Annotated in this window: 46 protein-coding genes and 2 pseudogenes (2 of these 48 only partly in view); 23 read left to right on the top strand and 25 right to left on the bottom strand. The window is 68.3% G+C overall.

Annotated features, from left to right (window positions below; all coding sequences use genetic code 11):
• The 4 genes from ACGF7Y_RS08025 to ACGF7Y_RS08010 form a co-directional block, all read right to left on the bottom strand.
• Window positions 1-6,038, bottom strand: the 5' portion of a protein-coding gene (locus ACGF7Y_RS08025) for a non-ribosomal peptide synthase/polyketide synthase (RefSeq protein WP_393230592.1). Its footprint begins 18,421 nt before the window's first position; 6,038 of the gene's 24,459 nt are visible here — the first part of the coding sequence; it begins with the start codon at window positions 6,036-6,038; the stop codon falls past the left edge of the window.
• Window positions 6,039-7,207: 1,169 nt separating this feature from the next.
• Window positions 7,208-7,657, bottom strand: a complete 450-nt coding sequence (locus ACGF7Y_RS08020) for a pyridoxamine 5'-phosphate oxidase family protein (protein WP_393231032.1) — start codon at window positions 7,655-7,657, stop codon at window positions 7,208-7,210.
• A gap of 189 nt (window positions 7,658-7,846) precedes the next feature.
• Window positions 7,847-9,214 (bottom strand): wax ester/triacylglycerol synthase family O-acyltransferase, encoded by a 1,368-nt coding sequence (locus ACGF7Y_RS08015; protein WP_393230590.1) that lies wholly within the window; start codon window positions 9,212-9,214, stop codon window positions 7,847-7,849.
• Between the two features lie 159 nt (window positions 9,215-9,373).
• Window positions 9,374-18,475: an amino acid adenylation domain-containing protein gene (locus ACGF7Y_RS08010; protein WP_393230587.1), complete on the bottom strand. Its 9,102-nt coding sequence runs from the start codon at window positions 18,473-18,475 to the stop codon at window positions 9,374-9,376.
• A gap of 312 nt (window positions 18,476-18,787) precedes the next feature.
• Here ACGF7Y_RS08010 and ACGF7Y_RS08005 point away from each other — a divergent pair, with 312 nt between their 5' ends.
• Together ACGF7Y_RS08005 and ACGF7Y_RS08000 are read left to right on the top strand one after the other, a co-directional pair.
• Window positions 18,788-19,870, top strand: a complete 1,083-nt coding sequence (locus ACGF7Y_RS08005; protein WP_393230585.1) for a cupin domain-containing protein — start codon at window positions 18,788-18,790, stop codon at window positions 19,868-19,870.
• Between the two features lie 32 nt (window positions 19,871-19,902).
• Entirely contained in the window at window positions 19,903-21,534 is a 1,632-nt protein-coding gene (locus ACGF7Y_RS08000) for an FAD-binding oxidoreductase (RefSeq protein WP_393230582.1), read from the top strand.
• A gap of 107 nt (window positions 21,535-21,641) precedes the next feature.
• Here ACGF7Y_RS08000 and ACGF7Y_RS07995 read toward each other — a convergent pair whose 3' ends face one another.
• Window positions 21,642-22,610 carry a TIGR03557 family F420-dependent LLM class oxidoreductase gene (locus tag ACGF7Y_RS07995; protein ID WP_393231030.1) on the bottom strand — a complete coding sequence of 323 codons (969 nt, stop codon included), beginning with the start codon at window positions 22,608-22,610 and terminating at the stop codon, window positions 21,642-21,644.
• A 174-nt stretch (window positions 22,611-22,784) separates the two neighbouring features.
• A complete protein-coding gene (locus ACGF7Y_RS07990) occupies window positions 22,785-23,561 on the bottom strand; it encodes an MHYT domain-containing protein (RefSeq protein WP_393230580.1) in 777 nt (258 codons plus the stop codon).
• 423 nt (window positions 23,562-23,984) lie between these two features.
• On the opposite strand from ACGF7Y_RS07990, the gene ACGF7Y_RS07985 reads away from it, so the two are divergent.
• The 4 genes from ACGF7Y_RS07985 (at window position 23,985) to ACGF7Y_RS07970 (ending at window position 28,523) form a co-directional block, all read left to right on the top strand.
• Window positions 23,985-24,701, top strand: coding sequence for an MBL fold metallo-hydrolase (locus ACGF7Y_RS07985; protein WP_393230579.1), 717 nt, complete (start codon window positions 23,985-23,987; stop codon window positions 24,699-24,701).
• A 444-nt stretch (window positions 24,702-25,145) separates the two neighbouring features.
• Entirely contained in the window at window positions 25,146-25,676 is a 531-nt protein-coding gene (locus ACGF7Y_RS07980) for a hypothetical protein (protein ID WP_393230577.1), read from the top strand.
• Between the two features lie 34 nt (window positions 25,677-25,710).
• Entirely contained in the window at window positions 25,711-27,366 is a 1,656-nt protein-coding gene (locus tag ACGF7Y_RS07975) for an enoyl-CoA hydratase-related protein (RefSeq protein WP_393230575.1), read from the top strand.
• 53 nt (window positions 27,367-27,419) lie between these two features.
• A complete protein-coding gene (locus tag ACGF7Y_RS07970) occupies window positions 27,420-28,523 on the top strand; it encodes a CapA family protein (RefSeq protein WP_393230574.1) in 1,104 nt (367 codons plus the stop codon).
• Here the strand turns inward: ACGF7Y_RS07970 and ACGF7Y_RS07965 are convergent.
• Both ACGF7Y_RS07965 and ACGF7Y_RS07960 read right to left on the bottom strand, forming a co-directional pair.
• Window positions 28,504-29,151 (bottom strand): annotated as a pseudogene (locus tag ACGF7Y_RS07965) (dienelactone hydrolase family protein); the annotation flags it as partial. The gene ACGF7Y_RS07970 and the pseudogene ACGF7Y_RS07965 sit on opposite strands and share 20 nt — an antisense overlap.
• Window positions 29,152-29,265: 114 nt before the next feature.
• Window positions 29,266-30,024, bottom strand: a complete 759-nt coding sequence (locus ACGF7Y_RS07960; RefSeq protein ID WP_393230573.1) for a hypothetical protein — start codon at window positions 30,022-30,024, stop codon at window positions 29,266-29,268.
• 552 nt (window positions 30,025-30,576) lie between these two features.
• On the opposite strand from ACGF7Y_RS07960, the gene ACGF7Y_RS07955 reads away from it, so the two are divergent.
• From ACGF7Y_RS07955 to ACGF7Y_RS07935, 5 genes are all read left to right on the top strand, one after another.
• A complete protein-coding gene (locus tag ACGF7Y_RS07955; protein WP_393230572.1) occupies window positions 30,577-30,744 on the top strand; it encodes a hypothetical protein in 168 nt (55 codons plus the stop codon).
• Between the two features lie 248 nt (window positions 30,745-30,992).
• On the top strand, window positions 30,993-31,751 hold the full coding sequence (locus ACGF7Y_RS07950; protein ID WP_393230570.1) for an SDR family oxidoreductase: 759 nt from the start codon (window positions 30,993-30,995) through the stop codon (window positions 31,749-31,751).
• A gap of 87 nt (window positions 31,752-31,838) precedes the next feature.
• The gene (locus ACGF7Y_RS07945) at window positions 31,839-32,393 is read left to right on the top strand and encodes a class I SAM-dependent methyltransferase (RefSeq protein WP_393230568.1); all 555 of its coding nucleotides are present in this window, start codon (window positions 31,839-31,841) and stop codon (window positions 32,391-32,393) included.
• Window positions 32,394-32,402: 9 nt separating this feature from the next.
• Window positions 32,403-32,828 carry a MerR family transcriptional regulator gene (locus tag ACGF7Y_RS07940; RefSeq protein ID WP_393230566.1) on the top strand — a complete coding sequence of 142 codons (426 nt, stop codon included), beginning with the start codon at window positions 32,403-32,405 and terminating at the stop codon, window positions 32,826-32,828.
• 173 nt (window positions 32,829-33,001) lie between these two features.
• Entirely contained in the window at window positions 33,002-33,202 is a 201-nt protein-coding gene (locus ACGF7Y_RS07935; protein WP_040866820.1) for a hypothetical protein, read from the top strand.
• Window positions 33,203-33,250: 48 nt separating this feature from the next.
• Here the strand turns inward: ACGF7Y_RS07935 and ACGF7Y_RS07930 are convergent, their stop codons facing one another.
• Window positions 33,251-33,529, bottom strand: coding sequence for a hypothetical protein (locus ACGF7Y_RS07930; RefSeq protein WP_393231028.1), 279 nt, complete (start codon window positions 33,527-33,529; stop codon window positions 33,251-33,253).
• A gap of 180 nt (window positions 33,530-33,709) precedes the next feature.
• Here ACGF7Y_RS07930 and ACGF7Y_RS07925 point away from each other — a divergent pair, with 180 nt between their 5' ends.
• On the top strand, window positions 33,710-33,994 hold the full coding sequence (locus ACGF7Y_RS07925) for an ANTAR domain-containing protein (protein WP_393230563.1): 285 nt from the start codon (window positions 33,710-33,712) through the stop codon (window positions 33,992-33,994).
• 111 nt (window positions 33,995-34,105) lie between these two features.
• Here ACGF7Y_RS07925 and ACGF7Y_RS07920 read toward each other — a convergent pair.
• A pseudogene (locus ACGF7Y_RS07920) lies at window positions 34,106-34,347 on the bottom strand (trans-aconitate 2-methyltransferase); the annotation flags it as partial.
• Between the two features lie 92 nt (window positions 34,348-34,439).
• Between ACGF7Y_RS07920 and ACGF7Y_RS07915 the strand changes: the two are divergent.
• Together ACGF7Y_RS07915 and ACGF7Y_RS07910 are read left to right on the top strand one after the other, a co-directional pair.
• On the top strand, window positions 34,440-34,631 hold the full coding sequence (locus ACGF7Y_RS07915; RefSeq protein ID WP_040866818.1) for a hypothetical protein: 192 nt from the start codon (window positions 34,440-34,442) through the stop codon (window positions 34,629-34,631).
• Between the two features lie 73 nt (window positions 34,632-34,704).
• The gene (locus ACGF7Y_RS07910) at window positions 34,705-35,151 is read left to right on the top strand and encodes a nuclear transport factor 2 family protein (RefSeq protein ID WP_393230561.1); all 447 of its coding nucleotides are present in this window, start codon (window positions 34,705-34,707) and stop codon (window positions 35,149-35,151) included.
• Between the two features lie 30 nt (window positions 35,152-35,181).
• Here the strand turns inward: ACGF7Y_RS07910 and ACGF7Y_RS07905 are convergent, their stop codons facing one another.
• Window positions 35,182-36,489 (bottom strand): glycosyltransferase 87 family protein, encoded by a 1,308-nt coding sequence (locus tag ACGF7Y_RS07905; RefSeq protein ID WP_393230558.1) that lies wholly within the window; start codon window positions 36,487-36,489, stop codon window positions 35,182-35,184.
• A 167-nt stretch (window positions 36,490-36,656) separates the two neighbouring features.
• Here ACGF7Y_RS07905 and ACGF7Y_RS07900 point away from each other — a divergent pair, with 167 nt between their 5' ends.
• Window positions 36,657-37,286, top strand: a complete 630-nt coding sequence (locus tag ACGF7Y_RS07900; RefSeq protein ID WP_393230556.1) for a UdgX family uracil-DNA binding protein — start codon at window positions 36,657-36,659, stop codon at window positions 37,284-37,286.
• A gap of 30 nt (window positions 37,287-37,316) precedes the next feature.
• Window positions 37,317-37,709: an ankyrin repeat domain-containing protein gene (locus ACGF7Y_RS07895; protein ID WP_393230554.1), complete on the top strand. Its 393-nt coding sequence runs from the start codon at window positions 37,317-37,319 to the stop codon at window positions 37,707-37,709.
• Between the two features lie 5 nt (window positions 37,710-37,714).
• On the opposite strand, the gene ACGF7Y_RS07890 is transcribed toward ACGF7Y_RS07895, so the two are convergent.
• On the bottom strand, window positions 37,715-39,088 hold the full coding sequence (locus ACGF7Y_RS07890) for an FAD-dependent oxidoreductase (RefSeq protein ID WP_393230552.1): 1,374 nt from the start codon (window positions 39,086-39,088) through the stop codon (window positions 37,715-37,717).
• Window positions 39,089-39,240: 152 nt separating this feature from the next.
• Between ACGF7Y_RS07890 and ACGF7Y_RS07885 the strand changes: the two genes are divergently transcribed.
• Window positions 39,241-40,803 carry an amino acid permease gene (locus ACGF7Y_RS07885; RefSeq protein ID WP_393230550.1) on the top strand — a complete coding sequence of 521 codons (1,563 nt, stop codon included), beginning with the start codon at window positions 39,241-39,243 and terminating at the stop codon, window positions 40,801-40,803.
• Window positions 40,804-40,880: 77 nt separating this feature from the next.
• Window positions 40,881-41,588 (top strand): hypothetical protein, encoded by a 708-nt coding sequence (locus tag ACGF7Y_RS07880; protein WP_051175207.1) that lies wholly within the window; start codon window positions 40,881-40,883, stop codon window positions 41,586-41,588.
• 16 nt (window positions 41,589-41,604) lie between these two features.
• Here the strand turns inward: ACGF7Y_RS07880 and ACGF7Y_RS07875 are convergent, their stop codons facing one another.
• On the bottom strand, window positions 41,605-42,096 hold the full coding sequence (locus ACGF7Y_RS07875; protein ID WP_393230548.1) for a carboxymuconolactone decarboxylase family protein: 492 nt from the start codon (window positions 42,094-42,096) through the stop codon (window positions 41,605-41,607).
• Window positions 42,093-43,175 (bottom strand): dihydrodipicolinate reductase, encoded by a 1,083-nt coding sequence (locus ACGF7Y_RS07870; RefSeq protein WP_393230546.1) that lies wholly within the window; start codon window positions 43,173-43,175, stop codon window positions 42,093-42,095. The genes ACGF7Y_RS07875 and ACGF7Y_RS07870 overlap by 4 nt, the downstream gene beginning before the upstream one ends.
• A 362-nt stretch (window positions 43,176-43,537) precedes the next feature.
• Here ACGF7Y_RS07870 and ACGF7Y_RS07865 point away from each other — a divergent pair, with 362 nt between their 5' ends.
• The 3 genes from ACGF7Y_RS07865 (at window position 43,538) to ACGF7Y_RS07855 (ending at window position 47,837) form a co-directional block, all read left to right on the top strand.
• The gene (locus ACGF7Y_RS07865; protein ID WP_393230544.1) at window positions 43,538-45,493 is read left to right on the top strand and encodes a hypothetical protein; all 1,956 of its coding nucleotides are present in this window, start codon (window positions 43,538-43,540) and stop codon (window positions 45,491-45,493) included.
• 304 nt (window positions 45,494-45,797) lie between these two features.
• On the top strand, window positions 45,798-46,610 hold the full coding sequence (gene erm / locus ACGF7Y_RS07860; RefSeq protein WP_393230543.1) for a 23S ribosomal RNA methyltransferase Erm: 813 nt from the start codon (window positions 45,798-45,800) through the stop codon (window positions 46,608-46,610).
• 63 nt (window positions 46,611-46,673) lie between these two features.
• On the top strand, window positions 46,674-47,837 hold the full coding sequence (locus ACGF7Y_RS07855) for a lactate 2-monooxygenase (protein WP_393230541.1): 1,164 nt from the start codon (window positions 46,674-46,676) through the stop codon (window positions 47,835-47,837).
• Window positions 47,838-47,935: 98 nt separating this feature from the next.
• Here ACGF7Y_RS07855 and thpD read toward each other — a convergent pair whose 3' ends face one another.
• The 7 genes from thpD to ACGF7Y_RS07820 all read right to left on the bottom strand — a co-directional run bounded on the left by thpD (window position 47,936) and on the right by ACGF7Y_RS07820 (window position 53,806).
• On the bottom strand, window positions 47,936-48,841 hold the full coding sequence (gene thpD, locus ACGF7Y_RS07850; protein WP_393230539.1) for an ectoine hydroxylase: 906 nt from the start codon (window positions 48,839-48,841) through the stop codon (window positions 47,936-47,938).
• An 8-nt stretch (window positions 48,842-48,849) separates the two neighbouring features.
• The gene (locus ACGF7Y_RS07845) at window positions 48,850-49,248 is read right to left on the bottom strand and encodes an ectoine synthase (protein WP_393230537.1); all 399 of its coding nucleotides are present in this window, start codon (window positions 49,246-49,248) and stop codon (window positions 48,850-48,852) included.
• Window positions 49,245-50,522 (bottom strand): diaminobutyrate--2-oxoglutarate transaminase, encoded by a 1,278-nt coding sequence (gene ectB, locus ACGF7Y_RS07840; RefSeq protein WP_357030831.1) that lies wholly within the window; start codon window positions 50,520-50,522, stop codon window positions 49,245-49,247. Before ectB ends, ACGF7Y_RS07845 begins: the two co-directional genes overlap by 4 nt.
• Window positions 50,519-50,977: a diaminobutyrate acetyltransferase gene (ectA, locus tag ACGF7Y_RS07835; protein WP_245548964.1), complete on the bottom strand. Its 459-nt coding sequence runs from the start codon at window positions 50,975-50,977 to the stop codon at window positions 50,519-50,521. The genes ectB and ectA overlap by 4 nt, the downstream gene beginning before the upstream one ends.
• A gap of 227 nt (window positions 50,978-51,204) precedes the next feature.
• Window positions 51,205-52,314, bottom strand: a complete 1,110-nt coding sequence (locus ACGF7Y_RS07830; RefSeq protein WP_393230535.1) for an ATP-binding protein — start codon at window positions 52,312-52,314, stop codon at window positions 51,205-51,207.
• A complete protein-coding gene (locus ACGF7Y_RS07825) occupies window positions 52,301-53,011 on the bottom strand; it encodes a response regulator transcription factor (protein WP_040866806.1) in 711 nt (236 codons plus the stop codon). The genes ACGF7Y_RS07830 and ACGF7Y_RS07825 overlap by 14 nt, the downstream gene beginning before the upstream one ends.
• A gap of 447 nt (window positions 53,012-53,458) precedes the next feature.
• Window positions 53,459-53,806 (bottom strand): hypothetical protein, encoded by a 348-nt coding sequence (locus ACGF7Y_RS07820; RefSeq protein WP_393230532.1) that lies wholly within the window; start codon window positions 53,804-53,806, stop codon window positions 53,459-53,461.
• A 169-nt stretch (window positions 53,807-53,975) separates the two neighbouring features.
• On the opposite strand from ACGF7Y_RS07820, the gene ACGF7Y_RS07815 reads away from it, so the two are divergent.
• The gene (locus tag ACGF7Y_RS07815) at window positions 53,976-54,272 is read left to right on the top strand and encodes a hypothetical protein (RefSeq protein WP_393230530.1); all 297 of its coding nucleotides are present in this window, start codon (window positions 53,976-53,978) and stop codon (window positions 54,270-54,272) included.
• 11 nt (window positions 54,273-54,283) lie between these two features.
• On the opposite strand, the gene ACGF7Y_RS07810 is transcribed toward ACGF7Y_RS07815, so the two are convergent.
• The 4 genes from ACGF7Y_RS07810 to ACGF7Y_RS07795 all read right to left on the bottom strand — a co-directional run bounded on the left by ACGF7Y_RS07810 (window position 54,284) and on the right by ACGF7Y_RS07795 (window position 56,842).
• On the bottom strand, window positions 54,284-55,069 hold the full coding sequence (locus ACGF7Y_RS07810) for an RNA polymerase sigma factor SigF (protein WP_393230528.1): 786 nt from the start codon (window positions 55,067-55,069) through the stop codon (window positions 54,284-54,286).
• Window positions 55,059-55,436, bottom strand: coding sequence for an ATP-binding protein (locus ACGF7Y_RS07805; RefSeq protein ID WP_393230526.1), 378 nt, complete (start codon window positions 55,434-55,436; stop codon window positions 55,059-55,061). The genes ACGF7Y_RS07810 and ACGF7Y_RS07805 overlap by 11 nt, the downstream gene beginning before the upstream one ends.
• Window positions 55,437-55,655: 219 nt before the next feature.
• Window positions 55,656-56,339 (bottom strand): PAS and ANTAR domain-containing protein, encoded by a 684-nt coding sequence (locus ACGF7Y_RS07800; RefSeq protein ID WP_393230524.1) that lies wholly within the window; start codon window positions 56,337-56,339, stop codon window positions 55,656-55,658.
• Window positions 56,340-56,425: 86 nt separating this feature from the next.
• Window positions 56,426-56,842 (bottom strand): STAS domain-containing protein, encoded by a 417-nt coding sequence (locus tag ACGF7Y_RS07795; protein ID WP_393230521.1) that lies wholly within the window; start codon window positions 56,840-56,842, stop codon window positions 56,426-56,428.
• A gap of 392 nt (window positions 56,843-57,234) precedes the next feature.
• Here ACGF7Y_RS07795 and ACGF7Y_RS07790 point away from each other — a divergent pair, with 392 nt between their 5' ends.
• Window positions 57,235-57,671: the start of a glycosyltransferase gene (locus tag ACGF7Y_RS07790; protein ID WP_393230518.1), read on the top strand. It continues 775 nt past the right edge of the window; only the first 437 of its 1,212 coding nucleotides appear in the window; the start codon lies at window positions 57,235-57,237; its stop codon lies beyond the right edge, outside the window.

Below are 57,671 nucleotides of genomic sequence, written 5' to 3'. Positions count from 1 at the left end.
GACAGCGGCAGGGTGTCGAGCACCATGACCGTGTCCGGGACCATGTGCGACGGCAGGCGCTGTGCCGCGTACTTCGTCAGCTCCGCGGTCTCGACGGCGCCGCAGGCGGGCACCACGTACGCCGCCAGCCGTGATCCGCTCTCGGCGGGCACGCCCACCACGACCGCTGCCGCGACGCTCGGATGTCCGGCGAGGACGGCTTCGATCTCGCCGAGTTCGATGCGCTGGCCGCGGATCTTCACCTGGAAGTCGGTGCGGCCCAGATATTCCAGGGTGTGATCGGCGGTCCAGCGCGCCAGGTCGCCGGTGCCGTACATGCGGGTGCCCGCGGGGCCGTACGGGTTGGCCACGAACGTGGCGGCCGTGGAGGCGGGCCGGTTGAGGTACCCGCGCGACAGCTGCACGCCCGAGACGTACAGCTGACCGGTCACCCCGACCGGGACCGGCCGCAGCCGTTCGTCCAGCACCACCGCGTCGACGCCGCGGATCGGACCACCGATGGTGACCGGGTCGCCGACGCACAGCGGATCGCTGATCGCGACCATGATGGTGGTCTCGGTGGGCCCGTACCCGTTGTGCAGCCGTCGCCCCGGCGCCCACACCGCGACCGTCTCGGCCGACACCGCTTCCCCGCCCGCCACCAGCACCCGCAGCGAATCGAGACCGGCGGGCGACATCGTCGCCAGCACGCTGGGCGTCACGAACGCGTGCGAGATCTCCTGGGCGCGTATCAATTCCGCCAGCTGCGTACCGGCGAACACCTCCGGCGGCGACACGACCAGCAGCGCGCCGTTCGCGTGCGCCATCAGCAGCTCCAGCATCACCGCGTCGAAGCCAGGCGCGGCCACCTGCAACACGCGTGACCTGCGATCGACGCGATAGCGCTCACGCTGCTCGATCGCGAAATTCGCCAAGCCCTCGTGCGTGACCGCCACGCCCTTCGGCTTGCCGGTCGAGCCCGAGGTGTACACCACGTAGGCCGCGTCGGCGACCCGGCAGGCGCGCACGCGATCGGCGTCGGTCACCGCGGCCGGGGACTGCGTCGCGACGAACGCCTCAGTGCCCGGATGGTCGAGGATCAGTTGCCGCACATGGCCGGGAAGCAGGGTGCTCGCGGCCTCGACGGTGAGCGCGACCTCCACATTCGAGTCCGCGACCATGTGCGCCACCCGCTCGCCGGGGTAGCGCGGGTCCACCGGGACGAACGCGGCACCGGCACGCGCCACCGCCCACACACCGACCACGAACTCCACCGACCGCCCCATCGCCAGCGCGACCTGGTCCCCCGGCCCGACGCCCCAGTCGATCAGTACTCGCGCGAGACGATTCGACCACTCGTCCAGCTCCCCGTAGGAGAGCACCCGAGCGCCCGCCACCACGGCCGGCGCGGTGCGATCACCGACCAGCAGCACGTCCGCCAGCACCCGGGGCTTCTCGGCGCGACCACCGGAGGCCGGGACCAACCCCAGCCGCTCGACACCGGACAACAGATCCACTTCGCCGACCCGGGCCCGGGGATTCGACACGAACGCGTCGAGCATCCGGTTCAGCCGCTCGGCGAGTTCTTCGACGGTCTCCCGGTCGAAGAGGTCGGTGGCGTAGTTGATGCGCAGCGCGACATCGCCGCCCGCCGCGGTGTTCTCGGCGACGGTGACGATGATGTCCACTTTCGCCGGTTCGGCGCCGGGATCCAGCAGCTCGACGGTGAGCTCGGACAGCTCCAGGCTCGCCCGGTCCATGTTCTCGAACGCCAGATACACCTGGCACAGCGGCGCGTACGCCAGGGACCGCTTCGGATGCAGTTCGTCCACGACACGCTCGTAGGGCAGGTCGCTGTTGGCGAAGGCATCGACGTCGATGTCCTTGACCCGCGCCAGGAACTCGGTGAACGACTCCTCGAAGGACACCTCGGTGCGCAGCGGCACGGTGTTGACGAACATGCCGATGAGCGGCTCCAGCGCGCGCTCGCCGCGGCCGGCGACCGGCGTGCCGACGGTGATGTCCGCCGAACCCGACATCCGCGCCAGCAGCACGGCCAGCGCGGCGTGGACCACCATGAACGTCGTGACGTTGGCCGCGCGGGCCAGCCGCTCGATTCCGGCGAAGGTCTCGGCGGGGATCACGGTGTCGGCGACGTCGCCGCGCATGGATCGGCGGGCCGGGCGCGGTCGGTCGGCGGGCAGCTCCAGGACCGGCGGCATGCCCGCCAATCGCTGCGACCAATACCGCAGCTGGTGGGCGGCTCGCGACTCCGGATCGTCCGGGTCGCCGAGCAGGCTGTGATGCCAGACGCTGTAGTCGGCGTATTGGACGCTCAAGGGTTCCCAGTCCGGCTTCTTCCCCTGCACCCTCGCCTCGTAGGCGACGGCGACATCGACCGCGAGCGGCCGCAGCGAGGATCCGTCACAGCAGATGTGGTGCAGGACCACGGCCAGGACATGTCGCGAGCGGTCGGTCGTGGCCAGCAGCGCCACCCGGATCGGGGCGCGTTCGCGCAGATCGGTCCCGACCGATGCCAGCTCGCGGATCCGCTGCTCGATGTCGTCCGGATCGGTCGGCCGCGGGGTCAGGTCGAGACCGGCGACGACCTCTTCGGCGGGCAGCACGACCTGGATCCCCTCGCCGTTCACGGCGGGGTAGACGGTGCGCAGCGATTCGTGCCGATCGATCACGTCGGTCAGCGCGGCTCGCAGCGCCGCGGTGTCGAGTCGTCCGGTCAGTTGCACGATCAGCGGGATGTTGTAGGCGGCCGAGGCCGGGTCGGCCTGATTGATCAGCCACATCCTGTTCTGCGCCGGCGCCAGCGGGATGGGCTCGGGCCTGGCTGCCGCGCGCAGCACGGGCCTGCCGGAGCGGCTACCGTCCTCGAGGTGCGCGGCGAGTTCGGCGACGGTCTGCTTGACGAACAGGTCGCGGACCGACACGTCGCATCGGGTCACCTCCGCGATGCGCACGGCCGCGCTGGTCGCGGTGATCGAGTTGCCGCCGAGTTCGAAGAAGCTGTCGAACACGCCCACCCGGTCGGTGCCGAGAACCTCCGCGAAGACGTCCGCGATCGACTCCTCGACCACCGTGCGCGGCGCGACGTAGGCGGCGGCCGAATCGAAGACCGGCTCGGGCAGCGCCCGGTAGTCCACCTTGCCGTTCACGGTCAGTGGCACAGCCTCGAGCACGACGACGCTCGACGGCACCATGTATTCCGGCAGCATCCCGGCGACGTGCGTGCGCAGGGCGTCCGGCTCACAGCTCGCGCCGACGGCGGGGACGACGTACCCGACCAGCCGGGCGGCCTCGGTGCCGGCCAGATGCACGACGACGACCGCAGTGGCGACGCTGTCATGGCCCAGCAGCGCGTTGCGGATCTCGTCCAGCTCGATCCGGAACCCGCGCAACTGCACCTGCTGGTCGGCGCGTCCGCGGTATTCCAGCTCGCCCTTGTGATTCCAGCGCGCCACGTCCCCGCTGCGATAGAGGCGCTCTCCCGGCAGCCCGAACGGATTCGCGACGAAACGTCCCGCGCTCAGCGCCGGTCGTCGGAGGTAGCCGCGAGCGAGTTGTGCGCCCGCGACATAGATCTCGCCCCAGGCGCCGAGCGGGCACGGACGCAAGCGCTCGTCCAGGACATATGTGCGCAAGCCCGGCAACGCCGGACCGACCGTGCTCGGTGCGCCCGGAACGGCGATGTCCGGTGTGAGGTCGGTGTAGGTGACGAAGACGGTGGTTTCGGTGATTCCATAGCTGTTGGCCAGGATCGGCAGATTCGGGTTGTGCTCGTACCAGTCGGCCAGCGCGGCCGGATCGAGAGCCTCACCCGAGAGGACGACCAGCCGCAGCGACAGCTCACCTTCGGGCTCCCCGGCGTGCGCGTAGCGCTGTCGTGCGGCCGCGAACTGGTAGAACGCCGACGGAGTCTGGCTGAAGACCGTGACCCGTTCGCGCGCCGCCAGCCGCACCACGTCGTCCGGCGATCGGGAGGTGAGACTGTCCACGACCACGATCCGGCCGCCGGTGATCAGCGCACCGAAGATCTCCCAGACCGAGTAGTCGAAGGCGAAGGAGTGGAACAACGTCCATACATCGTCGGACCGGATGCCGATCTCGGCGCACGAGTTCACCAGATAGGTGGACACGGCGCGGTGGGTGATGGAAACGCCCTTCGGCCGGCCGGTCGATCCGGACGTGTAGATGACGTAGGCGAGGTGGTCGGAGCGCAGCAAGCCGGTCCGATCCGCATCGCTGATCGGACCGGCGGTCTGCTCCGCGGCGAGAAGGTCGTCGAACAGCACAACGCGGCCCGGATCGCCCGGTACGTGTTCGCGCATGCTTCGCTTCGTCACCACCGCGATCGGGTTCGCGTCACCCAGTACATATTCGAGCCGTTCGGCCGGATGGGCCGTGTCCAGCGGGAGGTACCCGGCGCCGGATTTGAGCACCCCGAGCACCGCGACGATCAGATCCGCGTCCCGTGGCATCGCGATGGCCACCAACGATTCCGGCCCCGCGCCGAGCGCGATGAGCCCGCGGGCGAACCGATTGGATCGTTCGTCGAGTTCGCGGTAGGTGAGCGTGGTGGCGTCCGAGGTCACCGCCACCGCGGAGGGTGTGGCCGCCGCCTGTTCGGTCAGCAGTTCCACCAGTGTGGCGGAGGGAGATTCGCCGTCGTGGCCGGCGAGTTCCTCGACGATGCGCAGTTCCTCGGCGGGTCCGACGAGCTGGAGGTCACCGATGCGGGTGTCCAGGGGCGAGTCCATCATCCGGTGCAGGAAATCGAGGAACCGGTCGGCGTGCGACTCGAGTTCGTCCTGCCCGTAGAGGTTCGGATTGCCGTGCAGCTCGATCAGCAACGGGGCGTCCGCGCCCGAGCGGTACAGGTTGAGCTGGAGGTCGTCGAGCGCGCCGGAGGTCAGCGCGCGGTAGCGGCCGACGGCCGAGCCGAGACGAATCTCGGAGTCGAAGAACAGGATGTTCACGATCGGGCCGAACGAATTGGCGGCGGAGTCGATCGCGGCCGAGTCGCGGCGCAGATCCTCGAACCGGTACAGCTGATGGCGCATCGCCGAGACGATCTCGGACACCGAGGCGCGGACCAGTTCCTCCACGGTGGTCGAGTGGTGCACGGCGAAACGAATCGGCACCATGTTCGCCAGCATCGCGGCGGCGTTGCGCAGGCGCTTGGTCACGCGGGCGGTCACCGGCAGCGACAGCGCGACGTCCTCCGTGCCGGTCATCCGGGCGAGGAAGGCGGCGAACGCGGCGATCACCACCTGCGCGGCCGACGCGTTCACCTCGTCGGCGAAACGGTCGAGCCGGTCGGACAGGTGGCCGGGCAGCTGCAAACCGGCCACGCGGTCGACCTTGCCGAAACGGGCCGTGCGGCCGGACAGGCTGACCGGCGTGGGCAGGCCGGAAACCTTGTTCAACCAGAATGCTTTGTCCGCCTCGTAGCGCGAACTGGTGCGATAGGCACGCTCCGCTTCGACGATGTCGCGCAGGCTCGCCGCGTCCAGTCGCGTCGGAGGCCTGCCCTCGAGCAGCGCGTTGTAATGCTCGGCCATCCGCATCAGGCTGTTGAAGGCGCCGTACCCGTCGACCACCAGATGGTGCGCGCGGCCGTACCAGAAGTAGTGGTCCTCGCCGACCCGCAGGAGCCTCGTCACGGTGAGCCGGTCGCGGCTGAGGTCGACGGCCTTGGTGTTGTAGTCGCGGCGCATCCATTCCATCGCCGCCGCGACCGGATCCCGCGCGTCGCTGAAATCCAGCACCGGCTCGTCGTAGATGATGCCACGGTCGACGAATTGATATGGCAGGCCTTCGGATTCGACCACGCGAACCACAAGGGACTCGGTTTCGTGGCCGCCGGCGTTCACCGCCCGCGTGAACACGTCGTGGTCCACCGGACCCTTGATCTCGACGCAGTGTGCGATGTTGACAGCCGGTCCACCGGGCATATGGTCCGCGAGCCACATACCGTACTGCGCACTCGAGAGCGGAATCAGCCCCTGATCGCCGTCGGCGGTTCCGTCTGACTTCAGATTCATCGCATGACCCCTTATTCATACCCGGACGCGCGAAGGCACGACGGAAGGACGTCGGCCCACCGCATCCGAAATCTGGCTTTGTATGCACTTCGTCTACTTCTAAGCGGCGCCACCCCTGCTCTGCGCCGCGCCGTTCAGGTTTCGCGGGTAGCTCGAACCGCCGGTGTCCGGCACGAATCGGACATCTACGGCGACTTCCACACCTCCCGTTTGTCGGCATTTCAGTCGTCTCAAAATCTGAAAACAGAACTTTTGAATCTACCGTGAAGCATCGACACTCTGGCGGGACAAGCTATCTGACAGCAGCTCTGGTCAGTCTAGTGGTATCAAACCTCCCAGCTCCGCACGGAAGCCGGGCGTTTCGAATCTCGTTTCGAGCAATGCGGCCATGACACCGCCCGCGCGATGGAGCCGCCGCGCGCCCGTATCGCTCGTAGAAGTGCCTGGTGCAAGAGGGTGGATCACGACAGAACCACACACGATCGGGCATCGTACATGCCGGGCAGGGGCCGGAATCAAGTCGGGAGGGCCATCGTGATCCACCGGGTGGACAGCGTCCGCCGACAGCCGATCCGCCAGCTCGATCGATTGCACCACAAGGGAATGTACATCCCAATAGCAATACATTGGCAAACACACGTCCCGGTATCACCCCCGCGCCTTTACTACAATCCTATCCGGCGTGCACATTTCCGAATACTCATCAATGCAACTCGACCTCGAAGGACATCTCGAAATGAAAATCCTCAGCACATAGTTCCGCTTGGAATCAGGTACATGGCGATTCTAATTTCATGTCGGGGCCGGCGCGCTTTCCGAGAGGATGCCGCCGAACACGGGCGTTTCAGCGCTCAGGTTTCGCACGGTTCGGCGTCCGGATCGACGGCGGGTGCCGGTCGGCGGCAGGCCGCCGAGGGGTATTCGGCCGGTCAGACCGCGAATCGGCTCCGCTGATCGACGCGAGTCCGCATGTGCGCGACCGGCGTCCGGCAGGCACAAACGCCCACCGCGCCTATGCCCATCGTGCCCGCCTGCCATGGAGTGGGTTATTTCCCGCAACGAACTCGCGCGTGAGGGGCGGAACCCGCGCAGGACCTCGCCGGATATGCCCACAAATAATTCTCGGGATGATGGTTCGGTAAATCCGAACCACCTTCGCCCGCTGCGGCCTAGCGCTGTTCCTCGACGAGCCGGAAGCCGGTGACGATGGTGGGTTCGATCGCGATGACCGTATCCATCATCCCCTCGGCCCAAGGTCGCAGCAGCCGCGTATAGCGCGCGACCCGGGCGGGATCGGTGACCGTCCGGGCCAGGCCGGTCACGACGACCGACCAGCCCACATGGCTCACCGCGTCGATGTCATCGGCCTCATAGGCCACGACGACGGAGGGATCGGTACGGACGGTGTCGGTGAGCCGCGACGTGACCCGGGTACGCACGATGACCGCGCCACCGTCGACGAAATGGTTGACCGGGCGGATCGCCGGGAGCGCATCGCGGGTGAACACCACGCGCCCGTAGGCCACACCGGCCAGCAGCCGCAGCGCCTCGTCACGGTCGATCTCGACCATCGTGCGGCCGGGGATGCCGTTATCCGCGACGCGGCCGCCGGAGGAGATCATGATCTCGTACTCGGGCACATCGCGCGTGCTTCCACCTGGCAACGACCTCGCTTTCCGGTCTTCACTCGACACCACGGCCTCCCATACCATCACCGGGTCCTACTGCCGGACAGGGCAGAAAGTCCCCGATCGGTCCTCTCCCGGCAGGCGCTGCGGCGGGCCGAGCCACCCGCCGACCGATACTCCTCACGGCTCGGTCACCTCCGGCCGGGAGGGTCGCCGGAGCCCCGCACGCTCCCGGAGCCGCTTGATCTCCCGCTCGATGCCCTCGGCGAGCACCGCGATATCGGGCGCGGTGTCGTAATCCCCGGTGATCCCGAACGTCAGTTGCCCCGCATAGCTGAGCACCGCGATCGCGGTGCGCAACCGCATGGCGATGGGCGTGGCAGGCAGCAGTTCGGTTACCGCGTGCCCCCGCACGGTCAACCGCTCGCGTGGACCGGGCACGTTCGTCACCAGCGCGGCGACGGTTCGCTGCGGAAACCGCGCCAGCAGACGCAGACTCCACGCGATGGGCGCGAACGGGAGCCGGCCCGCCAGCGCGAGCGCCGAGTTCTCCGCTTGCGCTTCGCCTCGCGACTTGTGTCCGGTCATCCGCCGCCGAATCTCGTCCAGCCGTTCCACCGGGTCGGCGACATCGATCGGCAGGAATGGCAGCATCGCCGAAACCCGATTGTCCAGCGTGGATTTCGCCTGCTCGGATCGCATCGACACCGGGACGAGAACGCGCAGTTTGTCCGGAGCGGGCCGCTCGGCGCGGCCGACCAGCAGGTCGCGATAAGCGGCGGCGACCGCGGCCAGGACGACATCGTTGACCGTGACGTCGAACGCCGCGCGGATCTCGTGGACGTCCGACAGGGCGGCCCGGGCCACGACGTACCGGCGCTGACGTCCGATGGGTCCGTTGAGCGAACATTCCGCGGCGGGCGACACGACGGCGGACACCAGTGGTGTCAGACCGCGCGTCATGGCGGCCACGGAGCGCGGCACGACGACGGGCAGCCGCGTCACACCTCGCACCACGTCGAGCCACGGCATCCCGGCACGACTTCGCGGCTCGGGCGCGTGGTTCTCGACCTCTCCCGGTACGGAATCGCAGAGACTCCGGAACACCGACAGACCGGACACGCCGTCCACCAGGCTGTGATGCGCTTTGACCAGCAGCGCCCAGCGGTCCCCCGCGAGATGTTCGACGACGACGCACTGCCACAGCGGATGGTCGCGATCGAGCCGCTCCTCCAGTTCCGTGGCCACCAGTTCACACAGCGCGCGTTCGTCACCCGGCGTGGGCAGCGCGGTCCATCGGATGTGGTGTGCGAGGTCGAAATTCGGGTCGTCCTCCCACACCGGCGTGGCCAGGTCGAGCGGCGCCCGCCGCACCTTCTGGCGCAGGCGTGCGTTCTGCTGCACTCCCCTGGCGAGGATGCGGCCGAACTCACCCCTGCCCGGCGGAGCGCCGGAGATGATCGCCACCGCGCCGATTCCGAGACTGATATGCCGGTCGGAGTCCTCTAGTTCCATGAAGCCCGAATCGAGGGGCCGTAGTTCTGTCATGGGCATGCTCATTCCGGTTCGTCCTCTCAGCATGGCGCGAAGCGCCGGGCGAGATGATGGCCGAAGGTCACCGAAAGCAGGGCACTCCGGCTTCCGCTCCGGTACCGGGCCGTCGGTGGATCCGGCCGAAGGCCGCCGAAGCCCGGCCGCGCCGCTGATTCACCGGCGGACCGGGTGTTCCCCCTCCGGTTCGCCCGCATGCCACGCCCGTGTCAGCACTTCGGCGATCCGGGCCAGACCCGATGCCGTGGTCATCCGCCAATGCGTCGTCGGCACGGCGTGGTTGTGCACCTGCCCGTCGATGACCTCGCTCCAGATCGACGCGCCGACAGTTCCGGTCGGATCGTCGAGCGCGGCGGTGAAATAGACGACGTCGCCCCGGTACACGGGCGGGTCATACGCGCTGCGTAGCGCCACCGAGTGCACCGCCGCGTCGAGGATCCGGGTGACGCGGTCGGAGCCGAACGACGCGAACGGCTCGGGGAGTTCGGTCATCTTCTGGGGAAGCGCGGCCCAGTCCACATCCGCGACATTGCCGAGGTCGCCGGCCTGCTCACCGAGCAAACCGCCGATCAACTCGGCCACCGGCACCTTGCCCGCGTCGCCGGGCGGGGTGCCCGGCGGGTCCGCCATGTAGCTGTCCATCACCGCGAGCAACGCGACCTGCTGGCCCTCGCGTTGCAATTGCACGGCCATCTCGTGCGCGATGACGCCGCCGAAGGACCAGCCGAGCAGATGGTAGGGACCGGCCGGTTGTCGCGAGCGGATCAGCCGGATATAGCGGTGGGCCCATTCCTCGATCGAAGCCGGCATCATCTCGTCGGTCGCGAGCACGGGCGTCTGCAGACCGTAGAGGGGTCGTTCGGGGTCGAGGTAGGCGGCGAGGCCGGCATACGACCAGGAGATTCCCGAGACGGGGTGCACGCAGAACAGCGGCGCGGCCGAACCCGCGGGGCGCAGCGGCAGCAGCATGTCGAAGGCCGCTTCGGTCTCCACCGCGCCGCTCGCACGGCGGGACAGGTCGGCGACCAGCTGCGCGGGCGTGGGTGCGGTGAACACCCGCATCACCGGAATCCTGGTGCCGAGCGCGGTCGACAGCCGAAGTGTCAGCTTCGCGGCGAGCAGGGAGTTTCCGCCGTGTTCGAAGAAATTGTCGTCCATGCCGAAGCGCTCGGCGCCGAGCACGGCGGCGAAGGCGGCGGCGACGGTCGCCTCCACAGGGGTGGCGGCCGCGCGGAATTCACGCGTACGGAATGCGGGCGCGGGAAGGGCCCGCCGGTCGAGCTTGCCGTTCGGGGTCAGCGGGATGGCATCGAGCACGACGATCGCGGCGGGCACCATGTAACCGGTCAGGTATTCGGCCACCCGACCGCGCAATTCGGCCGGGTCCGGCCGCGCGCCCGGCTCGGGTAGCACGTAGCCCACGAGCTGATCACCGAGGGCGGGATCGGTCCGGACCAGCGCGAGGGCCTGGCACACGCCGGGACAACGCAGCAGCGCCGCTTCGATCTCGCCCAGCTCGATCCGGAAGCCGCGCAACTGCACCTGCTGGTCGCCGCGACCGGCGTAGGCGAGCACGACGTCGTCGCCGAATCGGCCCCAGCGCGCGAGGTCGCCCGAGCGGTACATCCGGGATCCCGGCGGGCCGAACGGATTCGCGACGAACCGCGTCGCGGTGAGCCCGGGCCGCCCGGAGTAGCCGCGGGACAGCTGAGCCCCCGCGACATAGATCTCACCGGGAGTACCGAACGGCGCCGGGCGCAGGCGGAGGTCCAGCACGTGGGTGTCCAGCCCGGGCAGCGCCCGGCCGATCAGGCTGACCGGACTGTCCATCAGGTGCGCACCGACCTCGAGGAAAGAGACGTGCACGGTGGTTTCGGTGATGCCGTACATGTTGACCAATCGCGGCGTGTCCCCCGGATGGCGCTCGGACCAGCGTCGCAGGTGCCGCAGATCCAGCGCCTCACCGCCGAATATCACGTACCGCAGGGAGAATTCCCCGGAGGCGGTCGAGGCGTCGCGATCGGCTTCGACGAATTGGCGGAAGGCCGACGGCGTCTGGTTCAACACCGTCACCCGCTCACGAATGAGCAGTTCGCGCAACAGCTCCGGTGAGCGCGATGTCGCGTAGTCGACCACGACGACGGTGCCGCCGGTCACGAGTGCGCACCACAGCTCCCACACCGAGAAGTCGAAGGCGAAGGAGTGGAACAGCGTCCAGACGTCACCCTCGCCGAAGGCGAACAGCGGCTGCGCCTCGGTGAACAGCCGCACCGCATTGCGGTGCGTCACGCCGACACCCTTCGGCACGCCCGTCGAGCCCGAGGTGTAGATCACGTAGGCCAGGTTGTCCGCGAGCAGCGGCGCTATCCGGTCGGCGTCGGTGATCGGATCGTCGGCGAACTCCGCCGTCTGCTCCAGCAAGACGGTGCGCAGTTCGGCGTCCGGGAGCGCCGGGCGCTCGGCAGCGGTGGTCAGCACGCACACCGGCGCCGCGTCGGCGAGGACGAAGGCCAGGCGCTGCGCCGGATAGGTGAGGTCGATGGGCAGGTAGGCGGCGCCTGCCATGAGTACCCCGAGCAGCGCGACCGGCAGCTCTTCGGTGCGCGGCACCGCAACGGCCACAACGGTTTCGGGGCCCGCTCCGGCCGCGATCAGCGCGCGGGCGATGCGATTCGCGCGCCGCCACAGCGCCCCGAAGCTCAGCGTGGCGGCACCGAATCGGACGGCCGCCGCCTCGGGCCTGCGCCTGACCTGCTCACCGATCAGCTCGGGCAGCGTCGCTGTCGAGGCATTCTCCGCCTCATTCCAGTGCGCTGTCGCCGGAAAGCCTTCGTCCTCGTCGAGAATGTCGATGTCCCACACCCGTGCCGAGGGATCTTCCGCGACCGCGGACACGATGCGCTCGAACCGGCGGGCGAAGGCGCGGACGGTCGGCTCGGCGAAGAGTTCGGTGGCATAGGTGAAGGTAACGGCCAGTTCCGACCGGCCGTCGTCGCGAAGCCGTGGCTCGACGGCGACGTGCAGATCGAATTTTGCCGTGGTCTCGCCGTTGCCGACAGCGGTGATCGTCAGGTCCGGCAGTTGCAGGGTGGGCTGCTCGATGTTCTGGAACGACAGCATCACCGGGAACAGCGAGTTGTGTGCTCCGGTGCGCGCGGGGGCGCTTTCCTCGATCACACGCTCGAATGGCACGTCACCATTGGCGAACGCCGAGAGAGCCGTTTCCCGGGTCCGTTCGACGAGATCATCGAAGGTCGCGCCGGGGTCGACCTCGACACGCAGCGCCAACGTATTGACGAACATCCCGACCAGGTCGTCGAGTGCGCGGTCGCCGCGCCCCGCGACCGGGGTACCGATCACGACGTCCGTGGCGCCGCACAGGCGTCCGACCAGAGTGGCGAGCGCCGCGTGCACCACCATGAACAGCGTCGCGTTGTGGTCGCGCGCGATCCGGGTCAGCTGCTCGTGGATCCGCGCCGGGATGGTGCGGCCGATCGACGCGCCGCGGGTCGATGCGGTCGACAGGCGCGGGTGATCGGTCGGCAGCTCCAGCGGCCCCGCGAAGCCGGCCAGCTGGTCGCGCCAATACGACATTTGGTGTGCTGCTATGGAATCGCCGTCGTCCTCGGATCCCACGGCGGCGCGCTGCCAGATCGCGAAATCGGCGTACTGCACCGGCAGGGATGGCCAGGCCGGCGCGGCGCCCGCGAGACGGGACGAGTAAGCGGTCACCAGATCACGGGCCAGCGGCGCGAGTGACGATCCGTCCGCCGCGATGTGATGGGTCACGATGACGAGCAGATGATCGCGGCCCGAGCTGAACAGCCGCAGCCGAACGGGTGCGGCCGCGGTCACGTCGAAGCCCGCGGACATCAGCTCGTTCACCATGTCCGCGACATCGGTGACGCCGTGCTCGACCGCGAGGCCGCGGGGAAGGACCGCGCGCGCCGGAAGGATCTCCTGATACGGCTGTCCGTCGGCGTCGACCGGGTAGCGGGTGCGCAGCACTTCGTGCCGTTCGAGCACGTCGGCGACCGCGTGGCTCATGGCGGTCGGGTCGAGGACGCCGGTGAGCCGGACGGCGAAGGGCAGGTGGTAGGCGGGCGAGTCCGGGTCGATGCGGTTGAGCAACCACATCCGCTGCTGGGCGAGCGAGAGTGGGATGCGATCCGGTCGGCGCGACCGCGCCAAAGGCGGACGAGCGGTGCCCGCGCCACCGGCGGCCGCCCTCGCGGCAAGCGCCGCGACCAGGGGCGCCTCGAACAGATCGCGCACGGTGACCTGCGATCGCAGCGCCTCGTTGACCCGCGCGACGGCCCGGGTCGCGAGCAGCGAATTGCCGCCGAGCGCGAAGAAGTCGTCATCGATGCCCACTCGCTCGACACCGAGCAGATCGGCCAGCACCTGCGCCACGGCCCGTTCCACGGGGTTGCGAGCGGCCCGGAACTCCCTGACCTCGACCGCCGGTGCGGGCAGCGCCTTGCGATCGAGTTTGCCGCTCGCGTTCAGCGGCAGGGCGGAGAGTTCCATCAGCGCGGACGGCATCATGTACGCGGGGAGGACCGCCGAGATCGCGGCCATGAGTTCGTCGCGGTCGACGACCTGCCCGGGGCACGCGACCACGTACGCCGCCAGCCGCTCCCCCGACGCCGAAGGTATCACCGCCGCGACCGCTTGGCTCACCGACGGCTGTGCGAGCAGCGCGGTCTCGATCTCACCGAGCTCGATCCGCAGTCCGCGGAACTTCACCTGGAAATCGGTGCGCCCGAGATATTCCAGTCGCTGGGGCCCATCCGGGCCGGGTGCGCGCCAGAGGGCCAGGTCGCCCGTTCGGTACATCCTCGTGCCGCGGACGAACGGGTTCGCGACGAAACGGCCCGAGGTCTGTGCCGCCTGGCGCACATATCCACGGGCGAGCTGGTCCCCGGCGAGGTACAGCTCGCCAGGAACCCCGGGCGGCACCGGCCGCAGGCGCGAATCGAGCACGTAGACCTGGGTATTCCACTGCGGCCTGCCGATCGGCACCGTCGTCGCGTCACCCGTCCCGGCGGGCTGGTACGTCACCGACACCGCGGCCTCGGTGGGGCCGTACAGGTTGTGCACCTGCGCACCGGTGACCGACCGGATCGCGCGCACGGTCTCCGGCGGCAGAGCTTCGCCGATGAGGAACAGATGCCGCAGTGTCACAAGGCTTTCCGCCGCCGCGTGCGCGGCGAACTCCGTCGCCATCGACGGCACGAAATCGGTGACGGTGACGCCGTGCTCGGCGACGGTCGCGGCGAGATAGGCCGGGTCGCGGTGCCCGTCGTATTCGGCGACGACGAGCTTCGCGCCCGACCGCAGCGGCATCAGGTAGCCCCACAACGAGACGTCGAAGGTGGCAGCGGTCTTCTGCAGATACGCCTCCCCCGGTCCCATGGGGTACTGGGCGAGCATCCACTCGATCTGGTTGACGATCGCCTTGTGCGAGACCGCCACACCTTTCGGGCGTCCGGTCGAGCCCGACGTGAAGATCACATACGCCGGGTGCTCCGGCAGCACCGTGCGCGTCAACTCCTCGGATCGCAGCGGAGCGCCCGAGCGCTGATCGGCTCCGAGGGCGTCCAGCCGCAGGACGGCGACGTGGCCGGGCATCGGCACGGCGTCGGCGGATGTGGTGAGCACACAGACGGGGCGGGCGGCGTCGAGCACGTGCGCTATCCGCTCGGCGGGATGATCGGGGTCCAGTGGAACGTACGCGCCACCGGCGGTGAGAATCGCGTACATGCCGACCACGAGATCCAGCGAACGCCGAACCGCCAGTCCCACCAGCGTTTCCGCGACGACACCGTGGTCGATGAGCACCCGGGCGAGCCGGTTGACCCGCTCGTCGAACTCGCGATAGGTCAGTTGCCGGTCCAGGTACACGACCGCCACATCGTCCGGATGCCGTTGCACCGCACGCCGGTACCCGTCGAGCACCAGGCCCGAGGGGACCTGGTAACGGGTCTCGTTCCACTTGCCCAGGATCGCGGTGCGCTCCGCGGCATCGAGCAGTTCGATCTCCCCGACTACGTGATCCGCCGAATCGGCGACGGCCGTGAGGATCCCGCACAGCCGCCGGGCGAACCCCGCCACCGTCGCCTCGTCGAACAGTTCGGTGGAATAGGTGAACGCCGCCGAGATTCCCAGCGGCGTCAGCTCGTCCTCGTGCGGCACCATGGTCAGTTCGAGATCGAATTTCGCCAGCGGCAGCGTGAAGTCCAGCGCGTAGACCATGAGCGCGGGCAGTTCCAGCGTCGCCTGCGCGAAGTTCTGGAAGGTCAGCATCGTCTGGAACAGCGGGTGATGGGCGCTCGACCGCACCGGGTCCAGCACCTCCACCAGGCGTTCGAACGGCACGTCGGCCTGCCCGAACGCCTCGAGGTCGCGGGTACGCACCCGCTCGAGCAGCTCGGCGAAGGTGTGGCCCGGATCGATCTCGGTGCGCAGCGCGAGGGTGTTGACGAACATGCCGATCAGGCCGTCCACGGCGGCCTCGCCGCGGCCGGCCACCGGTGTGCCCACGGTGATGTCGCGGGTGTTCGACAGCCGGGCCAGCAGGACGGAGTACGCGGCGTGCACGACCATGAACAACGTCGCGTCGTTTCGGTGCGCCAGCCGGTTCAGCGCCGCGTGCACCGTCGCGTCGATCTTGAATTCGTGCGTGGCGCCCCGGCCCGAGAACACCGCGGGGCGCGGCCGGTCGGCGGGCAGGTCCAGTCGTGGCGGCAGCTCGGCAAGCCGCTCCCGCCAGAACCCGAGTTGACGGGCGAACAGGGAGTTCGGATCGCTCTGCGCGCCGAGCATTTCGCGTTGCCACAGCGTGTAATCCGCGTATTGCACGGGCAGCGGCGTCCAGGCGGGAGCGCGGCCTGCGGCCCTGGCCGAGTACGCGGTCATCAGGTCGGTGGTCAGTGGGCCCATGGAGGAGCCGTCCGCGGCGATGTGGTGGACCACGCCGACCAGTACGTGCTCGGTCTCGTTGGAGCGCAACAGGCGCAACCGGATCGGCGGCGCCGCCGTGACGTCGAAGCCCTCGACCACCGCGGCCACCGTACGCTCGGGGATCTCGGCTTCGGCGACGTCGAGCACCGGCAGCTCGGGTACCGCGACCGGATCCGTCATCGGGTGCACCCGTTGGCTGCCCATCCCCTCGTGCTCGGGGTAGCTGGTCCGCAGCACCTCGTGCCGCTGCACCAGGTCCCGGATCGCGGCCCGCAGCGCGTCCACGTCCAGTTGCCCGCTCAGCCGCACCGCCAGCGGGATGTTGTTGCTCGCTCCGGCCGGGTCGAACCGGTTGAGGAACCACATCCGCCGCTGCGCGAACGACAGCGGCACCCGCTCCGGTCGAGCCATCGGTCGCGGGACGGAATGCGACCCCGGGCCCAGTTCGTCCAGGCGTCCGGCGAGTTTCGCCACCACCGACGCCTCGAACAGCAGCGCGACCGGAACGCGGACGCCCAGTGCGGCGCCCAGCCGCGCGGCCGCCTGCGTCGCGATCAGCGAATTGCCACCGAGCTCGAAGAAGTCGTCGTTCGCGCCGACGCGGCCGGGCTCGGCGGCGCCCGGCGGCAGGAGCAGCGCGGCGAAGACTTCGGCCACCACCCGCTCGGTCGGCGTGCCGGGCGCCCGGAACTGCTTGGCGGTGAGCACGGGCTCCGGCAGCGCGGCGCGATCCAGCTTGCCGACCGGCGTCAGTGGTAGTTCGTCGAGTACCGTGATCGCGGCCGGAACCATATAGGCGGGAAGGGTTTTCGCGAGCAGTTCGATGAGTTCGGTGGTGTCCGGCGCCACCCGGCCGCTGCCGCACGGAGTGGACTTCACCCGCGGCAGCACGTAGGAAACCAGCGCCGCGCCACCGGAGGGCAGCGTCGCGCCCAGGGTCGCGGCGTAGTCGACGTCGGGGTGGGCGGTCAGCGCGTTGTCGATCTCACCGAGCTCGATCCGCAGCCCCCGGATCTTGACCTGGAAGTCCACCCGGCCGTGATGTTCGAGAAGTCCTGCCGAGGTGCGCCGAACCAGATCACCGGTGCGATACATGCGCGCGCCGGGTACCGCCGCGAACGGATTGGCGACGAACCTGTCGGCGGTCGGCGCGGGTCGGCCGAGGTATCCCTCTGCCAGCGCGGGACCGGACAGATACAGCTCCCCGATCACGCCCGTTGGCACCATCCGCAACCGCGCGTCGAGAACATGGACGCCCAGCGCCGGTACCGGAGTGCCGATATGGGTCGCGCCGCCCGCGCGCAGCGCCTCGGTGCCGGTGGCGAAGATGGTGGTCTCGGTGGGGCCGTAGACGATGTAGAACGACCGGTCGCCGGTCGCCCACCGGGCGGCCAGTTCGGGGCTCACCCGCTCCCCACCGCACAAGATGGCCTTCAGATCGTCGAGTCCGGCCGGATCGATGGATTCGAGCGCTCCCGGGGTGATGCACAGATGCGTGACGCGCTCGCGCCGCAGCAGATCGGCCAGCTCGACCCCGCCGAACACCGTGGGCGGCGCCACGACCAGAGTCGCGCCCGCCGAGAAGGCGAGCAGCATCTCGATCACCGAGAAGTCGAAGCTCGGTGTGCACAGGTGCGAGACACGCGAGCGGCTGGTCACCGCCCGCGCGGCGATCTCGTGCTCGACCAGGCTCGCGAGGCCGGCGTGGGTGACCGCGACGCCTTTCGGCCTGCCCGTCGAGCCGGAGGTGTAGATCACGTAGGCGAGGTGCTGTTCGCTCAGCGCACGCGACCGGTCCAGATAGCAGACCGAATGACCGGGCTCAGCGGCGGCTCGCCGCCGGTGGACCGCGGAGTCGAGTTCGATCCACTCCATCCCGGGCGCGGCGAGTGCGGCCCGATGCGCCGAGGTGGTGAGGCCGACGGCCGCCCCGGAATCCGCGAGCATCTGCGCGATTCGCTCCGCCGGATACGACGGATCGATGGGCACGTAGGCGGCGCCGGTCTTCGCGACCGCCCAGACCGCCAGCACCGACTCGACCGAGCGGGTGATGGCCACCGCGACGAAGTCTCCCGGCCCCACACCCAACCCGATCAGGTAGCGGGCCCATCGCGAGGACGTCTCGTCCAGCTCCCGGTAGCTGAGCTCACGCTGATCCGCCGGATCGCCCGTGGGATTGTACCGGACGGCCGCGGAATCGAACGCCGTATCGACCGCGGCGGTAAGCAGTTGGGGGAACAGGAGATTGCGTGCTCGTGAATGTTGGGCGCGACGTGCGGAACGGCGTGTCATTGTCATACGGCGGCGAGTTCACTCTCTGGTCGATCACTGTCCGCTCTGGCTATGGAGCCAGAAGCAGTGCCTCAAATGCGTGAACCATGACCCGAGCGTGCGGATCGGACCTTAGCGAACTCGGCGCGGATCGGCGCGCCCAGGTTGGGAAAGGTAACAGGGGTACCCCGGCACACTTTGGGCTACGACATGGTGTGATGTGAATTACATTCATTTCTGCACGTAATAAATGTGAGAGAAATCACCTCGGATGATCCGGGTTTTCCACCCACCGGCTCCGGTTTCCCAGGGAGCTCACGCGCCGAGACCGGCATGATCGAACCGGAACGATCCTTTGACCGCGAGCGAGGAGGAACCGTGCGAAGTCCATCCCTTCATGTCGCCTCTCTACGCAAGGGCGAAGAGATCTACCGCAGCGAACTCGGCTCACTCACGCGACTCACCGCCGACAGCTTCCCGATTCTCAGCGGGCTGTCGATCAAACGCCTGACGCTCGCACCGGGCGCCATCCGCGAACCGCACTGGCACGCCAACGCCACCGAACTCACCTATTGCACCGCGGGACGGGCACTGGTCTCGGTCTTGGACGACGGCAGCCGATTCTCCTCGTTCCTGGTGCGCGCGGGCGAGATGTTCCACATCGATTCCGGCGCACTGCACCACGTGGAGAACGTCGGCGACACCGACGCGGAATTCATCCTGGCCTTCCGCCACGAACGACCGGAGGACTTCGGCTTCGGCGCCGCACTCGGCGCGATGACCGATTCGGTTCTCGGCAATACCTACGACCTGCCCGCCGAGGACTTCGCCGCGATCCGGCGCGACACCACCGCGAAGTTCGTGGTGAAACGCGACGGCGACCCCGACATCCCATCCACCGCCCACTTCGGCGACCCGCACCACTTCGCACTCGAGGCGATGCCCGCGCCGGTGGACTCGCCGGTCGGCTCCGCGCGCACCGCCCGCGCACAGTTCTGGCCGGCACTGCACGACATATCGATGTACTCGTTGCGGGTCCGGGAAGACGGTATGCGCGAACCGCACTGGCACCCCGTGACCGCCGAGATGGGCTACGTCCACCGAGGCTCGGCACGGATGACGATCATGGATCCGGACGGCGCCCTGGACACCTACACCGTGCACGAAGGCGAGGTGTACTTCGTCCCCCGGGCCTATCCGCATCACATCGAGGTCGTGGACGCACCGGAGATCCACCTGCTGATCTTCTTCGACCAACCAACGCCCGCCGACATCGGCTACCGTGCCTCGATGAGCGCCTACTCCCGCAAGGTGCTCGCCGCGACCTTCGGCGTCGCCCTCGACGCCCTCCCCGACCTGCCCTTCACTCCCACCGACCCGTTGATCGTCACCCGGAACAACGCGCTCGCCCCGTAGCCGAGGCCGCGCGTTCTGCGAATGGAGCCGAGATGGCCACGAGGTCATGGTGGGGATGGGGCAACCGGGAAGACGCGGTGACCGGCCGCGAACGAGAGGCGCTGACCAAGCGGGTGGCGGCCCTGCTCCCGACGGCCGATCTCACAGTGCACGACGCGCCGGACCCGACGTCGCTGGATGTGCCCGCGCCTCGCGTCCGGGTGCCGGATTCCCTGGCCACGCTGGCCTCGGAAGACCTCGGCGATCGCGTCGCGCACGGCAGCGGGCAGGCCTTTCGCGACGTGGTGCGCAATCTGCTCGGCCGAGTCGATCAGGTACCCGATCAAGTATTGCGACCACGCGCCGAGCAGGACGTGGTCGACATCCTGGACTGGTGCGCGAGCGCGGGCGTCGCCGTGGTGCCGTTCGGCGGCGGGACGTCGGTGGTGGGCGGTGTCGAACCCCGATGCGCCGACGCCTACGCCGGGGCCGTGGCCCTCGACACCGGCCGCATGGACCGGATCGTGGAACTCGACCGCACCAGCCGGGCGGCGCGGATTCAAGCGGGCATTCTGGGTCCGGCGCTGGAAGCGGGATTACGGCCGGAGGGCCTGACGCTTCGACACTTCCCGCAGTCGTTCGAGTTCTCGACGCTCGGCGGCTGGCTGGCCACCCGGGCGGGCGGCCACTACGCGACCGTCTATACCCACATCGATGACATGGTCGAATCGATGCGGGTGGTGACCCCCGCCGGGATCAGTGAATCGCGACGGCTTCCCGCGTCGGGCGCGGGCCCCTCGCCGGACCGGATGTTCCTCGGATCGGAGGGCATCCTCGGGGTCATCACCGAGGCGTGGATGCGCGTGCAGGATCGTCCGCACCGGCGATCCGGGGCCTCGGTGGTGTTCGACGACTACGGGGCGGCCGTGGCCGCGACGCGCGCCATCGCCCAGTCCGCACTGTATCCGGCGAACTGCCGGCTGCTCGATCCGGTGGAGGCGTTCATCAACGCGGGCGTCGAGGCGGCCGGTGGAGTGCTGGTCCTCGGATTCGAGTCCGCGGACCACCCCGTGGACGAACCGATGCGCCGGGCAGCGCAGATCTGCCGCGAGCACGGCGGCGCCGTTCCGGACGGGATCCGCACCACCGACTCGGCGAAAGACCCGGCGCGCGCTGGCGCGGCCGACACGTGGCGCTCGTCGTTCCTTCGCATGCCGTACCAGCGCGATGCGCTCGCAGCCCAGTCCATGATCGTGGAGACCTTCGAAACCGCGTGCACGTGGGATCGTTTCGAGGCTCTGCGCGCGGCAGTGCAGGAAGCGACCGCGGCCGCGTTCCGATCCGCCGGGGTGACCGGCGTGCTGACCTGCCGGTTCACCCATGTCTACCCGGACGGGCCCGCGCCCTACTTCGGCATCTACGCCACAGGCCGCTGGGGCCGGACCGTCGAGCAGTGGGACGAGATCAAGACCGCAGTCTCGGAGGCACTCCACGTCGGCGGCGCGACCATCACCCACCACCATGCCGTCGGCCGCGACCACCGCCCCTGGTACGACCGCCAGCGGCCCGAACCTTTCGCCGCGGCGCTGCGGGCGGCGAAATCGGCACTCGATCCCGCCGGAATACTCAATCCCGGCGTCCTGATCGACCCGGCCCCTCGGCTGCCCACACCGGAGGCCCGGTGAGCGGACCGGGCCCCGAAGGAGCGCCGCGCGAGCGGCCTCCGGGTACACCGGGCTACACCCCTCGCCGCGGCGTCGGTGCCGCGAGCGACGCGGCCGGACTCTCGAACTCAGGTGCTCGGTGTCAGAGCCCGGAGCGGCTTGTCGAGTTCACGGCGGTAGAAGTCCAGGAAGCCGTCCGGGTCGGGGCCCGCGTTCTGCATCACGAGGTGGTCGAAGCCCGCGTCGGTGTACTGTTTCGCGGCCTCGAGGTACCGGGCCGGGTCCGGACCGCAGGCGAAGTTGTCGAGAATGTCCTCCAAGCGGACAGTGGTCGTCGCGGCGGCGAAATTGACCGGGTTCGGCAACTCGCTCATCACCTTCCATCCCGTCACCGCCCAGCGCGTCGTATCGAGCACCGCCTTCGCGGCCGTCTCCTCGTCGGGAGCCCACGCCATGCCGACCTCCGCGTATCGGGGGCCCGTGCCGCCCGCCGCGCGATAGCTGTCGACGAGTTCGGGCTTCGGTTCGGTGGCGAACAGGCCGTCACCGAGTTCGGCGGCGATCCGCGCCGCGTCCGGCCCGCCACCGGCGACGGCGATCGGCGGGAGCGTCTCGGGCAGGTCGAAGACGCGGGCCTCGGAGACGGTCAGGAACTCACCGTCGTAGGACTGGTAGCCGCCGCTCCAGAGCAAACGGATGATCTCGAGGGCCTCGCGAAGCATCCGCTGCCGGATACGCACGGGCGGGAACTCACGGCCGACGACATGTTCGTTGAGACGTTCGCCCGAACCGACCCCGAGGGTGAAACGGTCGTCGGACATGATCGCCAGAGTGGCCGCGGCCTGCGCGATGATCGCGGGGTGGTATCGCAGGATGGGGCAGGTCACGCCGGTCGCGAGCTCGATCCGCTCGGTCTTCGCCGCGATCGCTCCGAGCACGGTCCAGGCGAACGGCGAATGCCCCTGGTTGTCCAGCCACGGATGGAAGTGGTCGCTGATCTCGACGAAGTCGAACCCGGCCGCTTCGGCCCTGACGGCTTGGCGGACCAGCTCGTTCGGGCCGAAAGCCTCGGCCGCCAGTTTGTACCCGATGCGCATCGCCACCTCCTGCTTCGGCTGGGAGCGGCCGGTCATCTCAGCAACCGGCTCTCGGCGCGCTTACCCCGCATCCGGCAGCGAAAACTTCGCCGCACCCGTACGCGGCAGGTCCGCTCCCGGCGGCAGCTACCGCGTCAGCCGACAGGACCGACGACAGGAGACCGCACGGTTCGTTCAGTCGCGAGTCGGCCAGTAACTGGCGGCATGCCTGCCCTGCGGGACATAGGTGTTCTCGTCGTCTACCTCGGTGACGCCGAGATGGAGCAGTAGCAGCACGGTAACCAGGCTGATGCTCACAATCAACGGGGTCAGCAACTGCGTCGCGCCTGCCCCGGACGGTGGATGCATGTGCTGGGTTTCGTGGACATGCATCGCGAACATGCCCGTGTAGTGCATGCCCGACACCGCGACACCCATCACCAGCGCCGCGCCGACGGTGGCGACCGTGCCTCGGACGTGCAACGTGAACCACAACGCGGCGGTCGCCGCGACAACGGCGATCACCATGGACAACGCGACGATCCGTCCGTCGTAGCCGATCATCGCGTCGGATTTCATCGCGTACATGCCCGCGTAGTGCATCGCGCCGACACCGAGACCGGTGACCGCGCCGCCGGAGAACAGCGCCAGCGGCCCCAGCGTCCGCTGATGGGCGATGCGCAGTCCTATCCAGACCACCGCGATCGCGATCAGCGCGCTGATCAGGGTGATCGGGACGTCATACCGGATCGATGCCCCGTCGATGGCGAAACCGAGCATCGCGATGAAGTGCATGACCCAGATTCCGGTGCCGCCGATCGCGACAGCCGCGGCGAGCAACCAGCCGTCACGGGCGGAACCGCTGCGGGACCTGGCCATGCATCGCAATCCCAGCAATGAACCGGTGAACGACATGACATAGGCGACGATGGGTGTGAGCCACCCGTGGCTGAAGTGGTCGATTTCCAGCACGTGACACTCCTCGCTGGATAGATTCGAGCATCGCCCGAAGGACGCCCGAATCTCACATAGTGAAACTGCAGGTAGATGGTTTAGAGTACTACTATCCTCTTTAAAAACATAGGATGAGTCTCGGATAGCGGGAAGTGCGCTGAAGCTCGGCCGAGACGTTCGCCCGCCGATCCACTCTGCACCGCCCGGCCGCGGAAGTGCCCATCAGCTAGCAGCCGGCTTCCGAGCGTCATCGCGAGCGCGCATATCACACGGTCGAGGGTCCCGCCACCGCACAGCCTTCCGGTCCAACACATGCGTGACGACCACATCTGCGACGACATCAACGCTGTCGCTCCGGTTGCCCGGGGAGAACCAGGAATTTGCCGCATGGCGGCTGGCGATCCACGACAATGGGGGGACCACTTCGACCAGGGACTTCCGATGGAAACCCACACCGACGAGATAGCCGAGAAGATCTACCGCATCTCCACCTTCATTCCGGAGGTGGGGCCCACCGGCTTCACGTTCAACCAATTCCTTCTCGACGCCGAGGAACCGTTGCTGTTCCACTGCGGCATGCGCGCGCTGTTCCCGGTGGTGTCCGCGGAGATCACGCGGATCATGCCGGTGGAGCGGTTGCGCTGGATCACCTTCGGACATGTGGAAGCCGACGAGTGCGGCGCGATGAACCTCTTCCTCGCTGCCGCGCCGCACGCCCAGGTGGCCCACGGCTTGGTCGGATGCCTCGTCTCGCTCGACGATCTGGCCGACCGTCTGCCTCGCCGGTTGTCCGACGGCGAGGTGATCGATCTCGGCGGCCGTCGAATTCGGCATCTGGACACCCCGCACGCGCCGCACAACTGGGAGGCGCGGGTGCTCTACGAGGAGACCACCGGCGTGCTGTTCTGCGGCGATCTGATGACTCAACTCGGCAACGGACCAGCGCTGACCTCATCGGATCTGGTGGATCGGGCGGGCGTCGCGGAGGACGTCTTTCATCCCACGTCGCTGGGGCCCGCTGTGCCCGCCGCCCTGAATCGGCTCGCCGGGTTGGCGCCGACCACATTGGCGATCATGCACGGTTCGAGTTTCGCCGGCGACGGGGCCACTGCCCTGCGCGACCTCGCGAGCGTCTATCAGGCCCGTCTGGACTCCTGAGCACCATCGGCTCACTGTCGCGGTTTCTCGCCGCATCCGACCTCGGCACAGCCCGGCGCCGGCCTCACGTCATACATCGAAGTGCCGCGAACGGCAGACGAAGTCGTTTCCGGATGCACGTGCACATGTCGATTCGTGAACAGCGGCCGACTCTTTCGGCAGACGGCAACGGGCACAATCGCAGTTAACCCCATCGGCGGAGCACTGTCATCACCTCGCCGCGATAGCCCGCGACCGCTCCTGCACTCCCTGCCACACCGCGGAACACGCAGGGCCGCTGTCCGGCGGAGACACGATGCCGGGACGAGCGAGACGCTGGTTCCGCCGCGCGACAAGCGGACTCAGCGGTCGGCCGAACCCTTTCCTTCATGCGATCGATGACATCTGGCGAACTTCCAGCGTTTCTTCGTATGTCTCACCCGGGTAACGGCGTATTGTCGCGCTATGCCGACTGCGACGTCGATCGACACCGGAGCCGAACACCTCGCCTGCTGGGTCACCGTCGTCGGGCAACGTCTACATCAGTTGCCCACCGCAAACCCGCATGTCCTGCTCGCGCACGCGATGAGCGGGTTCCTGGCGATCGGGCGAGCGAGCATGGCCCTGCTGACCACATCCGCGAATCCCACCGACATCCGAGACCACGATCTCGTCTTCGAGATCACGGCCGACGCGGAACGATGGCTCACCGACGCGGCGACCGAACCGGTCGTCAACCAGGTCACCGACCGTGGTGAGCACGTTCAGCGCTACCTCAGTCCCGTCGCGCTGGATACCGTCGCGAAAGCCCGCCTGCGGCGCTGCGCGCAGACAACGGCGATCCACACCCGCGATCTACTGGCCCGGATCGATACCGACCCGAACGCATCGGACGAGATCCGTGACCTCGCCCGGGATCTCGCCGCGCGAGCGAACGTCATCGCCACCGTCTATGCCGAGGACCCGCAACAGCTGCTCTCGATGTCCAGCAGGTGATCCACCCGGCGAGGCGGGCCCGGAAGACCCGACGATGACACAGCGAGTACTGATTCTCGCCAGTGCGAACAATGGACTGACCCAACGGGCCGCACTCGCGATTCGCCGGTCCGGACGCCCCACCCGGACCGAAATCGTGCGTTGCGCAACAGATATCCGCGCGGCGGTCGAATCGAACGGCTTCGATATCGTCGTCTGCCCCTATCTGACGACGAAAATACCCGCCGACGTCCATTCGAAATGGACGTGCATCATCGTTCATCCCGGACCGGTGGGCGATCGCGGCCCCCATTCCCTGGACTGGGCGATCAGCGAACGCCAACCCTTGTGGGGCGTCACGGCACTGACCGCGGTCGAGGAAATGGACGCCGGGCCGATCTGGTCCACGCGGGTGTTCCCGTTACCGGCCGAACGCAAGTCCGCCGTCTACAACACCGTGGTCGCGGACGCCGCGATCGAGTGCCTGCTCGAAGCGCTCGACAAAGCCGCAGGCCCGGCCCGCTCCCCCATTCCGCAGGCCGAGGCACCGCGGCCAGTGGCCCATGCCCGGCCCCGGCCCGCGATGCGTCGAAACGACCGCGCGATCTGCTGGAGCGACGACGCCGTCGAGATACTGAGCCTCGTGCACGCGTGCGACGGCTCACCCGGGGCGGGGGCGATCATCGGCGGCGTACCGGTGCTCGTCTACGACGCCTTCCTGGGACAGGTCGATCCCCAGGCGCCGCCGGGCGCTGTGATCGGCCGCAGTGACCAAGCCATCGAGGTCGCCTGCGGCGACGCGAGCCTTTGGATCGGCCGCCTGCAGCCCAGCACCGGTGACCGGCCGTCGTGTAAAGGACCAGCGGTTCGGGTCCTGGCCGCGGCCCGATTCCCGGTGCAGGCGATACCGTGCGAGCGGACCGGCCCATGTCGGGAGATTCGGTATCGGCGCGAGGGCGACATCGGATACCTCGACTTCGACTTCTACAACGGTGCTATGGACACCGCCCGATGCGACCGGTTGCTCGCGGCGTTCACCGACGCGGCGGCGCGGGGCACGAAGGTGCTCGTGCTCGCGAACACCGGCCCGTACTTCAGCAACGGCATCGATCTGAACGCGGTGGAATGGTCCGGCGATCCCGAGGGCGAGACATGGCGCAACCTGCTGGCCATCAACAACCTCTGCCGGGCGATCCTGACTTGTTCGACCCAGGTCACCGTGGCCGCGGTGTCCCGCAATGCCGGCGCGGGCGGTGTCATGCTCGCCTCGAGCGCTGATCTGGTTGTCGCTACCGAAGCAGTGGTGTTCAACCCGCACTACCGGACGATCGGATTGTCGGGTTCGGAGTTCCACACCTACACCCTGCCGCGGCGGGTCGGCAGCGCATCCGCTCGCCGGCTGCTGAACGAGTGTCAGCCGCTCGACGCGGCAGGTGCCGTCGACCTCGGCATGATCGACGCGGTGGCGCCGAGCGGGCGATTCGTCGAATGGGTGGCGGAACTCGCCGGCGAATGCGCCCATCCGGCCAGGTGGGCGGCGATCATGGCCGCGAAGCGGACTCGCTCGATCGACCTGAATTCCGTCGAGGCCGCCGAGCTGCGGCGAATGGCGCAGGACATATTTCTCGACCGGAACGAATTCCGCCGCAAGCGGCAAGAGTTCGTCTACAAGAACTCACAGCGCCCTTCGGCAGCCGGAACCGGCTCGTGAAAGTCGACGAGCACGCGTTCACATCGCCATCGCGATGATCGAGAATGGTCTATATGGCGACCGTGCTGCTGGGCGGCGACGTCATGCTGGGGCGGGGTGTGGACCAGATCTTGCCGCACCCCGGCAACCCGAGGCTGCGCGAACGATATGTCAACGACGCGCGAACCTACGTCGAGTTGGCCGAACGCGCGTACGGCGAGTTCACCCATCCGGTCGGATACGGGCAACTGTGGGGTGATGTCCTGCCCATCCTCGCCCGGATCGCGCCCGAGGTGCGGTTGCTGAATCTGGAGACCTCGATCACCGCGGACGGGGCGTTCGCGCCCGCGAAAGGCATCCACTACAGGATGCATCCGGACAACATGCCCGCGTTGACCGCGATCGCACCGGTGGTCTGCGCGCTGGCCAACAATCACGTCCTCGATTTCGGGATCCCCGGGATGGCCGACACCCTCGCGGCGCTCGACGCCGCGAATATCGGCCGCGCCGGGGCCGGGGCGGACCTGGCGGGTGCCCGTGCGCCCGCCACGGTGGAACTCACCGATGGCCGCCGCGTGGTGATCGTCTCGGTCGCCGCCGGGTCGAGCGGGGTGCCGGAATCCTGGTCGGCACGCGACCACCGGCCGGGGCTGTGGCGAGTGGGCTACTCTCCCGGGGCCGCGGCAGCCGAGGATGTCGCGGCCGAGGTGGCGGCACACAAGCGCGACAACGATATCGGCATCGTCTCCGTGCACTGGGGACCGAACTGGGGTTACGAAGTCACGCGAACCGAAATACAGTTCGCGCATCGATTGATCGACGCCGGAGTCGACGTGGTGCACGGGCACTCCGCCCATCATCCGCGTCCGATCGAGATCTACCGCGGCCGACCGATCCTGTACGGGTGCGGCGACGTCATCGACGACTACGAAGGCATCCGCGGCCACGAGCGATACCACGCCGACCTGCATCCGTTGTATCTGGTATCACTCGATACCGGCTCGGCGGAGGTCCGGCTGATTCCGCTGCGCGTGCGGCACATGCGCCTGGAATGGGCTCCGCGCAGCGAATCCCGCTGGTTGTGCGAGAAGATCGAGGACATCAGCCGTGGCTTCGGCACCCGCGTAGCGCCCCGATCCGACGGTCTTCCGGTGGTGGTCAGCGCAGCACGACGGTGAGATGGCGGTGGAACCACTGGACCGCCAGGTCGGCGACTTGTTCGAGTGCGCCGGGTTCCTCGAACAGATGTGTCGCGCCAGGGACGATATCCAGCTCGCTCGGACACGGCATCCGTAGCTGGGACTCCCGGTTGACCTCCAGCACCCACTTGTCGTCACCGCCCACGATGAGCAACGTCGGTGCGCGGACCGACCCCAGGCGCGGACCCGCCAGGTCCGGTCGACCGCCCCGGGAGACGACCGCCGCGATCTCGGTCCCGGGTTCCGTCGCCGCCCACAGTGCGGCGCCCGCGCCGGTGCTCGCCCCGAAATATCCGGTCGGCAGGCCGCCGACGTCCGGCCGCGTCCGTAACCAGTGGGTCACCTCGACAAGGCGATGTGCCAGCAGCGGGATGTCGAAGACGCGCGCGCGGTCGCCCTCCTCCTCGGCGGTCAGCAGATCGACCAGCATCGTCGCGAACCCCGCCCGGTTCAGCTCCCCGGCGACGAACCGGTTTCGCGGACTTCGCCTGCCGCTGCCGCTGCCGTGCGCGAAGGCGATCAGGGCGGTGCTGTCCGGTGGGACGGCCAGTATCCCGGCCGGTCGGGCGTATTCCGACGGCACGATGACTTCTTCTGTCCGCGTCGGGAACCGGGGTGCGGACGGCATCGAACACCTCCTGGTATCCGGGGTACTCCACGGGCCCGTCGTACGCAAGAGGAGCAATCGCAGGACGGCTCGGCTACCGCCGAGGGCCGACGATTATTCCGTGTCTTCGGGTTCGGCCGGTGGCTTCGATGAGATGACCTGGACGCGCCACGGGACAGTGAACAGGCCGCCGGATCTGTTGCGGATCCACTGGGCGAGCGCGGCTACCGCCGAACCGAGCGACGTCGCGCCGGCGATCAACGCCCACGGCGTCAGAGTCGCGGACGAGTACGCGACCTGCCCTATTCCCGGCACGACGAGCCTGCCGTTGCCGAACGCCCAGCTCATCAGCGATCCGATCTGGCCGCCGAGATCCGTACGGCGTCCGACCATGGCCTTCATCTCGCCGCCCTTGCTGTTGATGTAGAGCACGGTGAACAATACGAGCAGCGCGGAGACCAGCGAGGACAGCGTCGCAAGCCGACTGAGGGCGGCGATGCGCAGACGCAGGTTGATCACGATCACCAAGATCGTTATGACGATGGCGGCGCAGGCCAGCAGGGCCCAGAAACCGGTGATCTGGGCAGGACGCGGGCCCGAGCGGGACCAGACGTTCATGAACCGTGTGGTGATCTGCATCCGGCCGAACGCGTTGGTGCTCACGCTGCCATCCGCCCCGCGCGCGGTCATCCACGGCTGGAACAGCAAAATCAGCGTCACGAGGCTTCCGACCGCGGCCCAAACGTAGCCCCAATACCCGCGCAGCGCGACCGAAATCGCCTTTGCCGGTACGGCGCCCCTCTCCGCCCAGTTCTGCTTGGCGGGCTGGCCGTCTGGAGTTTCTTTCGACTGCCAGGGCGTTGGCTGCACCATTGTCTCAGTTTAGGGTCGGCAACCGCCCGATTTCGGGCACGGCTCACCGCCAGTGGGAAGTGTCGCAATGCGGCCCCCGACCCACCGACCGAGACTTCCAGCTTCTCGCGTCGACGACATCGAACCCGGGGCGGACCCAGGGCTGAAACGGTCCGACAGGGGGTGCGCGCCGCATCGGTCAGGTAACGATCCCCGTTATCGTGCGTCCCCCTTCGCCGATCAGCCGCCCACCGACGCTGACCGCACCAGCCGCAGCGAGCGGAGACCATCGCGCACACGCCACCACCTGGCAACGCCGGTCTCCATTGCGCAAACATCCGCCTGTGTTCATGGACGTGCGCAATTAGGGCACGAGGTGGGGGCCTAGAAATCTTTCGGTATGTTTCGGGCCGACATTTGGGTCGACTACCCCGAAAAACGCACCAATGGTGATCTTCCTGTTACGCAACGCCGGGGACCTTGACATTTCTTTGCCTGGTGTTCACCGCCCTTAAGGTGAAGCATGAAATCCGTGAGTCAGAGATAAATTTCACTCGAGCCAAAGGATGCGTAATGTCCACCAGAATCACGAAAGTTCTCGCCGCGACCGCAATGGCCGTTTCCGTGGGTGTCCTCGCGGCTCCCGCCGCTTCCGCAGAAACGCCATCGGATCTGGCGACGCCGGCTTGGGGCTCCGTCGTACTCTGCTTCCCGCTCGGCAGCGTCGTCTTCTGTATCTGACAGCACCTGGTGTGCGGCCGCGCCGAGTCGAGGCGGGTCGCACTCCCCTGCCGGAAGCCTCTTCCCATCTCGACAGCCGGCGATGTCCCGCCGGCTCCAGCACGAATCGAAGTAAGGAGGCACAGCACAGTAGTCGCCGCCGCACGTGGATCGACCGTCGCGGCGGCACTGTGACGCACGCCCCTTGTGTCACACCCCGCCTCGCCGCTTCGTCCACTCGATGAACCAATGAGACGAAGGAGTAGGCGATGCGGATAGCGGTCGTCGGTGCAAGTGGGCGGATCGGCCGGGACGTGATCGACGTCTTGGCGAACCAGGGTCATGAGGTCGTGCGGATCAGCCGAGCGACCGGCGTGGACGTCTACACCGCAGACGGTTTGGCGGGGGCGCTGACCGGGGTGGATGTCGTGATCGACGCGGTGAACGCCACGACCACCGAGACCCATGCGGTGACCGATTTCTTCCGCACCATCGCGCGCAACGTGCAACATGCGGCGGCCGCCGCCGGGGTGCGCCGGATCGCGGTGGTCTCCATCATCGGCATCGATTCCTTCACCGCCGGGCACTACGCCGGAAAGCTGGCCCAGGAGAACGCCTACCGCGAAGGTCCGGTGCCCGTGCGCATCCTCCGCGCGGCCCAGTTCCACGAATTCACCGAGATGATGCTCGACTGGACCACTCGCGGCGACACCGCTTACATCCCGAAGTACCGGGCTCAGCTCGTCGCCGCCCGAACTGTCGCCGAGCATCTGGCGCAACTGGCCGTCGCGGAGACTGCGCCCGAGCGCGTCGAGATCGCCGGGCCGGAGGAGTTCGACCTTGCCGAAGCCGTAGCCGAGGTGGCCGCCCGGCGGGGCGAACCGGCTCGGGTGGAAGAGATCGTCGACACGGGCGACCCGGATCACGAATTGCTGGCCGGTGGTGCGCTCTTGGCCGGGCCGGGCGCGATCCTCGCCGGCCCTACGTTCGAGCAGTGGCTCGGGCACAAGTACCCGGCACAGCCGTGACCTGCGCGCACAGACCGCAGGCTCGCTTTCCCTTGACTTCAGGTCGACCTCAACTCGCAAGCTGAACGCACTGCGAGAGAGGAAAACATGACAACGTTCGGAGAGAAGCAGAGCCGAGACTACGACCAGCGGGCTTCTCGCCTGCTCGGCGGTCTGTACCGGCGGATCGCCGCCGACATCGACGCCGCGGCGCGACCGGGCGCGGGGATACTCGACGTCGGGACCGGGCCGGGAAAACTGCTGGCGCAGCTCCATTCTCGACGACCGGACCTGCGGCTGCACGGCGTGGACCTGTCACCGCACATGATCGATCTCGCCGATGCGGCGCTCTCCGGTGGCGCGGCGGAGCTCTCGGTGGGTGACGTCGCCGCGCTGCCGTACCCCGACGACAGCTTCGACGTGGTCGTCTCGAGCCTCAGCATGCACGAGTGGCCGGAGGTCGACCGCGCGAGCACCGAACTGGCACGCGTGCTGCGCCCCGGCGGCACCGCGGCGATCTACGATTTCCGGTTCGTGCGCTCGGTGGCCGCGCAGAGCGCGTTGCGGCGGACGTTCGAGGCCGCGACGGTACGGCGAGAGCCGGTACGTCCGCGGTGGCATCCGATCGGGCTGTACATGCGGCTCACCGCCCGCGCCGCCTAGAGTGCGGGTATGGCGGGCGGTGACATGTCCATCGGTGAACTCGCGGCGCGCTTCGGTCTGGCACCCCACGTGCTGCGGCACTGGGAGGAGGTGGGATTGCTCGCGCCGCGGCGGGACGGCGCGGGCCGGCGTCGATATCACGACGACGACGCGGAGACCGTGGCGATGATCCTGCTCGGCAAGCAAGTGGGTTTGTCGCTGGAGGAACTCGCCGCGCTGTTCGCCGGGGCGTCCGACCGGGCCGCTCGCCGCGAGCTGTTGCGTGCGCACCGCGCTCGGCTCGTCCGTCGCATCGCCGCGGCCACCGCGGCGCTGGAGACCGTCTCGCACGCTCTCGATTGCACTTCCGAGGACTTTCGCGAATGCCCGCACTTCCAGGCCGAGGTCGCCGGCGCGCTCGCGCTGGTCACGAACCGGTCAAGGCCGCGAGGGTAAATCGTTATGGCGCACCGAATTCCGCTTTGACGACGGAGTTTGCGGCCGCGGGGTCGGCGCGCTGCGCTTCCGTGGCGACCGGAGGGTTCTGCGTCCGCTTTCTCGGATTAGGATCGATTCCTGCGAACAGTCACACAGCAGCCAGTGACACTTCGACTCGATAGAGGTGCCCCGTGAGCAGGACAATTCGAATTCCCGCGGCGGAACTCGCCGATCATGTCGGCGAATCCGTCGTCGGGTACGGCACCCTCACCCAGGCGGGAGTGGTCCAGCCGGGCGGCGACCTCGTGGTCGCGGTTTTCGGCGTGGAGACCAATCGGCGCGAGAAGTCTTTCACGCCAGGTCAATTGGTGGAACTGGAGGTCACCGAATAACCGCGGCCACGGACGGATCACCGCTCCCGCCGCACCGGGCAGGCCGGCTCACCCGATCAGCGCGTTCATGATCGTTCCCGCACTGGTGGCGATGACGCCGCCGAGCATGCCGCCTGCGACCATTTTCGCCGACGCGAGCGGACCGCCGTTCCACTTTTCCCAGGCGAATCTACCGCCTGCGTAGGCGATTCCGGTGACACCCGAAAGAATCACGAACCAGGTGAAATACCGGAACAGCTGGAGAATTTTTTCCGAGTTCGGCGGAGCTTCGGGGACCGGGTCCTCCACCTGAGCCAGGAGAAATGCTTCGACTGCCGTATGGATCATCATTGATCTGTCTCCATCGCGTTTCCGCAGGACGAGTTATACGCAATCGATATGACGTTCGAAGTATCGCGATCCGCGCGGCCCACGTCAACCCTCCCGCAGGGCCGAGGACATCCCCGGTTCGTCGTTCCTCCCGTCGCGAGGCTGTGTCAGACCACCGCGGGCGGGTAGTGCGTCACTGTGAGCGACGACGGCGACGGCCCAGCAGCCGGGGATCTCGATCCGGTAGCCGCCCGGGCGGTGATCGAACAAGCCAAGGGCGCGGTGATGCTGGTCTATGGCCTCGATGCCGACGAGGCGTTCACCATTCTGCGCGTTCGATCCCAGGAAACCAACACCAAGCTGCGGGTTCTCGCCGCCAACGTTGCCGCGGAGCTCCCGTCGATCGGCGTTCCCGCCGTGTCCGGCGCACTACGCGACCGCGTCGACCGGTTGCTGTCCACAGCGCACGAGCAAGCCCGGTGACGCCCGGCGCACCGAGAGAGCATGGACAGCCGGGCCGGCGCGGCGCGCAGCTCGAACGCCGGACGCGGACACCTGATTGTCCGGTCTCGTCCGCGGCCTCCGACGCGTCGGCTACCGCTTCCGGGCGACGACGAAGACCCGCCGGAACGGCAGCCAGGTCGTGCCGTCGGCGCGCCGGGGGCAGGCGCTGCGCAGCAGCGGAGCGAGTTGCGCGGTGCAACCCGCCACCGCGGGTCGTCGAGCGCGCCGCGCACGGGCCGCAGCGCCGTGCCGGAGACCCACTCGAGCACCGGATCGTCACCGGTCAGCCGCGGCAAGTAGGTCGTCTTCCGGGCGTCGACAGCCGCACCCGCGCTCGAGACGCCTGACCTGCGAACACGCCCGCGCCGGAAAACCGACTGTCTATCACGGTTTCGTAACAGCGCGCTCGGGGTATTACATAGCTATGACGGATCACCGACCAACCCGGATCGCCGGTGTGGAACCGGGAACCGGCGCGCTCGCTTTAGCCACGTGCCTTGCCTTTTCCATCGGCATCGCGACGATCACCCAATCCGCGTTCACCACGCTGGTGGCCTGCGTGAGCATTGTGGCGGGGCTCACGCTGGTACTGAACATCCTGCCGCACCGGGCGTAACCACACGGCCCCTTGCCTCGCACGCCGAATCCTGGTGGCATCTACCGGGTATCGACGTCAATCGGAGGCAGGCATGCTGTCGTTGCAGGAGATTTCGGATCGACTCGAGATCGAAGACCTGATGGTGCGGTATTCGCACGCGGTCGACACGCGGCAGTGGGACCTGCTGGACGAGGTGTTCACCCCCGACGCGCACATCGACTACTCGGCCATGGGCGGCTCGGTGGGTGATCTGGCGGCAACGAAGGAATTCCTCGCCTCCGTCCTCCCGAACTTCCCGGCCTTCCAACATCTGATCAGCAACTCGTCCATCACGGTCGACGGTGACACGGCCACCGGGCGGACGATGTGCCTCAACCCGATGCTGGTCTCCGGCGGTGACGGGCCGCCGACGATGATGCTGTGCGGACTGTGGTACCTGGACACGTTCGTCCGCGCGGACGGACAGTGGCGTATCAAGAAGCGCGTCGAGGAGAAGAGCTTCCTCTTCGTCGCGCCGTCCGCGCCAGGCATGGGCTGACGCGGCGAGAGGTACCCGCCGCTCGCGGACTCAGCGTGCGGTCAGCGCCGAGCGCGCGGCATCGGACGCGTGAACCGGTTCGTCCGGCAACGGGTTCGCTACCCGAGCGACACTGCGCCTGCTGCTGATCAGGAACAGCACGACGAGCACCACGCTGAACCAGACGTAGGTGTTGCCGATGAAGTGCTGCCAGGGCGTCCACGCGGTCTCCCGGTGCTCGCCGTCGGGCAGCCAGTTCTGCGGGCCGATGACGAACACCGCGGCGGTGACCACGAACGTCACCCACCAACCGATGGCCCGCCGGACGGGCAGGCGGGTCGCGTACCCGACGACCGCGAACAACGCGGGCGCGATCCACACCCAGTGGTGCGACCAAGAGATCGGCGAGACCAGCAGCGTGAAGACGGCGTTGAGGGCCAGTGCGAGCGCGGGCAGGTCGGCGGCCCGGCGCATCGCGGTGACGACCAGCGCGAGCACCGAGGCACCGAGCACCAACCAGATCGCGGTGAAGGCGGGCTCCGGCACTTCGAATCGAGCGAACACCGCTTGAATCGACTGATTGGTGTGGAATGCCGAGCCGCTCAGCCCGGACACGTTGCCGAGACCGCCGAACCAGTACTCGACGGATTCCTTCGGCAGGATCGCGAAGCCCAGCGCCGTCGCGGCCGCACCGGTGACCGCGGCGGTCGCGGCGGCACGGTAGTCCCGGCGGACCAGGAAGTAGAGCACGAACGCCGCGGGGGTCAGCTTGATCGCGGCGGCGATGCCGATCAGCATGCCCCGGGGCCAGCGCGGCTTGTGGGTGAGGCAATCTGCCGCGACCAAGGCCATCAGCAGCAGATTGACCTGACCGAAGTCCAGCGTGGAGTGGATCGGCTCCAACAGCAGTCCCAACGGAGCGGCACACGCGGTGGCCCAGACCGCGAGTCCGCGCTGCGACTCGTGCGGCCATACCCGCCGCGCCACCAGATAGAGCGTGAGAGCGAGCGCGGCCACCGAGGAGACGAAGAAGCTCGGTGCGGCCACGTCCCAGGGCAGCATCGCGAACGGGCCGAGCGCGAGCGCGGCGAACGGCGGGTAGATGAACGGCAGGCCCGCCCCGATGGTGGTCTGCGGCAGTTGCCCGTACATGTCGGCGCCGTGCCGCATGGCGTCGACACCGAGCCGATACACCTGCAGATCGATGAACCCGCCGGTGATCGTGTGGAGCGGCCAGACCGGTGTCAGCAGACAGAACGCGGAGAACGCGATCGAGAGGACCGGCGCCAGCCGAAGCACACGCCCGAGTCGACGGTTCTGGGACATCGGCGTTGCGGCGGTGGCGGTGACACTACTCATCCGCGGCGACTATACCGACCCATGCCCGGCCGTTCAGCACATGGGAGGGAGATTCGCGACCGGCGCGTGAGGGCCGCGGAAACGGGTAAGCCGCCAGCGGCATCGGTCGGCGGAGGAGGTCGGCAAGTGGCGGTCGCAGCCCCGCGAAGGGCAGGAGGAGAACAGCGATGAAGGCGCCCGGCGCCGCGATGTTCGTCCCCGAGGACGCGGACCTGGCGCGGCTGCGCGAGGCGGCGTGCGACTGCCGTGGCTGCGATCTCTACCGCCACGCCACGCAGACGGTCTTCGGTGCGGGGCCCCCGGACGCGGATGTCGTGCTGATCGGTGAGCGACCCGGCGATCAGGAGGACGTGGCGGGGCAGCCGTTCGTCGGCCCGGCGGGACGGCTGCTCGACCGGGCGCTGGCCGACGTCGGCATCGATCGCGACGCGGTCTACGTGACCAACGCGGTGAAACACTTCAAGTTCGTCGAGCGCGGCAAACGACGAATTCACAAACAACCCGGCCGCACCGAGGTGGTCGCCTGTTCGGCGTGGCTCGACGCCGAACTCGGACTGCTGCGGCCGCGGTTGGTGGTGTGTCTCGGGGCGATCGCCGCGCAGGCGCTGCTGGGCCCTTCGTTCAAGGTCAGCGAACGCCGCGGCGAAGTCGTCGAGACGGCGGAGTTCCGCGCGATCGCCACAGTGCACCCGTCGTCGGTGCTGCGCGCGCCCGACCGCGCCGCGGCCTACGATGCGTTCGTCGCCGATCTGCGCATAGTGCGGGAACAACTGGGAAAGCCTGCGGCAACGCGCTGACCGGGCGCGGCCCGGGAGAGGAGTGAGCGGATGAGCGCCGAGGAGATCGATCCGGAACTGCTCGAACTGGCCGGCAAGGTGTTCGACTTCGCTCGCCGAGGTGACTCCGCGCGGCTGGCCGCCTATGTGGACGCGGGCGTGCCGGTCGACCTCACCAACGACGCGGGCGACACGCTGCTCATGCTCGCCGCCTACCACGGACACACCGAGGCCGTGGCGGCGCTGCTGGAGCGGTCGGCCGATCCGAACCGCGCGAACGACAAAGGTCAAACCCCGCTGGCGGGGGCGGTTTTCAAGGGCGAGACCGAGATCGTCCGGCACCTCACGGCGGCCGGAGCCGACCCCGACGCGGGCACTCCGTCGGCCCGCGACGCCGCGGTCATGTTCGGCAAGAACGAACTGCTCGAACTCTTCGGCGCCTGAGCGCGCTACCGGCGCTCGCGCACGGCGGTGACGGCTTTGCGCGCGGCCACCAGAACCGGGTCCCACACCGGGGAGAACGGCGGCGCGTAGCCGAGGTCGAGCATCGTCATCTGCTCGACGGTCATCCGGGCGGTCAGCGCGACCGCCGCGACGTCGACGCGTTTGCCCGCGCCCTCGCGACCCACGATCTGCGCGCCGAGCAGGCGGCCGGTGAAACGCTCGGCGAGCATCTTCACCGTCATCGGCGCCGCGTCCGGGTAATAGCCCGCCCGGTTGGTGGCCTCCACCGTGACGGTCACGTATTGCAGACCGGCCGCCTGGGCGTCCTTCTCGCGCAGGCCCGTTCGGGCCACCTCGAGTTCGCAGACCTTGCTGACCGCGGTGCCCACGACGCCGGGAAAGATCGCGTATCCCCCGCCGATGTTCGCGCCGATGATCTGACCGTGTTTGTTGGCGTGGGTGCCGAGCGGAATGTGGCGTTCCCGGCCCGAGACCAGATCCAGCACCTCGACGCAGTCACCGCCGGCCCAGATGTTCTCGTGCCCGCGCACCCGCATGGCGAGATCGGTCCGCAGCCCGCCGTGCTGCCCCAGTGGAAGTCCGGCGGCGCGGGCCAGTTCGGTCTCCGGGTGCACGCCGATGCCCAGCACCACGACGTCCGCCGGATATTCCGCGGCATCGGTGACGACCGCGGCGACCCGGCCGTCCTCGGCGGTCCGCAGCCCGGCCACTTCCGCGTCGCCGACGACCTTGATGCCCATCCCGCACATCGCCTCGCGCACCAGCGCGCCCATGTCGGGATCGAGCGTGGACATCGGTTCGGGACCGCGGTTGACCATGGTGACGTCGTAACCACGCCGGATGAGCGCCTCCGCCATCTCCACGCCGATGTAGCCCGCGCCCACCACGACGGCGCGGTTACCGCGGGCTTGCTCCAGCGTCCCGAGCAGCGCCTGCCCGTCGTCGAGGGTCTGCACTCCGTGCACACCCTGCGCGTCGATACCGGGCAGCGGTGGCCGGACCGGGCGCGCACCGGTGGCGATCACCAGGTGGTCGTAGGGCATCCACGCCGCGGCGCCGGTCTCCCGGTCGCGGTAACGCACCCGGCCCGCGTCGACGTCGATCTCGGTCACCTCGGTGTACAGCCGCAGGTCGATCTCGCGGGAGCGGTGTTCCTCGGGTGTGCGGGCGATCAGGGCGTCGCGCTCGGCGACGTGTCCGCCGACCCAGTACGGAATCCCGCAGGCCGAGTACGAGGTGAACCCGCCGCGTTCGAAGACGACGATCTCCAGCGCGCTCGCGTCCTTCATCCGGCGTGCCTGCGAGGCCGCCGACATGCCCGTCGCGTCACCGCCGATGACCACCAGTCGCTCGCTCATGGCCCTCACGCTACGTTCGGCGGCCCCCGGGCGGGCGCCGGGGCCGCCGTTTCGCGAATTCGCTGGTTGCCCTGCGGTCGACCGGTCGGTACCGCACACTGATCTTCTGGCAAACGCGGTATGAGGGCAGCGTTTTCACCCGGGAGCACGATATGACCGACACCCGACCCCCTTCCGACGACGAACGTCGGCTCGCCGAACTGGGCTACAAACAAGAACTCGCCAGATCCTGGTCGGGTTTCTCCAATTTCGCCATCAGCTTCACCATCGTGTCCATCCTGACCGGCGGGTTGGCCAGCTACGGCATCGGTTTGGCGAACGGCGGCCCGATCACCATGTCCTGGGGATGGCCGCTGGTCTCGATCATGGTGCTGTTCGTGGGGCTCGCCATGGCGGAATTGGCCTCCGCCTACCCCACCTCGGGCGGGCTGTACTGGTGGGCCGCCGAACTGGGCGGACCGGTGTGGGGGTGGTTCACCGGGTGGTTCAACCTGATCGGACAGATCGCGGTCACCGCGGCGATCGATTACGGCGCGGCCATCTTCACCACCGTCGTGCTGAACGTCGTCGGGATCGAGATCGGCACCGACCGCACCGCGATCTTCCTGGTGTTCGCCGTCATTCTGGTCTTGCACGCGGCCTTGAACGCGCTCGGGCCGCATCTGTCGGCGGTGATCAACAATGTGTCCGCGTGGTGGCACGTCGGTGGCGTCGCGATTTTCGTAGTCGTCCTCGGATTCGGGGCGCAACACCACCAGAGCGCCGGATGGGTCTTCACCGAGACCGTCGACAACAGCGCGATCGGCTTCGGCGGGGTCGCGTTCAGCTTCCTGCTCGGCCTGCTGCACGCGCAGTACACGTTCACCGGCTACGACGCTTCGGCACATATGTCGGAGGAAACGCACGACGCCTCCCGGATGGCCGCCAAAGGGATCATCAACACGATCGTCGTATCGGCGGTCGCCGGATATCTGCTCATCATGGCGGTGACGTTCGCCGTTCCCGATCTGGGCGACGCGCTGGACCCGGAGAAGAACAGCGGTTATCCCGTCATCTATATCCTGGAGAACTCGCTGAGCGGGTTCTGGTCGGGGCTGCTGCTGATCATCGCGGCGGTCGCGCAATTGTTCTGCGGATATGCCTCGGTGACCTCCGCCTCCCGGATGCTGTTCGCGTTCGCCCGCGACGGCGCGGTGCCCGGGTCGAAGTTCTGGTCGAGGCTTTCCCCGCGGAAGGTGCCGGTGCACGCCGTGCTGTTCATCTCGTTCTTCGCGTTCGTGCTGCTGATTCCCTCGATGCTGGTGCCCCCGGCGAACGCACCGACCGCGTATGCCGCGGCCACCTCGATCGCGACCATCGGGCTCTATATCGCCTACGGCATCCCGATCCTGCTGCGGCAGCGCCACGGGGCTCGATTTCGCACCGGTCCATGGCAACTGGGCTCGTGGTACCGCCCGGTCGGATCGGTCGCGCTGATCTGGATCGCGCTGATCAGCGTGCTGTTCCTCCTGCCCACCGACGCGCGCGGGTATCCGTGGCACAGTGAATTCACCTGGAGCACCGTGAATTACGCCCCGATCACCCTGGTGGGCGTGGTGGGCGCGATCGGCATCTGGTGGCTGGCGTCGGCCCGGGCCTGGTTCACCGGGCCGAAGCGGACGGTGGACGAGCCTCCGGCCGCTCGACCGGAGGAGGAGACACCGGCCAACGCCTGAGGCGGAACCCGGCAGGGCGCGGCTTCCCGGTTCTGGCATGTCGAGTTTGTCGGTCTCGGTCGCTAGGGTGTGTCGGCATGGAAAGGACCGACCTGGTGCGTTTCTCGCCCGCCGGGAGAATTGTGTTCCCGGGAAATCCGTGGCCGGAAGGGCACGCGATCGAAGAGTTCGCGTGGACCGGCCGCATGGACCAGGCCGGCAGCCTGTGGTTCGATCTGCATCTGCGCTCCGCGGCGTACAACGCCGAACGCGACGCCACTGACGACGAGGACAACGGCGAGAGCTGGATGTCGCCGATCACCTGGCAGAACTATCACAGCTGCACGCTGTCGTCCACGTACTGGGGCGAAGACGACGCCACCGGGCTGCGTGCCGCGGCCCCCGGCCGTCCTTTCCTGCTGAGATCCGAACAGCCGCAACGTCTCACGGTCGATCCACTGCCCCTCGCGCACGCCGACGACGTCGAATGCCTGGCGTTCAACATCTATCTGCTCGGGCACGACTCGGTCGCCGATCAGGAGGTGTTCTTCACCCGGCGTCCCGACGGCAGGCACGACATCGACTGGCAGGGCCGCATCGCGCTGACCTACGCGGGTCACGTCGAATTCCGGTACCGATTCCGAGCCCGGATATCCGGCGCGACCCTCGAATACATCCGTTTCCCGGCGGAGATCTCGGCGGATCGAGCGCTCCGTCAACTCGGCGCCGTGCTGGATGCTCCCGAGGAGTTCGAATTGGGTTTGGTCGACGGGCAGCCCGCGTGGGTATCGAGAATCCCGGCTTAGCTTCTCCGGCGTCGATTCATCGGCCGGCGGAATGATCGGGCAGCACGCAGACCGAATCGAGGCCGAGCACACGATTCAGCCGGCCGAAAGCGAGCCATGAGCCGATGCTCATGCTCAGTTCCACCACTTCCACCTGGGTGTAGTAGGCGAACATCCGGTTCCAGAACTCTTCGTCGAGATTGTGGTGGTCGGTGGCGTAGCGTTCGGCGTATTCGGCGGCGAGCCTGGTGCGTTCGTCGAAGGCGTCGGTGGTGCGCCACTGCGTGACCGCGTCGGCGAATTCCGGCTCGACTTTGGCGCCGTCCCGTTCGGTGCGCCAGTCCATGCAGAACAGACATCCGTTGATCTGGGCGATGCGCAGCCGCGCGGCCTCGAATTCGCGCAGGCCGAGCGTGCTGTGCGAGTACACCGACAGCGAGAAATTCGAGGCGGCGACGCCGATGCCGGGAACCATTTCGCCCCAGACGTAGCCGATCGGATCCTTCCCCTCGGGGACGTCGATGATCATGGTTGCTTCCTTCCGAGTTTGCCGGCCGCGGGCCGCAGCGGGATGTCCAGTGCGTCGTAGAGTCCGGGCCGCGCGGCGATCAGCCAGTCGATGGCGCCGACCAGGCGGCCGACGGCCGTGGCGTTCCCGCCCGCGGAGCGGTTGCCGTCTTCGTCGGTGGCCTCGACGGTCACCTCGATGCGCGGGTGACCCTCGATGATCACCCGGTGCGCACCCGCCCCGCCGTCGGCCGGGGTGGGCCAATCGGGCGCACAGGAGGGATGGATTCGGGTGACGTGCTCGATGATCAGACGCGGCTGCCCTTCGACGATGCCCTGGACTTCGAATCGCACGGCGCCCTGCGTGCCCGCCGCGAACTCGCCCATGGATGTCGTGGTGACGGTCGCGTCCAGGGCACGCCGGTCCAGCGTCTCGCGGATCTCGTCGAGTTCGGCGCCGAGCGCCCGTGCCATGAGCCGGATCTGCCCGCCCCACACCATGGTCGGCACCGACGGCGCGAGCATCGGCGGCTGATAGTCCATCGGCTGACCCATGCCGACCAGGTAGCGCACCGAGTCCGGCTGGTCGTAGGTGGAATAGTCGAAGATCTCCTGACAGCGGATCGTCTCCACGGTGCTACCGAGCCCGCTGATCAGCAGGGGCAGTACATCGTTGGCCCAACCGGGGTCGATACCGGAGACGAACAGCGAGCCGCCGCCCTCGGCGATCGCGGCCAGCACCGGGTCGCGGATCTCCGGCGGTGCGTTGCGGGGATCGTAGAGGGCGTAGAGGGCCGGGGTGACGACCACCGCGCCCGCGCGGAGTGCGCGCAGGATATCGGTGAGCGCGTCGTCGGGACGGATATCGCCGGAGGCCGCGTAGACCACCGCGTCCGGGTGCGCGTCGAGAACGCCGCCGACGTCGTCGGTGGCCGGAACGCCGAGGTCATGGCCGAGGCCGCCGAGTTCGCCCGCGTCCCGGCCTATCTTCGCCGGATCGTGCACGAGCACCCCGGTCAAACGCAGCGCCGGGTGGGCATCGACGGCCCGGATGGCCGCCCGGCCGACATTGCCGGTCCCCCAGACCACCGTGGAGATCATCAATCGAGCGTAGCAAGCGCTTGGTCGACTGTTCGGCGTTCCGTGGAAGCGCTTCCGGCGAGACGATGCCCGCATGGCGCACCCCGCCCCGCCGGTTCCGGGGACGACGGTTGCTGCGGACCGATCGCCCGGGAAGGCGGGGCGCCGATGTGATCGAGCGCTTCGCCGACGCGTGACGCATAGTGTTGGCGCGTTGCGCACCATTGGGAAATGAGACGAACCCCCCGGTAGCGTGGAGCCTCGGGGCATTACCTACGGCCAAGGGATTGCAACGCAGTCGTGGTTCGCGGCGAGTACGGTATACCCCGCCGCCCGGCGCGGGGGCGGCGGTCGGGATCGGGTGGAAAGGCAGGCGCGCGACAGTGAACGAGCGGTATTCGTCGTGGGCTGCCCGGAATACGCCCGAAGAGCTGCCGCTGGCCGCGCGCTACCAGAGCGCGGACCCGATTCGCTGGCACGGCAGCATGGTCTACCCGATGTACACCGAGCAGGTCGGTCCCGCACCCACCACCGTCACCTTGACGATGATCTCGGCGGCGCCACCCGCCGGACTGCGCGGGCTCGGAATGGGGCTTTCGGTCGTCGACGGCTACCTGGACCTGCACGGACGTTCACTCGCCGGCGTCGACGCGTGGAGCGACGCGCTGGCCGCGGGTGTGAGCTTCGACGTCACGCCCGCCGCGCCGGTGACCCTGGTGACCCTGACACCGGTCTGGGTGGACGAATTCGGCACACAGAAGTCCTGGGCGGGCAACTACGGCATCGTTGTCGAGCACCAGCCCAACGGTCGCGTCGTTTTGTGGTGCAGCATCGGCGAGGGGCCGCCGAACTTCGCGAACCTGGTGGTGGAAGTTTCTACCGCTCCCACACCCGTCGCGCCGGAGCCGTCGGGGACCGCCACACCGGCGACGGCTTCGATCGGCATGAGCCCGCCCGCCTCGCTTCCCGCTTCTTCGGCGGGCCCGCCCACCGCGCCGACCATGCCGGTTCCGCGGATCGACGCCACTGCGGCCGCGTTCGAACCCGCGGCTGCCGAGTGGCTTGTCGCCGATCCGGCCGCGACCGTGGCCTCCGGCTCCAGCAGCCCGGACAACCCGCATCCGGCGCCGAGCCCGCTCGCCGGACAATCCGTGACGGACAGCGCCCACAGTGGTCCCGATCCACGCGCCGCCGACAGCCGGTCCGAAGCGCATGGCGTCCCGCAGAATCCGCAAACGCAGGCCGAAGTACCCGTGCAAGGTCTTTACATCCGTCCCCGCACCGAGAGATCCACGGCGGACTCGTACAGCGCCTTCGGCCCCCCGGTCGCGCATACGCATCCGCCCGAAGACCCGGCACGCCCGGTAACCGGCAATACGCCACCCGCCCCGGAATTCCCGCCCACCCCTCGCCCCGCGGCCGACGGGACGCGCACCGAATCCAGCCCGCTGGTCGCGAACCCCTGGAGCGCACCAGACCCCTTTCACGCATTCGCCCGCAACGGCAGCCACACCCGGTCCCCGGCGGAGATTTCGCCTCCCGCTTCGGTGCCTGCGCCGAGAGATCCGCATCCCACCGAAGCCTCTCCCGGCTCTGCCACCATTCGACCGGCGACGGAAGGGCCACACAGCGATTCCAGCTCGCCGGTCGCGGACCCTGGGACCGCAGCGGCCCCATTTCGCGCATTCGAGCCAGTCGGCACGCACCCGAAACCCGCGGCGGACACTGCGCTCGCCGGTTCCGGCGCTGCGAAGCCGGATCCCGCACCGGGCGTAGCGAAATCTTCCGGCGAACCGGTGTCGCGGACGACGCCGCCCGCAACCAATACACCGGCCCCGGAGATCGGCCCGCCGGTGACGAGCACCCCTCCCGCGGCGAGTACGCCGACCGCCGCGCCCGGCATCCTTCCCGACGCCGCGTCGGCTTCGGACGGACTGCCGAGGCTCGCCGAGCACTCTGCGCCGGTCGATGCGCCGCGGCGGTCGAGCGAGCCAAGGCGGTCCGGCGATCCCGGATATCGTGGTGCGCTCTACGACCTGGGTGTAGCGATGTACCGCCGGGGCGAGGAAGACCAGGCGTGCGGATTGTGGGCGCAGGCCTCGGAGGCCGGGCACGCCGGCGCCGCATACGAACTCGGCATGGTGCGACTACGGCGCGGCGATCCGGTCGGAGCCGAATCCTGGTGGCGCACCGCCGCCGATCGCCGCGAGCCGCGCGCCATCGCCGAACTCGCCGATCTGCTCGACCAGCTCGGCAAACACGCGGAGGCCAAGTCCTGGCGGAGATTCGCCGCCGAGCTGCAAGACCCGGACGTGGTGGGTCAGCCGACATCCCGCTGAATCCCACCCGGCCCACCTCGCGACCTCGCGGGAAAAGAAGTGGCACCTGGAAGCGCGGTGTCGTACGTTGCGGGACATGTGTGGCAGTCCTGGCGTGAACGGAGCGTACGCGGTCGGCGCGTATCACATCCGGCTGCGTACGGAGGCCCGGGCTCTGCCGGCGCACCGTATCGCTCCGATCTCCTGATCCGTTCGAGCGGAATCCGCATCGGCGGCCGATAGCGGCCGCCGGGTTCTTCGTGCCCCGGCATGGGTCCGGGCGAATCGACCTTCCCGATTCGACCACTCCGTTCGGAGGACACCCATGTCCCACCATCGCTCCCTTTCGCGTGCCCGCGGCAGCGCGGCCGTCCCCTCCAACACACGAAAACTGCTGTCGCAGAATTTCCTCATCGATGTCGGCGCCGCCCGGCTGATCGTGCGCGCCTCCGGCATCACCGCCGAGGATCTCGTCCTCGAAGTCGGACCCGGCGACGGCATGCTGACCAGGCAATTGCTGAAGGCGTGCGGCCGGGTGCAGGCATACGAGAAGGATCCACGCTACGCGGCACTGCTGCGCCGCCGCTACGCCGACGATCCGCGAATTCGGTTGTATCACCGAGATTTCCGCACGGTGTGCCCGCCGCGCCAGCCGTTCGCGGTGGTGGCCAACGTGCCGTTCGGCAGCACGACCGACATCGTGCGCTGGTGTCTGGCCGCGCGAGGCCTCACCTCCGCCACCCTGCTCACCCAGCTCGAATTCGCCCGCAAGCACTCCGGTGACTACGGGCATTGGACCAAGCTCACCGTCGGCCACTGGCCGACGACGGCGATCGAGCTGGGCGCGCGCGTCGGCAGGCACAGCTTCCATCCGGCTCCGCGGGTAGATGCCGCCATCCTGCGGTTGCGCACCCGACCGGCTCCGCTGCTGCCGCGCGAGCGGATCGGTGAGTACCGCAGACTGGTCGAGCTGGGTTTCTCGGGGGTCGGCGGCAGTGTGGCGGCGTCGCTGCGGCGGGAGTTCCCCGCTCGCGCGGTGCGCGGCGCCTGCCGGGCAGCCGGGATCTCGCTCGAACAGCCGGTCGGGCTGGTCTCCCCCGATCACTGGCTGATCCTGTACAAGGTGCTGCGGGCGTGAACCAAGGGTCGCTACAGGAACGTATCGGATACATTCATGCATCGAGACGAGGACAGGAGCGGCGTGACCAACTTCGGCGACTATCAGAACGAGATCTATTTCCAAGGCCTCGGAGGTGTGCTGCCCGATTTCCCGATGACGTACGCCGAGCTGGAAGCGAAGGCCCAGGCGGCGCTACGTCCGGGCGTCTGGTCGTATGTGGCGGGTGGGGCCGGCGATGAACGCACCCAGCGTGCCAACGTGGCGGCTTTCGAGAAACTGGGCCTGGTCCCCCGCATGCTGCGCGCGAGCAAGACGCGAGACCTCTCGATCGAACTGTTCGGGATGACGCTGCCGACGCCGGTCTTCCTGGCCCCGGTCGGGGTGATCGGATTGTGCGCCCAGGACGGGCACGGTGACATCGCCACCGCGAAGGCAGCGGCGCGCACCGGCGTCCCGATGGTCGCCTCCACCCTCACCGTGGATCCGCTGGAACAGGTGGCGGCGGAGTTCGGTGACACCCCCGGAATGTTCCAGCTCTATACCCCCACCAACCGGGACCTCGCGCAGAGCCTGGTCCAGCGGGCCGAGGCCGCGGGTTTCAAGGCCATCGTGGTCACCTTGGACACCTGGGTGCCAGGTTGGCGCCCGCGCGATCTGGCGATATCCAACTTCCCCCAGTTGCGGGGACACTGCCTGGCCAACTACTTCAGCGATCCGGTGTTCCGCGGCTTGCTGTCCAGTCCACCCGAGCAGGACCCGAAGACCGCCATCCTGACCTGGATCTCGCTCTTCGGCAACGCGTTGACGTGGGATGACCTGGCATGGCTCCGGTCGCTGACGACGCTGCCGCTCGTGCTGAAGGGCATCTGTCATCCCGACGACGCGCGGCGAGCCAAGGACGCGGGCGTCGACGGCATCTACTGCTCGAACCACGGCGGCAGGCAAGCCAACGGCGGTATCCCGGCGATCGAGCATCTGCCCGAGGTGGCGGCGGCGGCCGACGGTCTGCCCGTGCTTTTCGATTCCGGCGTCCGCACCGGCGCCGACATCGTCAAAGCGCTGGCGCTCGGTGCGACGGCCGTCGGGATCGGCCGTCCCTACCCGTACGGACTCGCCATCGGCGGCGTCGACGGCCTCGTGCACGTGGTGTGTTCACTGCTCGCCGAGGCGGACCTGCTGATGGCGGTCGACGGGTACCCGACGATCGCGGACCTGGGTCCGGAAGCGATCCGGCGTCTTGCCTGACCCGTGGGTGCGCGAGGTCGGCGGCTGCCGTGCGAAACGCCCCGCGCGTGCGGCTCGCCCAGCGGTTGGGCGGGCCGCACGCGCGGGGCTGCTCCGGCTCAGGCCGACAGCGGCGTGAAGTCGCGGCTGCCGATGTAGCCCGGCCGCGGGGCGGGCGCGGCGAACGGTTCGACCAGCGTGTTGTGCACGCTGTTGAACACCACGAAGATGTTCGATCGCGGGAACGGCGTGATGTTGTTCGACGACCCGTGCATGAGATTGGAGTCGAACAGCAGTGCCGATCCCGCCCGGCCGGTGAACTGGCTGATTCCGTAGCGGTTCGCCAGCGCGGTGATGTCGTCGGTCGTCGGCACGCCGATCTCCTGCTCCTGCAACGACTCCCGATAGTGCTCGGCCGGGGTGCTGCCCAGGCACGGCACGAAGGTGTGGTGCGAGCCCGGCATCACCATGAGGCTGCCGTTGATCGGGTAGTTGTCGGTCAGCGCGATCGACAGACTCACCGCACGCGGCGCAGGCATACCGTCCTCGGCGTGCCAGGTCTCGAAATCGGAATGCCAGTAGAACCCGGTGCCACGGAAGCCCGGCATGTAGTTCACCCGGCTCTGGTGCACGTACACCGGCGACCCCAGCACCTGCTCGGCGAGCCGGAGCACCCGCGGCTGACGCACCAGTTCGGCGATCGCCTCGCTCAGCTCGTGCACCTCGAAGACCGAGCGCACCCGGTTCGAGGACTTCTCCACGATGACCCGGTCGTCGTCACGCAGGGCCGGGTCGTTCGCGAGCCTGCTGATCTCGCCGCTGAAGTCGGCCACTTCGTCGGGCGTGAGCAGCTGGTCCATGATGGCGAACCCGTCGGCGTCGAACGAGGCGAGTTCCGGGCTCTCGATCTCTCCCCACACCGCGGGGTCGGCGCGCTCCAGGTGCGGAGCGGGCGTGCCGAGACGGGTCGGGTAGCGATCGTAGCGAGCCGTCTCGGGCCGGGTTTCGGTGTGCTGCAGAACCATTGGTGTTCTCAACCTCCGATGTTCGCGGCGACCAGCGGGTAGACGCCGTTGCTGTCGTGAACCTCCTGCCCGGTGACCGGCGGATTGAACACGCACATCATCCGCATCGTGGTGCGCACTTCCAAGCGGTGCCGCTCGTGTCCGTCGAGCAGGTACATCGAGCCGGGTCCGAGCTCGTAGGTGACGCCGTTGTCCAGATCGGTCAGCGTGCCCTCGCCCTCGACGAGCCACACGGCTTCCACGTGATGCACATAGTGGAACTCGTGCACCGTCCCCGCGTCAATGGTGGTCTCGTGGAAGGAGAAGCCGACGCCGTCGCCGCCGAGGACGATGCGCTTGCTGCGCCAGCCCTCGCCCGCCACGTCACGCTCGGTGCCGGTGATCTCGGCGGTGCTGCGCACGATCATGCCATCGCCCCCATTCCGCCGCACACCGACTCGACGGCGCCGGTGAGGATCTGCAAACCCTGGTCGAGTTCCTGGTCGGTGACCGTCAGCGGCGGCAGCAGCTTCACCACCTCGTCGGTGGAACCGGAGGTCTCCACCAGCAGCCCGCGCTCGAAGGCGATCTGGCACACCTTGCCCGCCTGCGAGGGATCGTCGAACACCACGCCTTGCACCAATCCGCGGCCACGGGTCGAGACACCGGGGAAGTATCCGGCGAGTTCACCGAGGGTGCGCGCGATCTTCTCGCCCTTGACCTCGGTCGCCTTCTGGAGGGCGTCGTCGGACCAGTAGTGGCGCAGGGCGGTCGTCGCGGTGACGAACGCGGGGTTGTTGCCGCGGAACGTTCCGTTGTGCTCACCGGGCGACCACTCGTCGAGTTCCGGCTTGAACAGCACCAGCGCCATCGGCAGGCCGTAGCCGCCGATCGACTTCGACAGCGTGACGATATCGGGCGTGATGCCCGCGATCTCGAAGGAGAAGAACGGTCCGGTGCGGCCACAGCCCATCTGCACGTCGTCGACGATCAGCAGGATCTCCCGCTCCCCGCACAGGCCTGCGAGGTGCCGCAGCCACTCCGCGCGGGCGACGTTGACGCCACCTTCGCCCTGCACTGTCTCCACGATCACCGCGGCCGGGCGGTCGAAGCCGGACGACGTGTCGTCGAGCACCTTCTCCATCCACTGGAAGTCGGCGGTCGTGCCGTCGAAGTAGCCGTCGTAGGGCATGTGCGCGGCGTGCACCAACGGCACACCGGCGCCGGCGCGCTTGGCGGCGTTTCCGGTCACCGACAGCGCGCCGAGGGTCATGCCGTGGAATGCGTTGGTGAAGCTGACGATGGTCTCGCGACCGGTCACCTTGCGCGCGAGCTTGAGCGCGGCCTCGACCGCGTTGGCACCGGTGGGGCCGGGGAACTGGACCTTGTAGTCGAGGCCGCGCGGGGTGAACAGGGTGTCGCGCAACGTCTCCAGTAGCTCACGCTTGGCCGCGGTCGACATGTCCAGGCCATGGGTGATCCCGTCGCTCGCGATGTAGTCCAGCAGCGAGCGCTTGAGCACGTCGTTGTTGTGGCCGTAGTTCAGTGCGCCTGCGCCCGCGAAGAAGTCCAGGTACTCCTTGCCTTCCTCGTCGCGCAGCCAGCTGCCCTTCGCCGTGGTGAACACGGTGGGCCAAGCACGGCAATAACCGCGCACGTTCGACTCCAGGCTTTCGAAAACGGTGGTGTCGGCGTTGATCATCGGTGATCCTCCTCGGTGGTGCGGGCGGTCGGGGCGATGTGATACAGGTCTTCGGGTGCATGGCTGTCGGGGAAGACGCCTGCGTCGAACAGGGGGCGCTTGGTCAGATCCGCGCCCCGGGCGGCCGCCACCGACGTGAACAGGGCGATGGAACCTGCGTTGTCTGGTGAGATGGTCGTCTCGAGCACCGAGACGCCTTGCGCAGCAACACTGTTGAGCAATGTGTGGAGTAGCTCGGCGCCGATCCCGCGTCCGCGCTGCGAGCGGTCCACCGCGATCTGCCAGACGAAGACGGTGTCCGGCGCCTGCGGACGGACGAAGCCGATCACGTAGCCGACGACGCGGCCGTCCAGTTCGGCGACCACCGAGGTTCCGGCGAAATCGCGGCACCACATCAGGTACGCGTAGCTCGAATTGAGGTCCAGCACCGCGGAATCCTTCGCGATGCGCCACATCGGAGCGCCGTCGCCCAGGCGGGGCGTGCGCAGGACCACGGCGGGTCCGGTGTCCTTCCGAGACGGGGTGGCCCCGAGAGCGGCAGCGGCGTTGCCGACGCGTGATCGTTCGATCTCCGCTGGGGACAGGGTTGGCACTGACATACAACTCCCTCGTCGATCAGCCGTACTTATCCAGGCTTACGAAGCGACTTTGAGGTGAACCAGTCGACTTCTTTACGGTCGTATTACGGTTGGATGTCGCCGAGCCGGGGCAACCGCACGACGAATCGCGCGCCCCCGCCAGGGCGATCGGTGCACTGCACCCGGCCGCCGTGCGTGGCGACCGTCTCGGCGACCAGCGCCAGGCCGATGCCCGTCCCGTCGGGCGAGCGGCGGCCGCTGCGGGCGGTCGCGAAGCGCTCGAATATCCGGTTGCGATCCACCGGCGGTACTCCGGGGCCCGCGTCGTCGACGGTGAGCACGGCTTCGGTGCCGTCGCGGTCGACGGTGACCGCGACCACACCGCCGCCGTGCCGGTCGGCGTTGTGCAGCAGGTTGGCCACTGCCCGCTCCAGCTCCACCTTGCGGCCGCGCACGGTGACGTCTTGGCGCACCGTGAGCAGCTCGCCCGGGTAGCGGCGATCTGCCAGGGTGTGGACCAGCAGGTCGCGCACCGACAGAGGCTCGGCGTCGCCGTGGTGCATCCTCGCTTCCACCCGGGCCAGGGCGAGCAAATCGTCCAGCAGCTTGCGCAGATGCTCGACTTCGGCGGTGACCAGGCCGAGCGCCCGCTGCGAACGTTCCGGCAGATCGCCGCGATGCCGGTTGAGCACGTCGACGCCGGCCATCAAGGTGGTCAGCGGCGTACGCAGCTCGTGGCTGACATCACCGAAGAGCCGGTGCTCCCGCTCGATGCGCCGTTGCAGTGAGTCCACCATGGTGTTGAACGCCTCGACGGTGATCGCCAGGTCCTGGTCATCGGTGGCGGGCAACCGCTGGTCGAGGTCGCCGGAGGCGATCCGCGCGGCGGTGCCCGCGAGCTGGTGCAGCGGGGTCAGCACTCGCCTGCTCGCCCACCAGCCGACCGCCGCGCCGATCAGGGTCACCACCACGGCGCAGCCGATCAGCACATTGCGCAGCAGATCGAGATCGGCGTTGAGGTCTCCCGGCGATCCGCTGCCCGCGTGCGGTCGCTGCGCTTCCAGATAGCCGCGGCTGATCACGAACACCGAGACGACCAGTACCAGCGACATCAGCGCGGCGATCGTGGCGAAGACGGCGGTCACCCGGGCGCGCAGGCTCCAAGCGTTCGGATTCCAGCGGTCGGCGTCGAGACAGCGCTCAGCGCCGCACATCGAGGCGGTAGCCGAGCCCGCGCACCGTCACCACGATGCGTGGATCGGACGGATCCCGCTCGATCTTCGTGCGCAACCGGCGCATGTGCACGTCGACGATGCGCTCGTCACCGAAGAATCCGCGGTCCCACACGCGCTCGAGCAGCACCGTGCGGCTGAGCACCCGGCCCGGTGATTCGGCCAGCTCACACAGCAGACGGAACTCGGTGAGCGTGAGCCGGATCTCCTCGTCGCCGCGGCGCACCACACCGCTGTCCTGAGCGAGGACGAGCGGAGCCGTGTCGTCGGCCTCGAGCACCATCTCCTGGGGGGTCTCCCGTTCGGCGGAAAGCCGGGACCGGCGGCGCACCGCGCGCATGCGGGCGGTGATCTCCTTGATCTCGAACGGCTTGGTGACGAAATCGTCGGCGCCCGCCTCCAGCGCGGCCACCACATCGTGGGTGTCGTCGCGAGCACTGACCACGATGATCGGGACGTCATGGTCGCGGCGGATCTCGCGGATACATTCGAAGCCGTCCATGCCGCCGAGCATCAGATCGACGATCATCACATCGGGAACACCATTGCTGCGCAGATGAGTGAGCGCGTCCTCGGCTTCCTCCGCCTCGTCGACGTCGTACCCTTCATCTTCCATAGCGAGCCGCAACGCACCACGGACCCGGTCGTCGTCTTCCACGATCATCAGGTTTGCGCTCAAGACCCTATCCCTTGCAGACATGCGGAAGCGCGTCACGATGCGGACAACCGCATCCCCATACCGACGCGACCTTCCGCTTTTCGAGCAACCTTTGCTCGGCTTCGAGTACCCCGGTGCCCAGCCGGTAAACCTCCGGCAGACCGACGCGGGGCCTCCTCGTCCTTCCGTCGACGCTATACGCCCGCCCGGCTCGCCGGGCGGCGGGGCGCTGGCGCTGCTCGGCTCTCGCGCGCCGCGCCCAGGGCGCGAAAGACGACTCTGCCTCCGAAAAGCCCTTGATACCAAGTAGTTTCGATCGAACTATCGAACAAGCCGTAACCTGCGCGGCGGGCGCGACCGAACGTGAAGCTCACCAGGGCAGCATGCCGTGTGTCACATACTTCGGATGCCTCGATCGCGGAGGGCCGTCGGTGATCGGTCTCACGGCAGAGGTCAGCGGCCCACCGGCTATCGCGGCGGCTCCAACCGGTTGAAGTTGCTCGGCGGACGGTCGACACCGGGCTCTTGATACCAGAAGCGCAATTCACGGGCATCGAAGGTGGCGAACCACTCGTCCCAGTTCACCCGGCGCAGCACCGCTCCGCCGTACCCGGGGAAGTCGAAACGCAGCACCCCGAGCCGTCCGTCGTACTCGCTGCCCGGCACAGTCGCAGGCCGTGCGCCGCGCTGCTCGGCCCAGCGGCGGATGACGTCGTGGTTCCTCGTGACGGAAATACCGCGAGCATGGGGCGACGGCCCTGGCCCACCCGGTCCGAACCGCGGATTCCGGGTGCCTGGGCGGCGCTGGTCGGTCATGACGAGCTCCTCGAGCCATCGGCATCTGTTGTCCGGTTCCTGTCTTGATACCCGTCCGCGATCTTCCGCAAACTGGTCGGCCGAACCGGGGGTGGCGCGAGCGTGGACCGGTTCGTCCGGCGGGCGATGGGTAACCGGCCGATGTTCGCCCGTACGAGAAGGAGTTGGCATGTCCAGTCACAGCGCGGCACAGCAGGTCCCGCCCACACCCGAGCCGGACCCGGTGCCGCCCATCCCGGAGCCGGACCCGGTACCGCCGATTCCCGAGCCGGACCCCATTCCTGATCCGAATCCCGTTCCGCCTCAACCCGATCCGGATCCGCTGCCGCCGGTGCCCGGTCCCGCGCCACGGCCACCCGCACCCGGCCCCGCGCCGACGCCTCCGATACCGGACCCAGGGCGCCCCGCGCCGGACCCCGGCCTGCCCGGGCCGTCGCCGGACCCGGCTCCGCCGAATCCGGTGTAGCCGGCCTGTGCTCAGTCCCGCATCGTCTGTTCGCGCAGCGAATTCAAGGTCCTGGACAGAATGCGCGAGACGTGCATCTGGGAGACCCCGAGCCGCTCGGCGATCTGATTCTGCGTCAACGATTCGAAGAATCGCATGATCAGCACCTGACGCTCGCGTTCGGGGAGTTCGCCGAGCAGCGGCTGGACGGCCATGACGTCCTCGACGAGGTGATAGGAGGGCTCTTCGATGCCCAGGCTGTCCAGCAGCGGCTGCGGAGCGCTCTCGGCGTCCTCACCGGCGACCGCATCGATGGACGCCGACTGGTAGGCGTTGCCCGCGATCAGCGCCTGGGTCACCTCGACCAGATCGACCTCCAGCTCCGCCGCGATCTCCCTGGCCCGCGGCATCCGGCCCAGTCGCTGCGACAGCGTCTCGACCGTGGGCCCGATGCTCAGCTGAATCTCCTTGGTCCGGCGCGGCACCCGGACGGCCCAGGTGTTGTCCCGGAAATGCCGCCGGACCTCCCCCATGATGGTGGGGACCGCGAAGGACAGGAACGAGGAACCGCGCGACACGTCGAAACGGTCGGCTGCCTGCACCAAGCCCAGGCGCGCCACTTGCAGCAGATCATCGAAGTTCTCGCCGCGCCCGGAGAACTTCCGTGCGATGTGCTCGGCCAGGGGCAGACATCGTTCGATCAGCTCCAAGCGCATGGCCTCGCGCCGCGCGTCGCCGGGATCCAATGCGGCGATCTTCTCGAACAGCGGCTCGATGTTGTCGTAGGTGTCCCCACGCGACCTCGATTCACCCGCCATTGCGGGCACCCCGCACCCAGCTGAAATCGATCACCGTCGGATATCCCCCGAGCACGTTGTCGTGGGACCCCTGCGCGGCGGCGATCGAGTCGGTCAGCGTGCGCACGATGTGCCAGCCCAGCCCGGCATGGCCCATCACCGACTCGGTCATCGCGACCGACGAGACGTGCACGAACATCTTGTCGGTGTCGTAGGTGAATTCGCAGTCGATCGTCGAGCCCGCCGCGGCGTCGAGAATGAGGGAAGTCGCCACCTCATCGAGCGCCAGGCGGATGTCGGTCACCTCGTCCAGGGCGAAGTCGGCGATGAGGGCAACGGTCTCGGCGAGCGCGCGCAGCATGGTCAGCTGCTCCAGCCGGGCGGGCACCCGTACACCGATAGTCGTTGTGTCGGTAAAGGATCGGGAAGTCCACTCCCCCATTTGCCCATCACCACCTTGTCCTCACAGCCACTCCACCGTGGCCTGCATACCGCTGCGGGTTCTCCTCGACCACCGGAACACCGCAGGCGCCGCGGACTGTGGAGCAGAAATACCGCCGCGTTCCTCGTCGAGGACGTACCCGCCGCGACCGGATCGAAACGCGGCTCAGTCGGCGTCGATGCGCTCGTGGGCGGTGAGCAGCAGATGGTCGAATCGGGTGCGCAGCCCGGGCGGGACACCGGTCAGACCGGGCAGATCGGCGACCAGCCGCGCGGCCAGTGTCCGCAGCTTGACGTTGGTTTCCTGCGATCGCCAGCTCAGCACTCGGAACGCCTGCTCGGGACCGATGCCGTAGATCAGCATGAGGGCGCCCTTCGCCTGTTCGATCACCGATCGCGCGGCGTACAGCTCGGGCAGTGTGTCGTCCAGCGTCTCCTGCCGGTGTTCGGCGAGGGTGTCGGTGACGTCGATGTAATACCCCGAAGTGCCGACCACGCGGTTCCCCTCGTCGATCATCCGATCGGCGACCAGGATCACGTGATGCACGGCGCCCGCGGTATCGATGATGCGATGCCTGCTGGAGAACGGTTCCGCGTCGGCGATCGATCGTGCCAAGGCGCTGGCCACCGCCTCGCGGTCGTCGGGGTGTTTGTGCGTCAGCAGCAACTCCGTCGTCGGCGTCACCGACCCGGGTCGGTAGCCGTGCATCGACGCGACCTCGTCCGACCACTCCCATCGCTGGTCGGCGTACCAGAAACGGAAACCGCCGACGCTCTGCGGCGTTCCCGTACCGATCACCCGATCCAGCGCGAGTGCTTCCTCGGGCTGGACCGACCTGCTTTCACTCACCGCAGAAGTATCCGATGCCTTTGCGCCCGGTGTGACCGGATCGGGGGGGTCACACCGCGAGCGCGGGCTTCGAGACGGCCTTCAGCTCAGGCGTCCAGTGCGGTCCGCATGGACGAGTAGCGGGGGAACAGCGATCGCACGCCGGTCACCTCGAGTGCTCGCTCCACCCCCGGTCCGCCCGCGACGATCCGCAGATCCGGACGACCACCCACCGCGTCCCTGCGCAGCGCGCCGAGCCGCACGGCCGCGCGCAGGCTCAAAAACCTCGCCGCGCGCAGATCGATCACCACCGCATCGCACGGTGACTGCAGGGCCCGGTCGACCGTCTCGAAGAACTCGGCCGACACGGCGGCGTCCAACTCGCCTTCGACTCGGACCACCACGCATTCGCGACGGCGATCCACCCGCTGCGCCCACATCCGGTTGTCCCGACGACGTCCCGGTCCCGAACCATTGAGATGCACGCCCTCGGCATGCTCTCGTAGCAGAGAAATGGCAGACAAGTCGAACCTCCCGTGTAGGGGGTTTCCAGTCCTCCGCGGCGGCCGGGACGAGGGCGGCGCGAGCGCGAATCGGTTGCCGTGCCGTCCCATCGACCGGCTGCGCCGAATGCGTCGAACCGGGGTCGGCTGTGATCTCAACCTTTCTACAGTGTGGCACGGTCGACACGTTCCCGACAGCGTTCGGTAGGAGAACGTGACCCGTCGGCGGCGGGCCCGGAATCATGGAAAACCGACCGTTCGGCTCGCGATCTGCCCGCTGACGTGGGGTTTCATCGGCCCGCGTCCGGGCATATCCCCGACATATTCCCGAACGTCACGCGATGCCGGTCGTAGGGCAAGCGCGCGGATGAGCGCGTCCGCACGGCGCCCCGCGACGAGAACGGAGCAACCCGGTGAAGATTGCCATGGTTTCCGAAGACGCCAGCCCCCTCGCCGAACGGAGCCCTGCCGATGGGGGCGGCCGGGGTGCGTACGTCGCCGAATTGTCGGCGGCCTACGCGCGCCGCGGGCACGAGGTGACGGTCTATACCCGGCGCATCGGTCCGCGTGCCCCCGCCGAGCTGCTCACCGAGGGCGGCTATCGCGTGGTGCACGTCGCGGCCGGACCGCCCACCCCGCTGCCGAGCGATCGGACCTTGCCGTACCTCGGGGATTTCGGCACGGTCCTGCGGCGGCACTGGGCCGCCGAACGACCGGATATCGTGCACGCGCACTACTGGAAATCCGGGCTCGCCGCCGAGCTGGCCTCGCGCGCCCACGGCATCCCGGTGGTGCTGACCTTCCACGGCCTGGGCACCGTGCAGCGGCGCTGCGAAGGGCTCGCCGACCC

The organism is Nocardia sp. NPDC047654, assembly GCF_043205035.1.
In the GTDB taxonomy this organism is placed as follows: domain Bacteria; phylum Actinomycetota; class Actinomycetes; order Mycobacteriales; family Mycobacteriaceae; genus Nocardia.
This window is presented reverse-complemented; position numbering and strand designations above follow the sequence as displayed.

Excerpts from the sequence above, each read along its gene's own strand:
- ACGF7Y_RS08015 (WP_393230590.1), bottom strand. The coding sequence starts at position 9,214 with ATGACAGAACTACGGCCCCTCGATTCGGGCTTCATGGAACTAGAGGAC.
- ACGF7Y_RS08010 (WP_393230587.1), bottom strand. The coding sequence starts at position 18,475 with ATGACACGCCGTTCCGCACGTCGCGCCCAACATTCACGAGCACGCAAT.
- ACGF7Y_RS08005 (WP_393230585.1), top strand. The coding sequence starts at position 18,788 with ATGATCGAACCGGAACGATCCTTTGACCGCGAGCGAGGAGGAACCGTG.
- ACGF7Y_RS08000 (WP_393230582.1), top strand. The coding sequence starts at position 19,903 with ATGGCCACGAGGTCATGGTGGGGATGGGGCAACCGGGAAGACGCGGTG.
- ACGF7Y_RS07995 (WP_393231030.1), bottom strand. The coding sequence starts at position 22,610 with ATGCGCATCGGGTACAAACTGGCGGCCGAGGCTTTCGGCCCGAACGAG.
- ACGF7Y_RS07985 (WP_393230579.1), top strand. The coding sequence starts at position 23,985 with ATGGAAACCCACACCGACGAGATAGCCGAGAAGATCTACCGCATCTCC.
- ACGF7Y_RS07980 (WP_393230577.1), top strand. The coding sequence starts at position 25,146 with ATGCCGACTGCGACGTCGATCGACACCGGAGCCGAACACCTCGCCTGC.
- ACGF7Y_RS07975 (WP_393230575.1), top strand. The coding sequence starts at position 25,711 with ATGACACAGCGAGTACTGATTCTCGCCAGTGCGAACAATGGACTGACC.
- ACGF7Y_RS07970 (WP_393230574.1), top strand. The coding sequence starts at position 27,420 with ATGGCGACCGTGCTGCTGGGCGGCGACGTCATGCTGGGGCGGGGTGTG.
- ACGF7Y_RS07960 (WP_393230573.1), bottom strand. The coding sequence starts at position 30,024 with ATGGTGCAGCCAACGCCCTGGCAGTCGAAAGAAACTCCAGACGGCCAG.
- ACGF7Y_RS07955 (WP_393230572.1), top strand. The coding sequence starts at position 30,577 with ATGTCCACCAGAATCACGAAAGTTCTCGCCGCGACCGCAATGGCCGTT.
- ACGF7Y_RS07950 (WP_393230570.1), top strand. The coding sequence starts at position 30,993 with ATGCGGATAGCGGTCGTCGGTGCAAGTGGGCGGATCGGCCGGGACGTG.
- ACGF7Y_RS07945 (WP_393230568.1), top strand. The coding sequence starts at position 31,839 with ATGACAACGTTCGGAGAGAAGCAGAGCCGAGACTACGACCAGCGGGCT.
- ACGF7Y_RS07940 (WP_393230566.1), top strand. The coding sequence starts at position 32,403 with ATGGCGGGCGGTGACATGTCCATCGGTGAACTCGCGGCGCGCTTCGGT.
- ACGF7Y_RS07930 (WP_393231028.1), bottom strand. The coding sequence starts at position 33,529 with ATGATCCATACGGCAGTCGAAGCATTTCTCCTGGCTCAGGTGGAGGAC.
- ACGF7Y_RS07915 (WP_040866818.1), top strand. The coding sequence starts at position 34,440 with ATGACGGATCACCGACCAACCCGGATCGCCGGTGTGGAACCGGGAACC.
- ACGF7Y_RS07910 (WP_393230561.1), top strand. The coding sequence starts at position 34,705 with ATGCTGTCGTTGCAGGAGATTTCGGATCGACTCGAGATCGAAGACCTG.
- ACGF7Y_RS07905 (WP_393230558.1), bottom strand. The coding sequence starts at position 36,489 with ATGAGTAGTGTCACCGCCACCGCCGCAACGCCGATGTCCCAGAACCGT.
- ACGF7Y_RS07900 (WP_393230556.1), top strand. The coding sequence starts at position 36,657 with ATGAAGGCGCCCGGCGCCGCGATGTTCGTCCCCGAGGACGCGGACCTG.
- ACGF7Y_RS07895 (WP_393230554.1), top strand. The coding sequence starts at position 37,317 with ATGAGCGCCGAGGAGATCGATCCGGAACTGCTCGAACTGGCCGGCAAG.
- ACGF7Y_RS07890 (WP_393230552.1), bottom strand. The coding sequence starts at position 39,088 with ATGAGCGAGCGACTGGTGGTCATCGGCGGTGACGCGACGGGCATGTCG.
- ACGF7Y_RS07885 (WP_393230550.1), top strand. The coding sequence starts at position 39,241 with ATGACCGACACCCGACCCCCTTCCGACGACGAACGTCGGCTCGCCGAA.
- ACGF7Y_RS07880 (WP_051175207.1), top strand. The coding sequence starts at position 40,881 with ATGGAAAGGACCGACCTGGTGCGTTTCTCGCCCGCCGGGAGAATTGTG.
- ACGF7Y_RS07875 (WP_393230548.1), bottom strand. The coding sequence starts at position 42,096 with ATGATCATCGACGTCCCCGAGGGGAAGGATCCGATCGGCTACGTCTGG.
- ACGF7Y_RS07870 (WP_393230546.1), bottom strand. The coding sequence starts at position 43,175 with ATGATCTCCACGGTGGTCTGGGGGACCGGCAATGTCGGCCGGGCGGCC.
- erm (WP_393230543.1), top strand. The coding sequence starts at position 45,798 with ATGTCCCACCATCGCTCCCTTTCGCGTGCCCGCGGCAGCGCGGCCGTC.
- thpD (WP_393230539.1), bottom strand. The coding sequence starts at position 48,841 with ATGGTTCTGCAGCACACCGAAACCCGGCCCGAGACGGCTCGCTACGAT.
- ACGF7Y_RS07845 (WP_393230537.1), bottom strand. The coding sequence starts at position 49,248 with ATGATCGTGCGCAGCACCGCCGAGATCACCGGCACCGAGCGTGACGTG.
- ectB (WP_357030831.1), bottom strand. The coding sequence starts at position 50,522 with ATGATCAACGCCGACACCACCGTTTTCGAAAGCCTGGAGTCGAACGTG.
- ectA (WP_245548964.1), bottom strand. The coding sequence starts at position 50,977 with ATGTGGCGCATCGCGAAGGATTCCGCGGTGCTGGACCTCAATTCGAGC.
- ACGF7Y_RS07830 (WP_393230535.1), bottom strand. The coding sequence starts at position 52,314 with ATGTGCGGCGCTGAGCGCTGTCTCGACGCCGACCGCTGGAATCCGAAC.
- ACGF7Y_RS07820 (WP_393230532.1), bottom strand. The coding sequence starts at position 53,806 with ATGACCGACCAGCGCCGCCCAGGCACCCGGAATCCGCGGTTCGGACCG.
- ACGF7Y_RS07815 (WP_393230530.1), top strand. The coding sequence starts at position 53,976 with ATGTCCAGTCACAGCGCGGCACAGCAGGTCCCGCCCACACCCGAGCCG.
- ACGF7Y_RS07810 (WP_393230528.1), bottom strand. The coding sequence starts at position 55,069 with ATGGCGGGTGAATCGAGGTCGCGTGGGGACACCTACGACAACATCGAG.